A 57671-nucleotide genomic window follows, 5' to 3' on the forward strand; every position below is an offset into this window, starting at 1 on the left:
GTAAGCCGGGAGGCCGCAGTTGAAGGTTACTGGCTGCCCGCTACAGCACTTGTTCAGGTTGGAACACAATATGTGGTATTTGTTAAAAAGGATGATGCATTTATACCGGTTTTTGTGAAGCTGATGCATCAGGCAGATCAGTGGATCGATATTGGTGAGAGCCTTAAAGCAGATGCGGAACTGGCACTTAATGCGTGGTTTTTGATAGATAGTGAAAGTTTTATAAAAGCAAAGCGTTTATAATGAGAACAAAAATAATTTTAGGGCTAATCATCCTTTGTTCAGGATTCATTTTCTCTGCCTGTACAGAGGAATATGAAAAACATGCGGAAGCAGTGAAATATACTTGCCCAATGCACCCTCAGGTAGTGAATGATGGCCCGGGCACCTGCCCGATCTGCAAAATGGATCTGGTTCCGATAAATTCTGCGGGAGGTAAAAATGAGCTATCCCTGAGTGAAAGTCAGATTCAGCTGGCTAATATTCATACGATGTTGATCAACCGTACTGACTTCAGTACCTCAAAAGTATTGAATGGCCGGCTGGTAGTAAATCCGGAGCAGACAGAAGTTATTTCAAGCCGCTATGCCGGAAGAATTGAGAAGTTGTTTGTGAAAGAAATGGGCCGGTCTGTTAGTAAAGGTCAGCCGATTTTTCAGATCTACAGCGAGGAGCTTCAGACCCTGCAGCAGGATTATTTATTGCAGATAAAACAGGTTGCGGCATTTCCGGAGGAGAAGATCTATCAGTCGATGCTAGAGGCAGCAAGAAATAAACTTCGCTTGTTTGGCTATTCTGATACACAGATCCGGGCGCTGTCTGCTGCCGGAAAAACAGCCCCATTGCTTACTGTATATTCATCAGCATCAGGGATTGTCACTGAGCTGAATGTTTCTGAAGGACAATATTTGTCCGAAGGCAGCCAGATATTAAAGCTTGAGAATTTCACACAGCTCTGGCTGGAAATGGATGTATATCCAAGTGAATTGGGGAATATACGTCTTGGTACAAAAGTACAGGCTTCTATAAATGGGATCAGCGGTAAGGAACAGATTCTAAGGATAGATTTCATTTCGCCGCAGCTAGATCCATCCTCACAAATTCTGAAAGTAAGGGCTCCGATTAACAATCCTGGAAATTTACAGGCAGGAATGCAGGCTACTGTGTTTTTGCCGCTTGCCGAGATATCAGATGCCTTGAGTTTGCCATTGGATGCAGTAGTGCGGGATGAAAAGGGGGCACATGTCTGGATCAAAACAGCAAAGAATACCTACTCCCCGAGGATGGTACGTACAGGAGAGGAGGATGCGGAACAGATTATTATCCTTTCTGGCCTTGAAAATGTGAAAGAAGTAGTAGTGAGCGGGGCATATTTGTTATCGAGTGAATTTATTTTGAAAAAGGGTACAGATCCGATGGCTGGACATGATATGAGCAAGATGTAAGTCTAGTTATCTGGTTATTAATATTTTACAATAAATTTATATTTATGGATCATCATCAGCACGAGCATAATCATCCCCCTCGGGGGCATGATCATCATACAGGTTTAGAGAATGAACACGAAAGTTCTCAAATGGTCGATGAGCATGCAGGCCATCAGACTTCGGATTTTTTAAGACGATTCTGGATAAGTCTTATTCTTACTATCCCGGTTCTGCTGTTGTCAAAAATGATTCAGCATTGGTTTGGATTTCATATTGCATTCCCTGGAGATAAGTTTGTATTGTTAGGGCTTAGCTTAATCTTATTCCTTTATGGAGGAAAGCCATTTCTCATAGGGATGTTCCGTGAAATAAAGCAGTCAAATCCGGGAATGATGACCCTGATTGGAATTGCAATAATTGTAGCATTCTTTTACAGTACTTCAGTCATTTTTGGATTGAAGGGTATGGATTTCTTTTGGGAACTTGCTACCCTGATTGATATCATGTTACTAGGGCATTATTTTGAGATGCGTTCCCAGCATGCCGCATCCCGTGCTCTCCAATCATTGGTTGCATTGCTTCCCTCAGATGTTCATGTAGAGCGTAAGGGTGTAGTTGTTGATATATCATTGAAAGAACTACACAATGGTGATATTATTCTCATCAAACCCGGAGAAAAAATCCCTGCCGATGGGAAGATCATTAGCGGTCATTCCTTTGTTAATGAAAGTATGCTTACCGGAGAAAGTGTACCTGTTAAAAAGCAAAAGGAAGATCTGGTTATAGGTGGTTCCATCAACGGTGATGGTTCAGTAAAAGTTATTGTGACAGGAACTGGCGAACAAAGTTACCTTAATAAGGTAATTAACATGGTTCAGGGCGCCCAATCTATTAAATCGAGAACACAAAATCTGGCCAATAAAGTGGCCAAATGGCTTACTTATGTATCACTGAGTATAGGTATAATTACTTTTATTGTATGGTTTAGCAAGGATGGAGATTTGGCTTTCGCTTTGGAAAGGATGGTTACAGTCATGGTTACATCCTGTCCTCATGCACTTGGGGTTGCAATTCCTTTGGTTGTTGCGATTTCAACTTCTCAGGCAGCAGTTAATGGCCTTCTGATTAGAAACAGAACAGCATTTGAAACTTCAAGAAATCTAAGTCTGGTAATTTTTGATAAAACAGGAACTTTAACAGAAGGCTCACATAGTATTCAACGGATTATTGTTATTGATAAAAATTATTCAGAAAATGATATCCTTCAATATGCAGCAGCATTACAGCAAAATTCTGAGCATTATATTGCTAAAGGTGTAAAGAAATCATTGGAGCTTAAAAAGCTCGAACTTTGGGTATCAGGTGAATTTGAATATCTTCCGGGGATCGGTGTTAAGGGAAAAGTAAGGGAAAAAGAAGTATTAGCCGCAGGACCGAATTATTTCAGAAAAGAGAATTTGCCTATTCCTGAAATTCCTTCTGAAATTAATCAGACCTCCGAAACCGTTAATTTTTTAATTGTTGATGGAAGAACTGTTGGAATAATTACTCTTTCAGATACCATTCGGCCATCTTCGAAAGCCGCCATAGATGATCTTAAATCTATGGGAATCAAATCATATCTTCTAACCGGAGATAATGAACATGTGGCTAAGGCTGTAGCCGATTCATTGGGAATGGACGGGTTTCTGGCAAACGTATTACCAGACCAGAAACAGCAAAGAGTATTAGAGTTTCAACAGAATGGAGAGATTGTTGCAATGACCGGTGATGGTGTTAACGATGCACCTGCGCTTGCACAGGCTGATGTAGGTATTGCGGTTGGTTCCGGGACTGATGTGGCTGCTGAAACAGCAGATATTTTACTTGTGAATAGTGATCCCAGGGATATAGTAAAAATTATCAAATTTGGCAAGGCAACCTATAAAAAGATGATACAGAATCTCTTATGGGCTGTTGGGTATAACGTCGTTGCAATTCCCCTGGCTGCCGGAGTTTTATACCCGGGCTTTTTGCTTAGTCCTGCTGCAGGGGCTGTTTTAATGAGTATTAGTACAATTGTAGTGGCAGCTAATGCGCAGTTACTAAGACGAAGCCTTTAATTAGTTACCACAAGAATTATTCGAATTAACCCTCTATCGAGTCATTAGTATTAGTTGAAATTTGATTTTTAGACGATGGAATTATATATCAAAAACATGGTATGCAACAGATGCATAACGGCAGTTCAGAATGAGCTGTTAAAACTTGATTTGCATCCCATAGATGTACAAATGGGCATTGTAAAGTTAGAGGAGAGTAAACTTGATGAAGAAAAACTTCTGATCCTGAATAAGCATTTGAATGCCCTGGGATTTGAGTTGCTGGATAAGGGTAAAAGCAGGGTAATTGAACAGATCAAAAATCTAATCATTGAACAGATCTTCCATACAGAGTTTCTCGAACAAAAAGTAAACTGGTCAGGGCTTATTTCTGATAAGATATTTCATGAGTATGGTTATTTAAGCTCATTATTTTCATCTGTTGAGGGTGTTACTATTGAGCAATACATTATTCGTCAGAAAATTGAGCGGGTTAAAGAGCTCTTGTTTTATGATGAATTGAACCTCGGTGAAATTGCCAATAAATTGGGGTACAGCAGCATTGCTCATCTATCTGCCCAGTTTAAGAAAGTAACTGGGCAAACTCCATCTCAATTTAAAAGTACCAGAGCTTCAGAGGGTCAGAGAAAATCAATTGATAAGGTTTAACCGAAAATAAACACAAAATTGTATAATTCTTCCCTGTAATTCTGTAAAGCCTAATCGACTCTGTATAATAATTTTGTATTATAAATCAAGATTATGAAAGTAGAATCAGAATCTCAATTAAAAGAGGCTTCCAGCACAACAATAAGAGCAGTATTTCCGGTAACAGGCATGACCTGTGCCGGATGTTCGATCAGTGTAGAATCTATGCTTAAAGCTACTGCAGGAGTAATTGATGCAGGAGTAAATTTTGCGAATAGTACAGCATGGGCAGAGTATGATACTCTTAAAACCAATCCGCCAGCTTTACAAAAAAGTATTCAGTCAATAGGATATGATATAATTATCGATACTGAGAATTCAGCAGAGTTACAGGAAACTTTACAGATTAAAAACTACCGGGATCTAAAAATCCGGACGATATGGGCTTCAATTCTTGCTTTGCCTGTATTTGTGATCGGGATGTTTTTCATGGACATGCCATATGGTACCTGGATATCTATGATACTGAGTGCTCCTGTCTTGTTCTGGTTTGGCCGAAGCTTCTTTGTTAACGCCTGGAAGCAGGCTAAGCATGGGATGGTGAATATGGACACTTTAGTGGCTCTAAGCACCGGAATCGCTTTCATTTTCAGCGCGTTTAATACGATTTACCCTGAATACTGGCATAGCAGGGGGATACATCCGCATGTATATTATGAGGCTGCTGCTGTGATTATAGCATTTATTTCCTTCGGAAAATTGCTTGAAGAGAAGGCTAAGTCAAACACTACAACAGCCATTAAAAAATTAATGGGATTACAGCCTAAAACGGTCCGGATTCTCCAGGATGATAAGGAAGAAGAGATCCCTGTTTCACAGGTCATGCCCGGTCAGATTATAGTCCTGAGGCCAGGGGAAAGAGTCTCAGTAGATGGCATTGCTGTTTCAGGATCATCTTATCTGGATGAAAGCATGATCAGCGGTGAACCGATCGCAGTATTGAAAGAAGTGAATGACAAATTATTTGCAGGTACGATTAATCAGAAGGGGAGTCTCCATTTTAAGGCCGAAAAAGTAGGAGCTGATACCTTGCTAGCGCATATCGTGAAAATGGTCCAATTGGCCCAGGGAAGTAAAGCTCCGGTTCAAAAGCTGGTTGATAAGATAGCGGGAATATTTGTTCCGGTAGTAATCGGTATTTCAATCCTGACATTTGCTGTCTGGATGTTAATTGGAGGGGAGCAAGCATTTTCACATGCTTTACTTACTTCGGTAACTGTACTTGTCATTGCTTGCCCCTGTGCTTTAGGGCTGGCAACCCCAACAGCCATTATGGTAGGGGTTGGTAAGGGTGCTGAAAATAATATCCTTATCAAGGATGCCGAAAGTCTTGAATTGGGCTATAAGGTTAATGCAGTTATTCTTGATAAGACCGGTACCATTACAGAAGGCAGGCCAGTGGTTACCGCGATGAATTGGGCTCCTGAAATTAAGAATCAGGATCATTATTTAAAGGTTCTGTTCAGCCTGGAAGTAAATTCTGAGCATCCTCTTGCTGATGCGATAATTAAGAAATTAAAAGAGGATGGAATCTCAGGTATTCCACTTGATTCGTTTGAAAGTATCACAGCCAGGGGAGTTAAAGGAGTACATGAGGGGATTGGATTTTTCGCCGGGAATCTTCATTTTATGGAAGAGCAAAAGGTATTTTTGACTCCAGATCAGGTAAACTATGTAGAGAAAAAGCAACATGAGGCTAATACCGTAATCTATTTTGCTGATCAGAATCAAGTACTGGCTATTATTTCTATTGCAGATAAGGTGAAGGATTCCTCAAAAGAAGCCATCCGTCAACTGCATCAAATGGGTATTGAAGTCCATATGCTGACCGGAGATAATAAGCAAACAGCATCAGCTGTTGCAAGCGAAGTGGGAATTAAAAGTTACAGGGCTGAGGTTATGCCCTCAGATAAGGCGGATTTCATTAAACAACTTCAGTCTGAAGGGAAAGTTGTTGCAATGGTGGGTGATGGGATCAATGATTCTCATGCCCTGGCTCAGGCGGATGTGAGTATTGCGATGGGAAAGGGTTCAGATATTGCCATGGATGTTGCCAAGATTACTCTGATCACCTCTAACTTACAGTCCATTCCTATGGCATTGAAACTTTCAAAACGGACGGTTCAAACTATTCGTCAAAACCTGTTTTGGGCCTTTATCTATAATATTATCGGGATTCCGCTTGCTGCAGGTGTTTTGTACAGCTACAACGGTTTTTTACTTGATCCAATGATAGCTGGTGCAGCAATGGCACTCAGTTCAGTTTCCGTGGTCAGCAACAGCCTCAGATTAAAAGCTTTAAAACTCAGGTCTAATTAAATAAATAACATCAAAAAAATCAAAAATAATGGAAACGATTAAATTTAAAACTAATATCAAATGTACCGGATGTCTGGCTCAGGTCGGTCCGGCATTGAATGAGACTGCCGGTGAGAATCACTGGAAGGTAGATCTTGATTCAAGCGAAAAGACCCTGACTGTTGAAGGAGATCTTCAGGAATCGGAAATAATTGCTGCTGTAAAAAAGGCAGGATATACAGCCGAAAGGATTTAAATAAAAAAGGGGTACGCTGGCGTACCCCTTTTTTATTTAAAGGTTTAATTTATTGAGAAATTGTGATCGTACCAAGATCTTTTACAGATCCGGTAACTACAGCAACATTTTCAATAGTTTTATTGATGTACGGACTTACTGGTTGAATCTCAACTTTATAAGTTCCGGCAGCTACACCTGGGAACCAAAATTTACCTGTCGCATCACTAACAGTCCCAAGAGTATCAGTTCCTGCGATCGCATAAATCTTAGGATTAGAAGCCGAAGGTGTAATGACACCTGTAATAGCTCCTGAAACAGCATTAGGGATAGCTCTGATCACAGGTTTTAAGATGTATTTCCCATTTCCTGTCTGGACAATAGATTTTGCAGCATCAAAGTCAAGCAACATGGTATAGGCAACACCTGCTTCCAGGCTTTCCTGTACTTTTAATTTTACACCTGAACTCTGTCCGCTTGGTGTGGTCAAAGCATAGGTCACTCCATCGATCTTAACCTGATTTCCGGAATCATTTAATACAAGTCGTACTTCCTGAATATTTCCGGAAGGGATATCCTGAGAAGCAATAAGCGTATCCTTACCCATTCTGAAATTAAGAATATTGAAAGGCGTAGGACCAACGGGCATTGTGCTTGTTCCATCAGATGTTAGAATCTGGATTTCTTTAACACTTAAATAAATGGCTTCATAAGCACCGGGGCTATCCGTGATCTTTACATTCATCCTGGTCATGCCCTCGTCGCTGTTCTTCTTACAGGCTGTAAATCCCATCGCAAGGCCAATACAGCCAATGATCATTATTTTTTTCATATTATTTTTCTTAGGTGTATACTAGATGTACACTGATAAATCAATTGCCGTGCCAATGGTTTTTTGATTTGAAATAAACTGGCCTGGTTTATGTTGTATGGATCGTAACTAAATGAAAATCAATATGAAAAGATTAATTAACTATGCTTCAATCCCTTTACTGGCTATCGGGATTTTGTTTATGGGCTCTTGTACTAATAACGCTACAAAATCTGATGAGTCACGGGTTGTTGTAATGGATTCTGTCTCAAAAGATCTTGAACAAACCACTAAAGATCTTGAAGATAAAAATGCAAAGCTTGAGGCTTCGTTAGAAAAAGTTGACAAAGAATTTGAAACTGCTAAATAAAAGATATCATGAAAAGAAATAACATTTTAAGGATTAGTATCCTTCCATTAATTATACTTACAATTCTTGCTCTTGCTGATCCGCAAAAGGATAAGAATGGACAGAATAAATCAGAAGGCAAAGAAAACGATGAGATTGGAAAGGGCAGGGTTAAAAACCAGGGAAATAAAAACCAGGGGCAAGATAACAAAGAGGATAATGATAACCGGAATAATAAAGGCGATAAGGATAAACAGTCTAATAGCAATTACGATGATATTAAAGGTAATTCCGGGAAAAATAAGGGTAAATCTGAAGGTGATCATTTTGAGATCGACCATGGAAAGGGTAATAGTAAATTGATGAATGGCAAAAGGGATATTGATATTGACTGGGGCATTAATAACTGGGCAGAGCGTAAACATCCAAAAAATCAAAAGAAGGTTAGCATTTGCCATAATCCTTCGGGGAACGATTCTGGTAATTCTGTAACTATAAACGTCTCAGAAAATGCAGTACAGGCTCATTTGAATCATGGTGATATAATAGGAAATTGTTCCAATAATTATTCTGACCGCTGGTCCAGGGAATATATACAATCACGTGAGACGGTTTATAATACATATGAGCAAACCTATGAAACTATGTCTTATAGCGAATCGCTTTTGAAATACGCAATGGAAAAACTATTAGGCGTAAAAACAAATCTGAACACCAGCAGAGTAAATCTTAGTGCTCAGGAAGTTCAACGTCGTGAAGGGCTGATTCTGGATCTTCAGAATAATGTTACAGATCTGGAAAATCAGTTGGATTTAACCCGTAATAAGCTTGATTCTGATGTGAACATTATTGTTCAATTGTAATAGATTTATAGACCTTACGGGTTTATACAAACACTTTCATATCTTGTAGATTCATTAAAAATGAACTCAGGATATGAAGGTGTTTTTTTTATTTATATTTTTCTGCATTTCGGTCACGGGGTATTCAGCCTTACCTGAAAGAATAATTCAGGGGCAGCAACCAAATCTGTCAATTGACGCCAAAGGAGTCATTCGCGTAGTCTATGGGTATGGAGAAAAGATTTATTGTCTGACCTCAACAAATAATGGAATTAGTTTCTCTTCGGCAGTTCTTGTTGCTGAACTGCCCGGAATGCATTTGGGGCATACGAGAGGCCCACAAATTGCATCTTCCAGAAACTTTTCTTTTATCAGTGCAATGGATAAAGGAGGAAATATTCAATCTTACAGATTAAACCATTCAAAAGGAGAATGGACACGGATTGCAGAAATAAATGATAAGAAAGGTTCTGCTCCTGAAGGACTAATGGCCATTGCTGCCGATAAAGAGGATAATTTTTACGCAACCTGGCTGGATGTCAGGGATGGGGGAAGTAATAATATTTATTATTCTTCAATCAATGGAAAATCTGTTAAATGGGGTGCTAATTCCCTGGTTTATAAATCACCGGATAAGCACGTATGCGAATGTTGTAAACCAAATATTGTACTGAGCGGTAATAAACTTGTCATTGGTTTCCGTAACTGGTTGATGGGTTCACGCGATATTTATTATTCAGTTTCGTACGACAAGGGCAAATCTTTTTCAGAGGCCGCAAAATCAGGGAATGGTACATGGCAGTTAAATGCTTGCCCGATGGATGGGGGGAGCTTAGGCTTTAATTCTGAAGGAAAGGTTTCAGCAGCGTGGCGACGCAATGGGGATGTATATTACTGGTCAGAAAATCAGGCAGAGTTAAAACTCGGTACAGGCCGTGATGTATGTATGGCCCAAAAGAAGAAAGAGATTTATATTGCCTGGCAGGATAAAAAGATGCTGAGCGCGATTAATCTGAATACAAAAAAAATCACACAATTAGGTTCCGGTATTTCTCCCAAAATTTATATTCTGGATAATGGAAAAGCTATTTGTTTCTGGGAAGATGATAAAGTGTTGAAGTATAAGGTAATATAAGAATAATTTATCGTTTAAGGATCAGGTACCCTTTGTTAAGTGCCGAAACCTTTTGGCTATTTATCGTCCGGTTTGTCGTGATGAGGTAATAATATACTCCATCACTTAGGGGAGAATTAGTGTTTGAGAGCAATCCGGTATTAGCATATCCTGAAAATACCCTGTCACTTTCATTATATCCCGGCATTCTGTAAACTTCATTGCCCCATCTATTGAAGATCAAAACCAGGTTGTCAGGAAATGAAACTATATTCTCCACTTTAAAAAATTCATTACCAAGTCCATCATTATTGGGGGACACCAAAGGATCGGGAAGGATATCCGGATTCAAAGGAGGATCATTTTTTGTGGTAATTGGAATTGTAGGTACAGGCGGATAGATATCATTAATTGTCACTACAGCACCAGTACCAATTCTTACAAGCGGGTCGGATGTTGATATGATAGTTAGAATAATATCTTCATCACCTTCCTGTTCGTCGTCTGTTAATGCAGCCAGGGTAACTTTTTGAGTGGTTGTAATCTTTCCGCGTGGGATCTTGATATCGAGGGACTGATCCAATAGGATATAATCAAGGTTTTTCCTAGCCCGGCCCTGATAGCTGAGCCTGATAGTTACATCATCCCTGAAGGGCCGCATTAATCTTGCAGATATAGCTGTTTTTTTACCTTCTGAAACATTGCTTGATGAGGGTGTCAGACTAACAATTGTAAAAGGGATTACTTCAATAATCAGAGAGGCCGTAGCACACATTCCGGATGTATTGCACACCCGGTATGAGATTACTTCAATTCCCCAGAATCCAACATTTGGAGTATAGCTGAAGTTGCCATCGGGACTAAAGGTTATCATTCCATTTTTTGCACCTGATGCAAGTGAAAAACTGATACTTTCTCCCTGACGGTCATAATCATTCAGCGCAACACTGCCTGATACAGGAATTTCTTCATCGGTCTTGAAACGATCATCTATTGCTATAGGTGGGCAACTTCCCTGTAGCACTTCAGCAGAAACAATCAGGGTACATCCTTTTGCATCTTTTATAAACAGTTCATAGGTTCCCGGGGCAAGATTATCAATGAAATCGGTTTTAATCGGGCTTCCTTTCCATGTCAGATCATATGGCTTTGTACCCCCTGTGATTGAGGCAGTAATCATCCCATCGATTGATGTTTTACAGACCGTATTTTTTACTGTTAGTACCGCCCTAAGGATTTCAGGTTCAGATATTGGAATACTAATTGTTTCGGAACATCCATTTGCGTCAACTACCGACAGCGAGTAGCTGATATTCGGGGCCAAATTCTGCAGATTTTTTGTAGTTTCATTATTTGACCATTTATAAGTATATGGTAAGGTACCACCAGTAACACTAATATCAATACTGCCATCTCTGGCGCCAAAGCAACTTGCATTCATTTTGGTAAAAGCAATATTTAGAGGGGCGGATGGTTGCCTGATGGCAATAGACTCATTGTATTCACACCCCTTTGAATCTATTATTGTCAGGGAATAAGTCCCTGCAATAAGGCCACTTATTTCTTTTGTGATTTGTCCGCTTTGCCAGCGATAGGTGTATGGAGCTGTTCCTCCGGCTGCTTCGATTTTAAGTGAACCGTTATTGCCACCAAAACATGAAACATCTGTCCGGATATAGCTTAACCTAATAGGAGCTGCAGGCTGTGTAATAATCAAGTCTGGAGATATTACTGTGATACACTCGGGAATAGCAGCATCCCTTACATATAATTGATAGGTTCCTGCAGGAAGTCCGCTGAATTTTGATCCGCTTTGCCAGTTTATTCCACCATTTATGCTGTATTCATAGGTGCCGAATCCCCCGGAAACAGATTCAACTTGTATAGATCCAGTATTCGAACCATAACAGTCAGCATTGATATGTGATGCACTGGCTTTTATAGCTGCCAGTGGCTGAATAATTACCGCACTGCCATTACCTGTATTAGAGCAGGAATTGGCATCACTTACTGAGGTAATTCTATAAGTTCTCGTGGAGTCTGAACTGACATTAAATGTATAATCACTACTACCGATTCCACTAATGGTGTTTGAATTTTTCCCGTCGGTATAGCTTATTGTCCATGGAGCTTTGCCGGTCAGTTTGACACTCAATGTACTTGTTGCACCGTAGCAGGCATTTTTCCTTCCACTTAAGGTAGCAGTTGGAAGGGGATTTACCATGATTGTATATTTACTTTCAGGTCCGGTACAACCATTATTGACCGGAATAATCGTATAGGTTACAAACTCAGGAGTTGATCCACTGTTTGTTAGAAATTGAATGGGAATCTTATTAGTACCACTGTGGGTATATCCTGAAACTGTAGCCGGGGCACTTGCAGTCCAGGTGAAAGTGGTTCCGGGGATATTGGAAGTAAGTTCTACCTCTTTTGAGCTGGATTGGGTACAAAGCATTTGGGTAAAAGGATTGCTAAGTCTGGGAAGCGGCTTCACGGTTATGATATAACTTGAAGATGGTCCTGCACAACCATTTAATGTTGGAGTTACAGTAATCGTTGCCTGAATTGCTGAACTTGTAGTATTAACTGCAGTAAATTCCGGAACATTTCCATTTCCGCTTGCTGCTAGTCCGATGGAGGCATTTGAATTGGTCCAGGTATAGTTTACGCCAGCAATATTAGCTCCAAATGTAGATGCGGAAACCTGTGTTCCGGAGCATATTGTAAAGTTCAGAGGAACAGTTACAGTGGGCTCAGGATTAATGGTTATTGTGTAGGTATAGGGTATTCCATTACACCCATTTAAGCTGGGGATTGCAGTAATAGTTGCAGTTATAGGTGCTAAGGTATTATTTATAGCAGTAAATGCGGGTACATTGCCGCTCCCACTGGCTGCTAGTCCGATAGCCGGATTGGAATTTGTCCAGCTTATGGTGGCGCCGGGTGGAGTACTGTTAAAAATACTTGACGGCACCGTAACTCCTTTACAATAGTTTTGATTTTGAGGGACTACTAAGACGGGAAGGGGGGTTACTTTGATATCAAAGATTTTTGAAACACTGACACAGGAATTTAGGGTTCCTGTTACAGCATATGTTCCTGACATAGAAATAGTTGAATTTAGACGTGTAACCGAAGCACCGGTAGCTGTAAAACCCATTGGCCCGGTCCATTTGTAAGTAACAAGAGGATCCGGATTAAGAATTGAAAGAATGAGGGGTTCGCCCTGACATACCGGACTAACATAAGGATTTATAGCAGGTTGAGGCGGCGCACCGGGGCTTGATATAGATAGTGTAGGGCCAATTGATAAGCAACCGCTGGTATTCTTAACAACAACTGAGTAACTACCAGCACTTAGGTTAATAAACTTACCCCCATTCTGAACAAAAGTGCTTCCACCATCAACTGAGTATTCAAGAGGCTGTGTGCCAGTTGCAGTAATTGTTATTGTACCATCATTTATATTGCAAAAAGTTTCATTTGTTGATAAAGCTGTTGTAATTACGGGCAAAGGATTAACTGTGATTGTATAAGTTATTGGGTTACCCGCACATCCGTTTAGTGATGGTATAATGGTAATTGTAGCTGAAATTGCAGAACCAGATGAATTCGTTGCGATAAAACTCGGGATATTTCCTGTTCCACTTACTGGAAGTCCGATAGCGGTATTTGAATTGGTCCAGCTATAGGTGGTGGCAGGTATATTACTTATTAAATTTCCTGCAGAAATGGTCTCATCGGCGCATACAACAAAACTTCCGGGTCCTGTAACAGTTGGCAATGGATTTATGGTAATTGTAAACGTGTAAGTTTGGCCCGGACACCCGTTCAGGATGGGAGTAATGTTAATAGTTGCAGTGATAACGGAATTTGTATTATTTGATGCAATAAAAGAGGGGATGGCTCCAGTCCCGCTGGCTGGAAGCCCGATTTCTGGATTTGAGTTGGTCCAGCTAATAGTTGATCCCGGAGGAGTGCTGTTAAAAATATGTTCCGGAACTACAGCACCTTTACAGTAGTTTTGATTCTGGGGAACAATTAATGTAGGCTTCGGGTCTACCTGAATATTAAAGATTTTAGAAGTGCTGACACATGCGTTAATTGTAGCAGTTACAGCATAGTTTCCTGACATCGAAGGGTCTGAATTTGAACGAATTACAGAAGCTCCTGACGCAGAAAATCCCAGCGGCCCCGTCCATGTATATGTGGCTAATGGGTCTGGGTTCAGAATGGAGAGAATTAAAGGTTCTCCCTGGCATACCGGGCTGACATAGGCATTAATTTCAGGTTGTGGCGGGGCCCCCGGACTGGAGACAGATAGTGTTGGACCGTTAATGATGCATCCGTTCGCATTGCGTACTACGACTGAGTAGCTGCCTGCTGCCAGGCCTGTGAAGTTTCCTCCATTCTGGACAAATGTATTTCCTCCGTTGATCGAGTATTCTAATGGCTGGATACCATTGGCTGTTATTGTAATAGTTCCATCATTGATGTTACATTGTGATTCGGGAGTTGCTATTGCGGTTGAAATCACAGGTAAGGGATTCACCGTTATAGTATAGATTATTTGCTGGCCAGGGCATCCATTTGAAACAGGACTTACTGTAATTGTAGCTGAAATGGCTGATATTGAAGAGTTTATAGTGGTAAAGCTTGGAATATTTCCTGTTCCGCTGGCTGAAAGCCCTATACCGGGATTTGAATTTGTCCAGGTATAGGTTGTACCTGAAATGTTGCTGGCAAAATTGCTTGAGGTTACCGTTGTTCCCGAACAAACCACCAAATTTGCCGGCTGACTCATCACAGGTAATGGATTGACCGTAATAGTATAGCTCGATACGGGCCCCGTACAACCATTGTTTGTAGGGGTAACAGTGATGGTAGAAGTAATCGGAGACAGGGTGTTATTTATCGCAGTAAAAGCTGAAACGTTTCCAATCCCGCTTCCCGCAAGTCCGATAGCGGTATTTGAATTTGTCCAGGTATAGGTGGCCCCAGCCGGGATACTGCTAAATGCTGAAGCCGGGACAGTGGTTCCTGAACAAACATTAATGTTGGCAGGAACGTTGACAACAGGTAGTGGATTCACACTGATTGAATAAACCGAGCTTGGGCCAGCACAACCATTGAGGAATGGAGTCACAGTTATATTTGCTGTAATCATTGCTGCGCTGGTATTTGTAGCTATGAAAGCCGGCACAGGACCATTTCCACTGCCAGTTAAACCAATGGCAGTGTTTGAGTTGGTCCAGCTAAAAGTTGTTCCGGGCTGGCTGCTGCTGAAACCAGACGCAGGAATGCTGATTCCGGAACAGACTGTGGAATTAACCGGTACAATAACATTGGGTAATGGATTGACTGTGATTGTAAAGCTGGATGCAGCTCCGGCACAACCATTAGAATAAGGAGTTACTGTAATGATTGCAGAAATAGGAGAAGTGCCGTTATTTACTGCTGAGAATGCGGGTAAATTGCCGCTTCCGTTTGATGCCAGGCCAATTGAGGAATTCGAGTTTGACCAGGTATAGGTTGTTCCAGAAATATTACTGCTAAAGGTTGTAACTGGTACGGAGGCGCCACTACATATCGCAAAATTTGCAGGTAATATTGCTGCTGGCAGGGGATTAACAGTTATAGTAAAAGTGGCTGGTGGGCCTGTACAATTATTTAGAGTTGGTATTACTGTAATTGTTGAGGTAATAGGAGACGTGGTATTATTAACAGCAAGAAATGGTGTTATATTACCGTTTCCGCTGGCAGCTAATCCAATAGCCGGATTTGAATTTGTCCAGCTATATGTTGCTCCGGCAGGAGTACTTATAAAGGCACCTTCCGGGATAAGTGCTCCCTCGCAATACGTCAGATCTGCCGGAACCGTCACCACTGGAAGAGGATTTACGGTTATTGAAAATGTACGGGCAGTACTCACACATGAATTCACAGAAGTCGTTACTCCATATTCACCAGCCATGGAACTGGAAATATTTACAATTGTCCGGCTCGTTTCCGGACCCGAATAAGAATACCCGGAAGGCCCTCTCCATGTATATATCGCTCCAGGTTGTGGATTTTGTATAGTTAATATAAGGTTACTACCTTCGCAGACCGTGCCTCCAATGGGAAAAATATCTGGTGTCGGTGGGGGATTAGGACTGACAACTGACAGTGTTGGTCCAACAAGTATACATCCTGTAGAATTTTGTACCACTACCGAATAACTGCCAGCAGATAAATTTGTAAATATCCCGCCATTCGGGAAAAAAGTGGATCCCCCATCAATAGAGTATTGCAGGGGTGCAGAGCCAGTTGCACTTATTGTAATTTTTCCATCACTGATACCGCAGCTTGTTACTCCTACTGCAGAAGCTAATATGTTTGCTGGCAGGGGGTTAATTGTGATAGTATAAGTACTGGGAGTACCAGTACATCCATTTAGTGTCGGCGTAACTGTAATTGTTGCAGAGACAGGAGAAGCTGTATTATTGACAGCAGTAAAACTGGGAACATTATTGCTGCCCGCCGCAGCTAGTCCTATAGATGTATTGGAATTTGTCCAGGTGTACGATGCCCCTAATGGGAGACTGCTAAAACTCGATGATGATATCGTAGCACCCGAACACACACTAAAGCTGGCAGGAGTTATCGCTACAGGGATAGGTTTGACAGTAATTATAAAAGAAGATGAAGGGCCGGCACAACCATTTAGTATGGGTGTTACTGTAATGGTTGATGAAATGTTTGTGGTTCCCGGATTCAAGGCTGTAAAAGCCGGAATATCACCGTTGCCACTTGAAGCTAGTCCAATTGCTGTATTGGAATTTGTCCAGGTGTAAGTTGCATTAGCCGGTGTACTACTAAAGTTGGTTGCAGCAATCATTGTTCCTGCACAAACTGTTGAACTTGCAGGGACTGTTACCGATGGGAGTGGGTTTATGGTTATTGTAGCAGCACCTGACGTCACTTGACCGCAAGCATTAATTACCACTACATCGTATGAACCGGCGTCAGTATCATGGACTACGGGGATGTTAAACGATGCTGATGTTGCTCCATTAATATTAGTCCCGTTTTTCCTCCATTGATAAGTGGGTGTTAGTATGCTCGTTACTGTGACGCTTAAATTCAGCGCTGAACCAAGACAAACAGCCTGACTTATTGGAGTGCTGACTGTTGGGAAATCATTAATTGTCGCTATTGTCGGTGTGCGGGTGCTTTCACATGATGTCCCGGTATTGGTAGTTACTGAAATAGAAACTGAATATTGAGTTGTAGAACTTAAAGCAGGTGTAGTATATTGTGAACTTGTGCTTGATTGAAGTAGGTTACCATTATTATCATACCAATTATATATTTCACCTGCTTGTGCTCCGGAAGCCGTTAATGTTACCGGGCCGCTGCCACAGCGTGTTTGAGAAGGAACAATTGGTGGCGGGATATTTGCCGGACCTGTACCTGAAATTATAAAATCAGGTGCAGAGCCCAATAAGCCAGATAATAATACTACATACCATTTATCTTTTATAACAGTAATTGGGGCGATGGGGTCGTTATGATCATACTGACCACAAACATTTAGTAAATTCAAGTCTGAACAACTAGCGGGTAATGTATCATAGCCACCCCATACCCAAACGTTTACCCCACCCGTGGATAAGTTAGTTGTTAGATTGATTTGACCATTATCAGTTGCTTTAAAAATTAACCATTGTGCATTACCAAGCCTTTGTCCGGCAGTTGAACAAGTGCTATAGTTAGGGCCTGAAGGTGCAGTTACGCCACTATTTGCAACAAATTTGAAAGTTAAACTGGAACTGCAGGTATAAAACCTTGTAGAGGAATTAGTAAAACATTGTGCTGCGACCTCCCGTGCCGAAGCTATGAATGCAAAGAGAATTAGAAAAATCTTTACCCACCTGTTGATGAAACAATACATGTGAGCAGGAGCAAGATTAAGATTTATTTTTTTTTTCATTCTGCCTGCTCATTTTCATGAAAGGTCGTACAAAAATTAACGCCTCTTTTTTTACGAATAATGATCAAAAATGTTACCTAAATTGCAGTTATTAAGCTAATTTCAATTCATTTTCATTAAAGATATGCAGCCTATTAGGAATTATTTAATATTGAAATAGCAGATCTTCTACGCGCAGCCAGGGAGGGCCCTTAAATTGAAAAATGAATGTTCCAGGGGAGTTGAGCCGGATAAGGAAGCAATTTTTATGACAAAGGGAGAATTAGAATGCGGGTATTCAATTTGAGAGTACAGATTTGAAAGGGAGTTTTAAACCAACTCATCCGATAACAATGATCTCGGCAGACTTTCAAGATAATCAACACTTAGTGAGCTGGTCAGGAAGTCGACTATAAAGGGATATTTCTTTGCACGCTCGGAATCTACCTCATCAATTGAATAGGAGGTAATGATCACTTTGGTATTTTTACAATGCGGATAGATTTCTGAAGAAAATCTATAAAGAAATTCCCACCCGTCCATAACTGGCATATGCAGATCAAGCAGGATCAGACCCGGAAAATTGTTCTGATTTTCAGTATTCCCATTAATCAGGCTTTTATAGTACTCCAAACCTTCGAAACCATTGAATACGGTTATTACTTCTTCTGTAAATTTAGATTTATTCAGAATCTGTTTTTGAATCCACAATGTAACTTCATTGTCATTGATACAAAGCACCTTTTTTAATTGTTCGTAAGGCATATTCTAAAATATTAACAAATCCTGCACTTATATACGGAATTGCGCCTGCGAAAGTTTCATTAATGATAAGCTTTAATCCCTTATCGAATCTCTGATTTATCTGTGTTTTATATTGAACCGAAGAGTGTAAATTCTTTGCTGAATTTGCTATTTTTGGTAAACCCTACCGATGAAGAGACTGTTATTGCTGTATTGTTGTTTCCACGTTCTTACAGCGTTTGGTCAGAATGGTGCTGGAGTTAGCCGGAGGACCTTATTTAAGCTGCCTCAGGGAATAAGTCAAAAGGACTATTTACCGGATGTGATCATCGTTAAATTCCGCAAGGGGACCACTGCAGCTCAGATACGTTCTGCAGCTTCAGCTTCAAGTTTAAGAAATCTGAATATCAAAGCTTCCGACCTTAATATTAATCAGCTTTTTAAAAACTCAGTAAAAGCAATCAGTTCTGAGGCGGTTCAGCGAATGGCAATTAAAGATACGGTTGGGATTGACAGAATTTATGAATTGAGATTCAGTTCAAATCAGGGAATTGAGAAATTGATCAATGAATTACTGAAGAATCCCAATATTGAATACGCTGAGCCAAGCTACGTTCACTATGTTTCCTATACTCCCAATGATCCCCTTTTTTCTGGTTTTCAAAGCCAGCTCAAGCAGGTGAAGGCGGAGCAGTCATGGGATCTGATTAGAAATTCTTCCAACACAATCATTGCCATTGTAGATACAGGGACTGATATGGATCATATTGATCTGAAAGCAAACATTATATTTCCGGGAATTGACCTTGTTGGTTTAAGTGGGTCTAACCCGCAGGTGGATAACAACCCTGATGTAAGCAGTGATTCAACAGATCATGGGGTAAGTGTTAGTGGTATTGCCTCGGCTGTTTCAGATAATGGACTTGGTATTGCAAGTATCGCTTACAATGCTAAATTAATGATTGTAAAAGCATGCGCTGATAATAATGCCACAGTTATTTACAAAGGTTATGAGGGGATTAAATATGCGGCGGATAATGGCGCCCATATAATTAATTGTTCATTTAGCGGACCAAACAGTTCCTCCTTTGGCCAGGATATTGTGAACTATGCTATATCAAAAGGAAGCCTTATTATTGCTTGTGCCGGGAATTCCAATAGTTCTGCACCAGAATATCCCGCAGCTTATGCAGGCGTACTCGGAGTGTCGGCAGTGGATATGAATGATAAAAAGAATGATTTTTCAAGTTATGGCAGCCATATTTCCATATCGGCACCCGGAGTAGTTTATTCAAGCAAAAATGGCAATAAATATGGTCTGGTTGCAGGAACCTCTTTTTCGGCTCCGATGGTTTCAAGTGCAGCGGCATTGGTCAGGTCACGATTTCCGGCTTATGATATGTTTCAGGTAGCAGAGCAATTAAAAGTGAGTTCAGATAATATTGATCAGCTTAATCCGGGATATGCTGGGCAGTTGGGACATGGGCGGTTAAACGTATTCAGGGCACTTACTGAGACCTTACCTTCGATAAAATATCAGAAAATTACGTTTAACGATAAAGGTAATGGATCAATACCTGCTGGTGATACCTTATCTATTTTTCTGGATATCAAGAATTTTTTATCGCCGGCCACCGCACTTTCAATAAAGCTGCTTACCACTAATCCAAATGTTCAGATAATAAATCAGCAATATATGGTTAGTAGTATCGGGACAAAAGAATTGAAGACTATGATTGGGCCTTTTCGGGTATATGTCAGGCCTGGTACACCAGATAATGAACTTGTCAATTTCAGTATAAATTATTCCTCTGGTGGCAATTATCAAAGCACTGAGCAATTTCAGGTTCGTGTGGCCCGTGATTTTATGAATGTTAATGTAAATCAGGTCAGTTCTACCATTAGCAGTAATGGCCGTATCGGCTATGCTGATAGTGATGGAGAGGATGGTTTGGGATTTATCTACAAGTCTGAGCCTTTACTGGTGGAGGCCTCTCTGATGATTGGGAAATCTGCTTTGGAGGTTTCGAATAACACCAGGTCGGGTCTCGGTACTTCAGATGAACATTTTGTTAAAAAGCTCAGGGTTTTCAAAGATGATAATACCAAAGCCGCATTTCTGGGACATTCGGAGTTTGATGATTCGGGAAGTCCAAATCGCTTGAACCTGCATGTCAGGCATAGTCAGACGGCCTTTGCAACTGCACCGGATGATAAGTATATCATCTCAGAATATGAAATCCGTAATGCCGGGCAAACAGTATTAAATGGTATCTATGCTGGTCTATTTTCGGATTGGGACGTAGATCAGATTGCAAGGGATGTTACAAAGTACGATGCCGCAAACAGATTGGCTTATGTTTACGGCAGGCACGGTGGAACATATTATGCAGGAGTTAAACTTCTCAGTACGACCGGACAAGCTGTTTATTACCCCCTTGCGAATCAGGTTCAGGCCGATCCGATTTTTGCCGATGGTGAATTTAGCATTGCTGAGAAATATCAGACACTTTCTGCCGGAATTAAAAGTACAGGTTTGGGCGAAAATGTCCCTGACGGTTATGATGTTTTACTTGTCAGTGGCTATGGGCCGTTTACAATCCCGATAAATGGAAGTGTTAAGGTGGCTTTTGCATTAATAGGAGGAGATTCCCTTGCTGATCTTCAAGCAAGCGCTGTAGCAGCACAAATAAAGTATTATGAATTAAATAATTTTGAAAGCGCTGATGCCGAGGATGGATTTGTGCTCAGACAAAACTTCCCTAATCCGGGACTCGATCAAACGGTAATTGATTTTAGCCTGCGTCGCCCCGGTCTTACAAATCTGATCTTGTATAATGCAGCGGGTCAGCCGGTCAGAGAACTAATCAGAGATAATCTGGCAACAGGTTCTTATCGTGTTAATTTGGATCTTTCTGAACTTCAATCCGGAGTATACCTTTATAAACTACAGTTTGAAGGCAGGGAAAAAACTTTAAAATTACTGGTAACAAAATAGTTCCCCGGCAACACCAGATTTATCCTGGTTGCAATATAATCTATGTAGTGCTTTTCCATTTCCTATCCCTATTTCCTATTTAACAAAAGGATCACTCCATTTTTTGTCAGTATATACATTAGTCCCTGCAAGAGTTTCAAGGAAAGAAACCACAGCATTTATCTCATTTTCTGTGAGATTTAATTTCTGACCGATACCATTTGGAGCCAGTCTGGGGTCGAGATTTGGATTTTGGGCAGGATTAAGATTAATCGTGTTATAGTGATTAATTACCGCCCTTAATCCTCCAATTGCCCCCGTATGCATCATGGGGTTGTTTACTCTTCCGTCTGTTCTGGTAAGATCGCGTAAACTGGGTGCTCTGGTATTAGTAAAATCTCTGTTTGTGCCATTGGCCTGACCGATAATTCCATTATTCCTGCTATTGGGGTCAATATCGAATTCAGGTGCGTTATGACAGGCATTGCACCCCAGTCCGCCAGCAATTCTGCTTGAATTTGAATCAAAAACAGGTGCTGCAATAAATAAATTTTTGCCGGCATTTTCTGCCTGAGTAAAATTCGGAAAATTTTGATTGTCGTTCGCCACCAATGCCCTGCCTGCATCATATTTTGAATCAAAAGACTGAATGCTTCTGATAAACTGAGCCAGGCATTCCTGAATTCTGGCCTCTGTTACATTAATATCAGTATAGGCAAACTTAAACAGTTCATTGTAATAAGCAATTCCCTGTAATTTAGTAAGCAGGGTATTTAGTCCTGGTCTTCCATTCTGGCCACTGAAACCCAGTTCAGCGTGATCCTGAATCGGTTGTGTAATTTGGATTTCTAGACTCGCGGCACGTTCATCCCAAAAGAATTTGCGCTCAACAGCAAATCTTGAGTTCACAAGTCGCATGGAATGCCTTTGTGTAAGTCCGCCTGCTACACCTGAACTTACAATCTCAGGATCACTGAAGGCAAATTCCTGCTTATGGCAGCTGGCACAGGATATAGTATTGTTGATACTCAGATTTTTATCGTAGAAAAGTACCCTGCCAATTGTTGCTTTAATATTAGAAATTGTATTTGTACCTGTATTGTCCTTGATGATATATGCAGGCTTGGTTTGACCGGCATATTCTGCTAAATTGTTGAGATTAATATTATCACCGAAAGCAGTTTTAATTGCTTCATAAGTAAGCTGTATGGTTTCACTTTCCTTTTTGCTGCATCCGACGGCAAAAAATATGAAAATACTAATCGCACTTAAAACTTTAGGGATCGCTTTCATCTGTCGTGTTTATTGACATATACGAAAGATTTGTAATTCTGAGTTAAATTTAACGATGGTTATATATTTACCCTAAATGGGTAATTCCTGATGCTGAGAATAATGCAATTCAGGTATGGCTATTATCACGAAATTGTATTAAAGCAGGTTCTGCAGCGCGGCTCATAACTCTCCTTTTCGCCTAATAATATCTTCGATTCGCTCGGTACAGTACGGTATGAATAAGTTGCAGGTCCGCCACACTGCAAACAAACGGCATGTACCTTGTTTACCACTTCGGCAATTGACATCAGTTCGGGCATAGGGCCAAAAGGTTTGCCCTGAAAATCCATATCCAGTCCGGCTATAATTACCCGGATTCCTCTGTTAGCTAGAGTGTTGCATACATCAGGTAATTGATCGTCAAAAAATTGGGCTTCATCTATACCGACAACTTCAGTGTTTGAACTCAGGAGAAGGATTGAAGCGGCATTTTCAACCGGGGTAGATTGAATGGAGTTAAGGTCATGTGATACCACTGAGTTTTCATCATATCGGGTATCTGTTTTTGGTTTGAATATTTCAACGTTGAGTTTAGCGATCTGGGCACGCCGAAGTCTTCTGATCAGTTCTTCTGTTTTGCCTGAAAACATTGATCCACAGATAACTTCAATGCTTCCACTGAGCTCTTTTCTCCGCTTAAAATTGTGTTCACTGAATAACATTCTGCTTGTTTGTCCCTCTTTTTTCTTGCCACTAATATCCGATTTTTAATGGATTTAAGAGCACATAAAAGCGATTCCATTATCAATTTTAAGTCAATACATTTGATAAATGTGCTTATATTTGATTATGGCTTTTTTGCCATGATACTATTTTCAGGCTGATTCAACCCGGTCGGCCCCAATATTCGAATGAGAATGAATAAGAAAGAAATCTTTAAGAAAGTTGCCGGAATTATTGCAGAATTGAATGAGCAATATGAGTATTTGTCCCAGGATCCCGAAAATTTGAATGAACTTGAACTTGAGCTTTTTGCTGCCAATGCAGATTTTTTATCCGATCATATTACTATTCTTCAGAAACTTAATCATAATTCGAAACCGCAAATCCCTGAACCGGAACCATCTGTAGCTGCTGAGATCATAAGGCCTGAGCCATTTGTCCGGGAAGAGCCTGCTGAGAATCTCGTGATTGAAGATGAAGTAACTATTCCAGAGTGGAAATTTGAGATCAGGGATGAAGCTATCCAGTCATTCGATTTTGAAGAGAAGGCTGCGCATGACTTATTTGATCGCCCGCTTACCGAAGCGGAAATAGAAGTAATTGAGCAGAAAACACAGTTGAAAGTCCAGCCTGAGAATGATTCTGAAATAGAAATTAATGAATCGTTAGAGTCAGAAAAAATTGAGGAAGCACAACCTGAAGCTAATTTAAATCCTGTGTCCGGAGTATTTGAAGAAGATAGTATTCAGGAACCTGCTAACATTAATAAAGAGTCTGATGTTGAAGAGCAGCCCCTTACAATCAATGAGATACTTGCATCTCAGGCTTCCCAAAGGACAGTCTCGAGCCAGTTTGCTAAACAGCAGGTTAAAGACCTGAAAAGCCTGATCAATCTGAATGACAAATTAGTATTTGTAAGAGATCTTTTCAACGGCTACAGTCTGGCTTATAGTGAAGCTATCGAGATATTGAATCGTTTTGAAAGTTTTGAGTCTGCTGATAATTTCCTTAAGCAAAACTATTCTTCCAAGAATAACTGGGCTGAGAAGCAAAATGTTGCAGATAAGTTTTACAAAATTCTGAATCAGCGATTTTCTAGATAATTCCCATTCGGTTAGAATCAAATTTAAGTAGTATAAACAGCAGGATAGTAAAACTCCATAGGGAAGATCCTCCATAGCTTAAAAATGGGAGAGGGATCCCTATCACCGGAATTAATCCGATGGTCATTCCAATATTGATAAAAACGTGGAAGAACAATATTGAGGCTACGCCATAGCCATAAATCCTCGAAAAGGAAGATCTCTGACGTTCTGCAATATTTACTATCCGTATCAAAAGGAACAGATATAAACTGATCACAAGGAAACAGCCGGCAAAGCCCCATTCCTCACCAACAGTACAAAAAATAAAGTCGGTACTTTGCTCGGGAACGAAATCATATTTGGTTTGTGTGCCCTGAAGATATCCTTTACCCCATAGCCCCCCTGATCCTATGGCTATTTTAGATTGATTTAGATTATATCCTATTCCACGGGGGTCATTTACCTTTCCAAGAATAACATCAATCCGGTTTTTTTGGTGAGGTTTTAGAATTTTGTTGTAAGCAAAATCAACAGAAAATATAAATAAGACAGAAAAAATAAATCCCGAACCGATGATGGTTAATGATTTTCTGCTTTTACGATAAAAGTAGATTAGGGTAGCTGCCAGGGCAATAACACCAACCAGCACTACATATTTATTGTATAAAACAGTAAGCACAAAAAGCACTATTGAAAGCCCTTCAATGACCAGAAAATAGCCTGATAGTCCCTCGCGATACAATACCAGTATAAGAGAACTGAAGGTCAGTGCAGAACCGGCATCAGGCTGCAATAAAATAAGTGCAGTTGGAAGAAGTATGATGAATGCCGCAGTTATCTGGGTTCTGAACTCCTGCACTTTAATGGTACCCGAGCTAAGGTATCTGGCAAGTAATAAGCAGGTAGCAAATTTAGCAAATTCTGAAGGTTGAAGCCTGAAACTGCCTATAGGAATCCAGGCCTGATTTCCTCCTACATTACGACCGATGATCAAAACAAGAACCAGGAGTAGAATGGTAATGCCATAAAATACCGGAGAAAAGGTATTGAAAAATTTGTTGTCAAACAGCAGAATAGCGAAGCCTATTATGAATGCTGAAATAATGAAGATCAGTTGTTTGCCATAATTTGTATCCAGATCAATTATACTTGGATTCATTGGATCATAAACCGCAGCATGGATATTGAACCAGCCAATAATGCAAAGGGTCAGATAGGTTAGTATGATAAACCAGTCTACATTAAAAAAGAGGCTGCGTTGATTATTCATTTGATTTTATCTTCGCTTCTGTTAAAACTGTTTTATTTCCGGTGCTGTCTGAATCCTGTTTTCTGATTACTTTACCTGAGCCCGGGAGCAAATTCGCATCAATCAGCCGATCCATATAGGCTTTTGGTCTGTTGATTTGTTTAGTTATATACTTCTCAACCATTAGGCTGGCAATTGGTGCCGACCAGGTTGCTCCGAACCCTGCATTCTCTACGACTACTGCAATTGCAATTTTGGGATTTTCTCTGGGTGCAAAAGCAACAAAAACTGAGTGATCTTTTCCATGCGGGTTTTGTACTGTACCAGTTTTACCACACATTTCAATTTCCGGAATTCGTGAGTACCAGGCTGTACCACTGGGCTGGTTTACTACCGCACTCATTCCATCTATAATCACATTGAAATACCCAGGATCAATACCTGCACTATTCTTTTTGAGAAATTCTTCTTTAATGACATGCTTATCACCAATTGCCTTAATAAGATGTGGTTTATAGAAAAATCCGCGGTTGGCAACTATGGCCATCACATTTGCCATTTGTAGCGGAGTTATTCCTAATTCCCCCTGACCAATTGATAAGGATATCGTAAAAGCAGAGCCCCATTTGTCATTTTTAAAGCGCTTGGTGTAGTAATCGGCAGTAGGCAGGAGTCCATTACGTTCTCCCGGCAGGTCAATTCCCAATGCAGTTCCAATTCCAAAAGCAGAAACGGCTGTCCGCCATTTCTTATAGGCATTTACTGGCCGCATACCTGCCTGATCAATCATTCTGGCATAGGTATAACCATAATACGTATTACACGACTCTGTAATTGAACCTTTCAGCCCAATTGATCCATGGACGTGTGTACAGCCCATAAAACCCTGACGGCCATAACGGTAGCCTCCCGGACAAAAGAAATAAGTATTCTCATTAATTAATCCGAACTGCTGGGCAACCAGAGCGTTAACTACCTTAAAGATTGAACCTGGCGGATATTCTGCCTGAATTGGGCGAACAAACATAGGCTTGTATGTATCATTGAGCAGGGCCATGTAATTATTGCCTCTCTGACGGCCAACCATCAGATTTGGATCATAACCCGGACTGCTGACGAATGATAATATTTCTCCCGTTGAAGGCTCTATTGCGACGATACTGCCAATCTTGTTCTTCATCAACTGCTCTCCCAGTTTTTGAAGATCCTTGTCTAATGAAGAGATCATATGCTCACCCGCAACTGCCACAGTATCATATTTCCCATCTGCATAACTTCCTTTTGGTCGGTTTAAAGCATCAACCATCAGGTTTTGTACGCCCCGCTGCCCTCTTAATAATTCCTCATAGGACTTTTCAACACCAGTAATCCCATGATAATCACCCTGACTGTAAAAGCCTTTGGAATTCTCAATCACTTTTTGATTGACCTCTCCAATATAACCCAGAAAATGGGCTGCGATACTATCCGGGTATCTTCTAACTGTTCTGTTTTGAACAAAAAATCCTGGAAAATTGCTCAGTTTTTCCTGAAAGGAAGCATAAATCTGTACCGAAAGCTGCTTCTCAAAAATAGAGGCTTTGTATGGGGAGTAGGATCGGGCCTTTTTGAATCTCCTGTCAAATCCTTTTTTATCAATCCCGATCAGATTACAGAATTCAATTGTATCGAATGGCTTTACTTCCCTCGGAATAATCATCAGATCATAAACAGGCTCGTTTTGTACGAGGATATTTTCATTCCTGTCAAGAATAACTCCGCGTGCAGGATAAATTGGTAATCTTCTGATTACATTATTTTCTGCAGACAGAATGTACTCATCGCTGATTACCTGTATATAAAACAGACGCATGAGCAGAATTATGGTTATGGCGATGAAGATTCCCTGAACTACAAACTTTCTCGCAAAAAAACTATTCATTAATTCTGATCAAATAGAAATTATTATTTCTTCCTCTACAAGTAAAATTTCAATAACAGAATGATTAGAATAAACTCCTCTAATCTTTGTTTATATAACCGTAAAAGTAAGAAAGAATTTATTCTGCAGGCATATGCCCCATGTAAATATTTAAATCTGTTTCTCAAGTTGTATAATATGGTGATTAAATCTCCATCATGATAACTTTAAAGTAAAAAACACCATTAATACAATAAATTATGCCATAATTGGCTAGGTCTATTAAGTATCTTTGTAAATATGAAAAGTGATATTCCTGTTTATGACATAAGTTCTTTTTCGGAGTTCAGGCATGAAGATATTCTGGTAGCCCGTTTATCTGAATATTGGGAGACTCATAAAGATCTTTATTATTCACATCGTCACAATTTTTATCATATTGTTCTTTTTAAAGAAGGTAAGGGTACTCATAGTATTGACTTTCAAACATTCCCTGTGAAGGCAAATCAGATGTATTTCATGATTCCAGGGCAGGTTCATAACTGGAATTTTGAGGGAGCAGTTGAAGGTTATGTTATAAATTTTTCCATTTCTTTTTTTCAATCATTCTTATTAAAGCCTGAGATTCTGGATGATTTTATTTTTTTCAGTGGCGTTGCCTCAGATTCTGTGATACAAGTGCCGGATGAACTTGAATCGAAGGTTAGGTCAATTTTTGATGAGATACTGGATGAAAGCTTAGGAAACAGGTTATCCGGACTTACTCTCGTTCGGGCTTTGCTGATGCAAATTTTTATTCTTGTATCACGATTAAATAGCTTTCCGCATCATGAGATAGTTACTTCCCGGAATCATACTCTCCTGAAAAACTTTAAAGTGCTTATTGAGAAGAATTATGCTGATCTGAAATTGCCGAAAGAATATGCTGAACTCTTGTTTATTACTCCGAACCATCTGAATGCTTTATGCAATCATTTATTGGGAAAATCGGCAGGTGAATTGATCAGAGACAGGCTGTTTCTGGAGGCTAAAAGACTATTAATGAATCCCGACCTGACTATCAGTGAGGTTTCTGGTCATCTTAATTTTGTAGATAATTCCTATTTCAGCAGGGCTTTTAAAAAAAGTGCTGGGATTAGTCCCGAGGAATTCAGGAAAAGAAGCTTAAATAATCAATATGAATCCGAAATGCTTGAAATAAGCATTAAACACAAAGAGCAATGTTAATTTAATCATCAAAGCTTTAATCTGACCAAAGAAAATAATAAAAAATAAACAGATGAAAACAAACCATCCAGTCGATGAACCGAAGACGGTTTCGCAAATTAATGCTGTTATCAACTCTAAATGTCCCAGATGCCGGAAGGGTGATATGTTTGTAAATTCTATGTATGGATTTAAAGCCCAGAAAATGCATACAAACTGTCCGCACTGTGGTTTGAAATACGAACGGGAATTAGGGTATTTTTATGTTGCGATGTTTATCTCTTATGCATTAAATGTTGCACAAATGATATTGGCAGGAATTCTGACTTACCTGATCACAGGAAATACGGAGAGCCCATGGTTATATATGGCTACAATTTTTCCCATTGTTCTTATACTTGCCCCTTTTAATTTCAGATACTCGAGGGTATTACTGCTTCATTATATGACTCCCGGTTTGAATTATGTTCCCGCAATGGGAGCAGACGCGAAAGTATAAAGATCCAACAAAAAATTACCTGATTTTCTTGCGGAAGAAGGCAAACTCAGTAATCAGAATCAGGAAAACTGTAAAAAGAGTGCTCAGAACAACGCGAATCAAAGTGAAACCAAATTCTGAGAGTTTGAAGGTTTCGAAACTGAATAAGATCAGATGGTGAAAGAAGGTCAGGATGACCGCATAAAAGATAAACCATCTGAATCCCATTATTCCGAGGCTGGGTTCTGGTTCATTGTCAAAACCATCGCGCTGAACAGTTACAGAAATAAATACAATTCTTACAAAAGCCATTACGGTACAGGCAATAGCATTCAGGCCGAGTGTGTCGTAAAAAACATCGACAGTAATACCAGTAATAAAGGCCAGCAAAAATAGGAGTGCATTCGGTATTCCGAATGGGAGCAGCAGAATAAACAGTATATAGAGATATGGTATACTTAGATTATAATACCCAATATTCTTAAGCAGAAAAACCTGAGTTGCAATCAGCACAATAAAACGGATACTATTTATAATCAATGCCCGTCCCATTATTCGATTTTATTTTGAGCTTCCAAATTCAATTGTTCTTCTGAAAGCAGATTAATAATTACATAAACGTATTGTAATTTTGCAAAATCGGTATCCAGCTTTACCTGAATGTTGAGTGCACTGTTTCCATCCCGTGTATCTGATTCACTTACATAACCGATATTGGTGCCGGGAGGGAAGAGTGAATACTCTGAAGTAATTACTCTTGCCCCCTTTTTAATGGTCAAATGGCTTTGGATATCTTTGAGAAGGGCAAATCTGGAGTCATAATTTCCTTCTCCCCATACCAGAGAGCCTATGTTTCCATCTACGCTTGCACTGATTTTAGTTTCTGTATGGAGAAGGGAGCGTACTGTTGAAAAATTCTCGGAAACATTCAATACAATACCGACGACTCCGCTTGACGCAATAACACCCATTCCTTTCCTTATCCCATGCTTGCTACCCCGGTTGATTGTTAAATAATTATTTTTTTGGTGTACCGAATTATTGATCACTCTGGCTACGGTGTAAGTATATTGTTGCTGAAGTACGCTATCTTTTACAGTTACCTGTTTGACGCTATCATCATAATAAGAGGATTTAAGGAGATTTCTAAGCCTGGCATTCTCTTCTGCCAGACTATCGTTGGTCTTTCCTAAAACGAGGTAGCTGCTGAATTCATTTACCCGTTCATAGGCAGCTCCAACTACCTGATTAGATGAGTTCCATACACTGGCACGCTGATATGAATTATTATTGATCAGCAGGATCAGTGAGATGGTGAAGAAGATTACGAGCAAAAAAAATGCGTTGTACTTACTTATGAAAAGCCAGAGGTTACGCATACTTTAAGTTGTAGGTTATAAGTTGTAGGTTATAAGTTTTAATATTACCGGAGTCTGGAACCTGATTCAGAATAAATATTTAAAAGTTTAGCCAATTCCATGTATGATCTACTGAAATTTGAATACTTGATATAGATGCTTATTGAGTAGGATTTAGTACTTAAAACTTATTACTTACTACTTAAAACTCTATTGCATTAAAAATTTAAAGTTTCCAATATTCTTTAGGGCGATGCCTGTTCCCCGTACTACTGCACGCAGTGGATCTTCTGCTACGTGTACAGGAAGTTTGGTTTTTGCTCCAATACGTTTATCTAAGCCACGTAATAATGCACCGCCGCCTGTTAAATAAATACCAGTCTGATAAATATCTGCAGAAAGTTCAGGAGGGGTGATCTCTAATGCTTTTAAGATTGCTTCTTCTATTTTTGAAATCGACTTATCAAGACAGTGTGCAATTTCGGTGTACGAAACTGTGATTTGCTTAGGTACGCCGGTCATCAAATCACGGCCTTGCACAGCATAGTCTGCAGGTGGATCCGATAGTTCAGGCAGAGCAGCACCAACTTCAATTTTGATCTTCTCTGCTGTACGATCACCAATCATGATATTATGTTGTCTACGGATGTATTGAACGATATCGCTGTCAAAATTATCCCCTGCTACGCGGATAGACTGGTCGCAGACAATTCCCGAAAGTGCAATAACTGCGATCTCTGTAGTTCCGCCACCAATATCGATGATCATATTTCCCATAGGCTCCTCCACATCAATACCAATACCCACAGCGGCAGCCATAGGCTCATGGATCAGGTAAACTTCTTTTGCCCCTGCAATCTCGGCAGAGTCGCGCACCGCACGCTTTTCAACTTCTGTAATACCTGAGGGGATACAGATAACCATACGAAGGGATGGGAAAAACCAGCCCTTACCATTGTTTATCATTTTAATCATTCCCCTGATCATATATTCAGCCGCATTAAAGTCGGCAATTACTCCATCTTTTAATGGCCTGACAGTTCGGATATTATCATGGGTTTTACCCTCCATCTGCATGGCCTGTCGCCCGATAGCAATAACTTTATTTGTAGTCCGGTCAAAAGCCACAATTGAAGGCTCATCAACCACAACTTTATCATTATGTATTATAAGAGTGTTTGCTGTACCAAGGTCAATTGCAATCTCTTGTGTAAACCAATTAAATAATCCCATTAGCTATTTCTTATCGTGTTGAAAATGTATTTACTAAGATAAACTCTTTTATCAATCATGGTAGTATAAAACCTGATGATTTTATTGAAAGAGTTCTATTAATGTTTAAAATGTCTGATGCCTGTAGTGACCATGCCCACACCCTTGGCATTCGCCATATCAATTGATTCCTGATCTTTAATGGATCCTCCGGGTTGTAAAATCATCACAACTCCTGCGTCAGCAGCAATTTCAACACAGTCGGGGAATGGAAAAAATGCGTCTGAAGCCATAACGCTTCCTGCAAGATCAAAATTAAATGCCTTTGCTTTCACAATAGCCTGTTGAAGTGCATCGACACGGGAAGTTTGACCAACACCGCTTGCAATCAAACAAGAATTTCTGGCAAGTACAATCGTATTAGATTTGGTATGTTTTACAATTTTATTTGCAAAGACCAGGTCTTTTACTTGTTGTTCAGTCGGTTTACGCTCAGTAACAGGTTTCATCTCTGCGGCTGTTTCCATCAGCATATCTTTGTCCTGTTCAATTACTCCATTCAACAATGTTTTAAACTGTTTGGAGGGCAGTTTAACATCGTTTCTTTTTAGCAGAATACGATTCTTCTTAGTAGTTAATATTTGTTTTGCAGACTCTGCAAATGAAGGGGCAATAAGGACTTCAAAAAATAGATTATTGATTTCAGCAGCTGTTTCTGCATCAATTTCACGATTGCAGATCAAAACTCCCCCAAATGCAGAAACGGGGTCGCAAGCCAGCGCTGCTTTCCATGCCTCAACTATGGATTCATTGCTTGCAATTCCGCAGGCATTGGTGTGCTTAAGTATTGCAAAAGTTGGTTCTTCAAACTCATCGATCAGCGCAACTGCAGCGTCTACATCAACAAGATTATTGTAGGAAAGCTCTTTGCCGTTTAGTTTGTCAAACATTGCATCCAAATCTCCGTAGAAGACACCATTTTGATGTGGATTTTCACCATAACGAAGGGTTCTGGCCTTTTGTTCACTGTATTTGAAAACGGTTAAAGGATCTTCCTGATTAAAATAGTTAAAAATCGCTGTATCGTAGTGAGATGAAACATTAAATGCCTGACGTGCAAATGCTTTACGGTGACTAAGTGTGGTATAGCCCCCGTTATCAGTTAAAATATCGCCTAAAGTTTTATAGTCGTCTTTAGAAGCTATGATTACCACATCATTGAAATTCTTGGCTGCAGCACGTATCAGAGATATTCCTCCGATGTCAATCTTCTCGATGATATCGGCATCAGAAGCTCCTGATCTGAGAGTCTCTTCAAAAGGGTAGAGATCAACAATTACCAGATCAATTTCCGGAATTTCGTATTGCCCGATTTGGGCTTTATCTTCCTTGTTTTCCCGGCGGTTCAAAATGCCTCCGAAAACTTTTGGATGCAAGGTTTTCACCCGTCCGCCCAGAATTGATGGGTATCCGGTCAGATCTTCAACAGCAATCACATCTATACCAAGTTCGCGAATAAATTTTTCAGTACCTCCGGTGGAATAAAATATCACACCCTGTTCATGTAACTGGCGGATAAGAGGTTCTAAATTATCTTTATAATAGACTGAAATTAAGGCGTTTTTGATCTTGACAGGATGGCTCATTGATATTTAATTCTAAAACCGCAAAGATAGTTTTTTTGATCGGTTTGCTATGAAATTTTAGTGAAAAATCTGCAGCTAATTATGATTTATAATAAGAGGCAAATAGAGGAGTTTTTTGAAATATATTGGTTTTTTATTGATTTGTTTATGGCCGGGGGATGTTAAATTAAGACTTCATCTTTTTTAACAATTGCTCCACCACTTTTGGGTAGTGTAAATGCTCCAGTTGCTGTCCCTTGAATTTGAGCATTTCCAGATCATCACCGGGTTCTATTTTGAAACGCGATTGATGAATAATTTCACCTTCATCAAAATGTTCGTCTATAAAATGGATGGTTATACCCGACTCTTCCTCATGGGCATCAAGAATTGCCTGATGTACCCGGTCGCCATACATGCCTTTTCCCCCGTATTTGGGAAGCAGGGCAGGGTGAATATTGATAATCTTGTTTGGAAAAGCTTTTAATAGATTTTGTGGGATCAGCCACATGAAACCGGCGAGAACAATCAGGTCAATCTGAAGATTTTTTAAGAGATCAACTACATTGTTAGTTTTGTAGAATTCATGCTTATCAAATATATGCGATGGGATCTCAAAATTATCAGCCCGTTGTAAAACGTAAGCTTCAGGATTATTGGTCAGCACAATAACAACTTCAGCATCTATGTGTTTTTTGAAATGCTCCATAATCTTTTGAGCATTTGACCCTGACCCTGATGCGAAAATTGCGATACGTTTCTTCAAGATTGTTCTATTTTTAACAAAGATATTATTTTGGAGGTTTTATCGAAATGATCTTGATCAATTTGTCAATGATTGATGTTAGAATTAGCAAATTTGAAAATTAGCAAATGATTGAGAGTTCTTAATTAAAATCAATCAATATCCAAATCGATAGCTCCATTTTCAAATCACATCATCTTCAAATCATCAAATTCATTAGAGGTTCCCTCTTGCTTCCTGTTCTCTTTCCAAAGCTTCGAAAAGTGCTTTGAAGTTTCCTGCTCCGAAAGATTTTGCTCCTTTGCGTTGAATGATCTCAAAGAAAAGGGTAGGCCTGTCCTCAACTGGTTTAGTGAAGATCTGGAGTAAATAGCCTTCTTCATCCCGGTCGACCAGAATTCCTAAATTCTTGAGCGGTTCGATATCTTCTTCTATCTTACCTACTCTTGCTTCCAGATCATCATAATAGATAGTCGGAACCTTTAAAAACTCAACACCGCGATCCTCCAATTTGCTTACGGTATCTACTATGTCATTGGTTGCAATTGCTATATGCTGAACTCCTTCATCTCCATAAAAATCAAGATATTCTTCAACCTGCGAACGTTTTTTACCCTCTGCAGGTTCATTTATCGGAAATTTTACATAACCATTCCCGTTACTCATCACTTTACTCATTAAAGCTGAATATTCGGTAGAAATCTGTTTATCATCAAAAGTCAGGATATTTTTGAAGCCCATCACATCCTCATAAAATTTTACCCATTTATCCATCTGATTCCATCCTACGTTACCTACGCAATGATCAACATAAAGCAGTCCGGTTGGTTCCGGATTATAGGTGCTTTCCCATTTTTCATATCCTGGCATGAAAAGGCCATTATAGTTTTTGCGTTCAACAAACATGTGTACAGTTTCGCCATAGGTATAAATACCGCTCATCCTAACTTGTCCGTAATTATCTTCCAATGTTTGAGGATCCAGATAACTTTCAGCACCGCGGGAAGTGGTTTGATGGTGTGCATCGTAGGCATCATCAACCCAAAGGGCAATAATCTTAACCCCATCACCATGGCGGGTCAATTGTTCAGAAATGGGATGTTCCGGAAATAAAGGAGTGGTCAGCACCAGTCTTATCTTGTTTTGCACAAGAACATAGGATGCACGGTCTTTAACCCCGGTTTCCGGACCGGCGTAGGCCAGACTTTGAAAACCGAAGGCTGTTTTATAAAAATGAGCCGCCTGTTTGGCATTTCCTACATATAATTCTATGTAATCTGTTCCTTTTAGTGGAAGGAAATCTGTTGTCTGTATATCTGCTTCTATCGTTCCTGTTTTCATAATTTTAATAATTAATATTATTGTCCCAAATCACCAAATCTTCAAATTGTCAAATCAGCTTTCACTCCACATTCTCCTGCCAGCTTTTATGATAATTTTCATCCTCAATACTTACTGCGTAATCTGTTAGCATTAATGGTTTAAAGGGGTCGATCATCACTGCCAGTTCTTCTGTTCTCTCCTTTCCAATTGATTTTTCAACTGTACCCGGATGTGGACCATGAGGTATACCACCCGGATGAAGGGTTATCTGTCCCTTGACAACACTCTTGCGGCTCATAAAATCGCCATCCACATAGTAGAGAACTTCGTCGCTGTCAACATTACTATGATTATATAGCGCCGGTATTGCATCCGGGTGATAATCATATTTTCGCGGACAAAATGAGCAGATCACGAAATTATGGCCCTCGAAAGTCTGATGAACAGGTGGTGGCTGATGAATTCTTCCTGTAATTGGTTCAAAATCGTGGATCGAAAAGGCCCATGGATAATGAAAACCATCCCATCCTATAAAATCAAAAGGATGTGTGCCATAGGTATATGGATAGATCAGACCTTGTTTTTTAATCAGTATTTTAAAATCTCCGGCTTCGTCATGAGTCTCAAGATCAGCCGGGCGTTTGATATCGCGCTCACAAAAGGGGGAATGTTCCATTAATTGTCCCCATTCATTGCGGTAGCGTTTTGGGGTGCGTATCGGACTAAAACTTTCGATGATAAACAGCCTGTTGTCTTCAGTGTTGAATTCTATCTGGTAAATCGTACCCCGGGGAACAACAAGATAGTCGCCATATTCGAATTTTATCTTTCCGAAACCGGTCTTCAGGGTTCCGCTGCCCTCGTGGATGAAAATAACTTCATCCGCCTGACTGTTTTTGTAATAATAATCAGTCATTGAATGCCGTGGAGCTGCCAGAGATATATGAAGATCACTATTCACCAGCACTGGTTTACGGCTTTCAAGGTAATCATCTTCAGGTTTGATCTTAAAGCCAATCAGGCTCGTATGGCGAAGATGCTTTTCCCTCGCAATCTTCGGTTCAACGGAATAGGGTTCAGCCAGTTCCTTTACAATGGTAGGAGGATGGCAATGATAAACCAGGGAATAAAGACTTGAAAAACCCTCAGTAGAGACCAATTCCTCGGCATACAACACACCGTTTGCTTTGCGGAAGGCAGTATGACGCTTATGAGGAATAGATCCTAATGTATGATAAACAGGCATAAATTAGAATTTATTGGTTTTATAATTGGTATTACAAAGTAAGCGTTTCTTTATTGGAAACTGAAATATGTTTATTAGGGTATCTTTCTTTGTTTTTTTGGTGAATGAATAAAGGATAAGCAAAATTCATTAGTTTTGAATAGCTGCTAACCTAATTATACCTTTCATGAAATTGATTTCCTATAAAACCGAAGATCGCGAACACCTTGGCTTGTTCATTAACGGACATATTTACAATCTGAATTCCTGTGATAAGCTTATCCCCGATAATATGAATGAGTTTTTAAGTGGGGGAGAGGAGTTAATGGAACGGGCTAAAAAGGTTAATGAAGAGATTAAATCCGGGAAGCAAAAAGCAAAGGAAGAAATATTCTTTGAAGTGCTGGCTCCTGTACCACATCCAAGTTCCTGCCGTGATGGTTATGCTTTCAGGCAGCACGTTGCATCTGCAAGAAAGAACAGGCGGGTTGAAATGATTCCTGAATTTGATCAGTATCCTATATTTTATTTCACCAATCATAATTCTATTCAGGGTATGGGCGACGTTGAATGTATGCCTGATCATTTTGAAAAACTTGACTTTGAATTGGAGGCCGCAATCGTTATCGGTAAAAAGGGGCGAAATATCAGGGCATCAGAAGCCGATTCTTATATCGCAGGATATATGATCATGAATGATTTGAGCGCCCGTACCCTTCAGATGGAGGAGATGCTGCTCAATCTGGGCCCTGCAAAGGGGAAGGATTTCGCTACAGCAATTGGTCCCTGGCTGGTTACACCAGACGAATTGGCAAAATATAAAATACCTGCAAAACCCGGACATACCGGAAATGCCTATGCGCTTGATATGAAATGCTGGGTTAATGGTAAGGAAGTATCATCAGGATCAATGGCTGATATGGACTGGACCTTTGCGGAGATCATTGAACGTTGCTCTTATGGAGTAGATATTCTACCCGGAGATGTAATCGGTTCAGGAACCGTAGGAACCGGATGTTTTCTAGAATTAAATGGAACCGGATTACTGAATGATCCGGAATATAAATCGCAATGGCTCCAGCCGGGTGATATTGTTGAAATGGAAATTACCGGATTGGGACGTTTAACCAATACGATTAGAAAGACAAATACAGACTGGTCTATTTTGAAATTGAAGAAGAACAATAAACAGATAAATGATTAAAGAACAAAGATTAAGGACTCTTGGATGTAAAAATAAATCATATTAAGGTCTTTTTTCTTTAATCTTTGTTCCTTATTCTTTGTTCTTTAATCCTATAGTATGCTAACCATAAACACCGCCGATCTCAAGCCGGCTGAACTTCAGAATTATCTTCAATATGCGATCGCGCCAAGGCCGATTTGTTTTGTGTCGACGATTGATAAGCAGGGGAATGTAAATTTAAGCCCTTTCAGTTTTTTTAACATATTCAGTATCAACCCACCGGTCTGTGTGTTTTCGCCTTCACGCCGGGTGAGGGATAATACAACCAAACATAGCCTTGAAAATATTCTGGAAGTGCCTGAATGTGTGATAAATATCGTGAATTATAAAATGGTTCAGCAAACATCACTTGCCAGTGTAGAATATCCAAAAGGTGTAAATGAGTTTGTAAAAGCAGGGTTTACACAAATCTCTTCTGAACTGGTAAGGCCTCCTCGTGTTGCCGAATCTCCTGTTCAGATGGAATGTTTGATCAGGCAGGTAATTCCCCTGGGAGAGAATGCTGGTGCCGGTAATCTGGTTCTGGCAGAGATTAAAAGAATGCACATCAATGAAGACATACTCGATGAATCAGGAAAGATCGATCAGGCTAAAATTGATCTCGTTGCCCGTTTGGGTGGGGATTGGTATTGCAGAGTAGGGGTTGACAATTTATTTGAAGTTGAAAAACCTGTCCGCACACTTGGTATTGGAGTGGATTCCCTTCCCGCTTCGATCCGAAATTCAGAGATTTTGACTGGAAACAATCTGGGCCAGCTTGGCAATGTAGAAAACCTGCCATCTGATGAAGAAATTGCTGAATTCAGGGCAGATCCGGAGCTTAGAAAAATTCTTGATGCTACGATCGGTGATGCACAAACAAGGGAAAGAGAACTCCATCAGTACGCAAGGAGATTGCTTGAGGCCAGAAATGTTGGAGATGCCTGGAAGGTTTTATTGAGTTAGGAGGTCTGAGGTATGAAGTCTAATGTCTGAGGTCCGAGTTATGAGATACGATCAGTTATCAGTTGCAGACATACTCCTAACACATAACTCGCAACCCATACCAATTTATCAATTCAACTGTCAATTCTCAATTGTCTTACAGTCCCAAAACCTGTCTCAATTTCGGATAACCTGTTTTGCTGACCGGAATCTTTTCTCCTGACTTCAGAATTGCGAGGTGGGATTCTTTTTCATAAGGGTCAATTCTGGTAATTTCGTTGATTCTTACTATATAAGAACGGTGTACCCTGACGAAATCTTCTTCCCCCAATAGTTTTTCGAAATAAGCCATAGTTTTGTTCTTAAGAAATGATCCTTCAGGCGTGTGAATTTTAACATAATCATCATCCGCAGCAAGGAAAAGAATATCATTTACCGGGATGATCTTGATCTTGGTTCCTGTTTTAACTACTACACGCTCATTTCTGAGACTGGAGTTCTGAATATTATCCAGAAGTTGTTTTGTGTTTTGCTTTGGTTCGGCAACCTGTCGCTGATCCATCCACTTTTGAACGGCTTTATTGAAGCGTTCTTGGGTGAAAGGTTTCAGGAGATAGTCTACAGCGTGTTCTTCAAAGGCTTTAATAGCATATTCATCAAAAGCAGTTGTAAAGATTACAGAAGGGGGCTGTTCAATAAGTTCGAGCATCTCAAATCCGTTGATCTTAGGCATCTGAATATCCAGAAAGATAAGATCAGGCTCATGCTGTGCAATTGCTTTTACTCCTTCAAAGCCATCACTGCATTCCTGAACAATCTCCAGATCGGGCCAGGATTGAAGGTATTCAATAACTACTGAACGTGCCAGAGGCTCGTCGTCAATTAGAACTACTCGCATATTTATACCTGAGGAATTTTTACAATAGTTGTAAATATATGGCTATAAGATGTAGTTTCCAATAGGTCGGTTCTGCCAAATAATAGATGCAATCTCCTTTTCACACCGCTGAGTCCGAAGCCCGTTCCATGTTTAGGCCGGGTAGTATCCGGATCATATGGATTTTGAACAGTGATTTGAAGCTCATTCTCAAGGCATTCGGCAAAAATACTGATAGTAACTACACCTGTGGTGTCATAAAGGCCAAATTTTATTGCATTTTCTACAATGGGCTGAAGCAGCATTGGTGGAAGTAATTTTGATTTGCAAGCCTCATTATATGATATTTCTGTAGAGAGACGATGGCCAAACCTGACTTTTTCTATGTCAAGGTATAATTGTAAATGTTCCAATTCATCAATAAGCGAAACAGGCTGCTGATCCTCTTTTTTAAGAGTTCCCCTAAGAAAATCTGATAATTGATGGATCATTTTTCTTGCTTCTTCTGGTCTGCTGCCTATCAATGCAGTAATTGAGTTTAAACTGTTGAACAAAAAGTGGGGTTGTAATTGTTGTCTTAGATTATATAATTCAGCATCCCTGGCCAGAGTTTCAGCTTCAATTTTTCTTTTTTCTGTCTCTTTCTGATCCTCCTGTGTATACCAAACCACACTAACCATGGCCATCAGTCCGATAATAAGGAGCCCAATGAAGAAGCGGACAGGTAATGAGTTGTATAAAAATTCAGTGTAATGCGGGTCATTTAAAACAATGCTGTCTAATACCCAATTATTGACCAGCAGCCAGAGAGAAGCAAGAATTGAGCAATACATAAGCATGAGCAGATACCTGTTTTTCTCCGGCCGGTAATATTTCAGGTTATTTCCAATCAGGTAGCAGGCGATTGCAAGCAGTAAAATACTTACAGTACTGTCCAGTAATGATATCTGAAAACTGAATCCAAACCAAAGTAATATCGCTGTCTGAGATAAAATACTGGCAACAATACATTGTACAATGACCAGTAAGATCTTGCTTCTTGACAAAACCCCATTATTAGGATTTGGATTAGATTGTCGTTGTGACACTTGTTTGTTGATTTTGGCTTATCAATAATGCTTTTTGATTACTCATTTCAATATATTCTTCAGCATTACTCACTTCAAGAATATTACAATATATCTCAGATCCGTCCTTTAGTTCGTCTACCTGATAAAGCTCAGTCATATTGATAAAATCCCATCGGATAGCTGACCGATCCTTGTTTTCCATAATAAGCTTTTCTTCCCTGATAAGCTTCTGAGCTTTTCTAAGTGCTTCTTTCTCGCCAGAAGCACTGATCAGTCGGAGTTGTTCATCAAATTGTGGCTGGTGATTTCCATTGCCACAGGTAATTCTGAAAATAAGTTTAGCGATATACCAGTTCATAGCTGTATAATTTATAGGTTGATAGCTGTTGTTTTTTAACAGGAGAGTCTTTTGCTCAGGTTAAAAGCTCTTAATATCTATTCCTCCAAATATGGATGTACCTTCTATAACCAGAATCTTATCCGGAATTGCATTTAATTGAGGAGGGCGTTTGTCTTCAATCCCCCCGAAAATGGCTACCATTTCTGAATGTATAGTCCAGTTTGCAGGAACAATGATTTTAGTACCACCAAATACCTGTACAACTTCGATCTTTACCCTGCCTTTGATATCAGCCTGCATCAGATTGATCTCACAGCCTCCAAAGAAATTAACTATTTCTCCTCCCTGAAAATTCTTGGAGACAATATTCTTTTTTACTCCACCAAATATTGACACAGATTCAATTTTGTCTTCCGTTAATGGCCCGGAAGCAGGTCTTTCCTGAGCTTCCCCGGTAAAGTTTGTATCACTGTTCTCAGAGTCTACTCTTTTATCCCAGTTTGTAAAATCTTCAGACTTAAAGTCCTTCTTTCGGCCAAATACTAACCAGGTTCCAAGACCAATAATCAGGAATGGCCAGAAAAATCTGCCCAGTTCCATGCCCGGTATTATCTTATTGCTCAGGAATAATGCTCCTATGGCAATCGGCATAAATGCAGACGGACGATCATATCCCTGACGAGAGCCGATGAAAACACCAATCAGAATCATAAATACAGGCCAGCTGAAAATCCATGTTGGTATAAAGAAAATGTCTAAAGTACGCAGTAATAGTATGAACCCCAGGCCAAGTAAAACTAAGCCTACTAAGGCTTTACCTGATTTTTGATTTGAGCTGTTAGAATTTTGCATGGCTATAATATTTGATTCAAAACTAAGGTCTTATGATCTGATGTAAAATACTTATTAGGCGAGCTTACTGCTCTTCTCGGTGAATGTCGTAAAAATGTCGGTGAAAAATTAATTCAGTTGACAATTGATAATTAGCAAATGGTCTGTATATAATTTGCTCATCTGCTAATTTACTAATTTGCACATTTACTCATTTGCTAATTTACTCCTTATGTAAACATGTTTAATATTTCCTTTTCCAGATACCCTTTCATCAAATTCAAATTTATTCAGGTTTTTTATCAGGGGAAGTAGTTTAGGGTAATTATAATTCCTGGAGTCGAAATCAGGTTTCTTTTTCAAAAGTAAATTTCCAAGGTTCCCAAGATACGCCCAGCCATTCTCATCTTCAAGATCAGAAATACTGTCGCTGATCAGTTTGATAAGCTCTTTATCAATATTATTCAGCGGTGCATTTTTCTTCTTAAGGGGTTTCTTTGATTTTCTGCTTAATTGGGTTTCGTCAGATGCAGCTTCCTCCGTGCTGCTCTCTTCTGCACTCAGGATCTCGATATAGATAAATTTATCACAAGCCGTGATAAAAGGGATTAAGGTTTTCTTCTCTCCGATACCGATAACCATCATTCCCGCTTCCCTTAACCGGGTAGCAAGCCTCGTAAAATCACTGTCGCTTGAAACGATGCAAAACCCATCTACCTTCCCGGAATATAAAATATCCATCGCATCAATGATCATTGCACTGTCGCTGGCATTTTTACCGGTCGAATAGCTGTATTGCTGAATAGGGGTAATTGCATTCTCCAATAAAACTTTTTTCCAACCGGAAACGGTTGGTTTTGTCCAGTCGGCATAAATCCTTTTAAATGTGGGCGTACCGTATTTGGCAATTTCCTGAAACATGGGTTTTACATTCGCATAGGGGACATTGTCAGCATCAATGAGAACTGCCAGCCTGAGATCTTTGGTTATTTCCATGTTGATTTATATAAATGGGGTTACAACCCTTCTAAGGGGCTAAATAAAGGTAAGCCTTTTATTATTCATAGTTCATTTCATGTCTGATTAATATTTGTCTCAAATGGCAGAATAAAAATGGCTCGATGTTCTGTCTTCTCAAAATCATTTTGCCTATAGCTTTCTTAAAGGAAGAGGATTGCCGGCAGCTTCGGGAAGCTATTTTAAGTTTTAAACAGGTTATTTTTAAAAACAGCAAAATAATGCAAATAGAATTAATGATAATAAATATTTGATAATTAGCTATTTAAGATTATTTTTCAAATAAATCTATATAATTATTTAGAGATCAATAATTTAATTTGCATTATTAATATAATTATATATTTTTATTGCATAAAACAGCATTTGTATATTTTTAACTAAAAATCTGATTATGGAAATTATTTCTTTACTCTTAAGCAAAACAAGGAAGTGCTTGCAGTCTGGGCTGCTATGCGTTTTTTTGCTCACATCCGGGGTGGTATTTGGATATGCTGCTCCCATTATGCCAAAATGCACATATCCCGGGCATGAATTGATGATCCCTATCAAAGGGAAAGTGACCAACGATAAAGGAGAACCCTTACCAGGAGCCAGTATCAGGATAAAAGGTGGCAATTATACCGTTTCAACTGATAGCAAAGGAGAATTTGTTATTGAAGCTGATATATCTGGTACTTTGATCATATCCTATACTGGCTATAAGACCATGGAACTGGCTCTTAATAACAGGAATGTGGGTATTGTTGCCGTCCTTCAGGAAAATGTTTCACAGCTGGGGGAGGTTGTCGTAACCGCGCTTGGGGTTAAAAGAGAGCGTAGAGCATTAGGCTATTCGGTAACTGAGATTCAGGGATCTGATTTTACTGAGGCAAGGGAGACTAATATTGCTAACTCCCTGGTTGGTAAAGTGGCTGGTGTGAATGTCAATTCTGTTTCAGGAGGGCCAGGCTCGTCGGCCAATGTTATTATCAGAGGTATTTCCAGTTTGTCGGGGAATAATCAACCACTCTATGTAGTAAATGGGATCCCCATAAATAATGAGCCGCAAGGTAATAATGAGGGTCAGTATTCCAGATCCCCGGATTTGGGTGATGGTATTTCAAATATTAATCCAGATGATATTGCTTCAATTTCTGTATTGAAAGGCGCTGCAGCCTCGGCTTTATATGGATTTCGTGCAAAGTATGGTGTGATTTTGATAACAACTAAAAGTGGTACAGACAAAGGTCTTGTTGAATTTAATTCAAATTACGTTTCAGAACAAGTGATGAATTTAACGGACTGGCAATATGTTTACGGTAATGGCGGTAATAATAATAAGCCTGCAAACCAGTCGACGGCGTTTGATACCGGATCTTCGAGCTGGGGAGCAAAGCTTGATGGCACTGATGTTATTCAGTTTGACGGAGTTCTGCGTCCTTATTCTGCTCAGAAAAATAATATTAAAAACTTTTACCGATCTGGCGGAACTTTTACAAATACAATAGCATTCAGTAAGAATTTTGGTGAAGGATCTATAAGGTTTTCGGCCAGTAACCTGGGAAACCTTTCTGTAGTTCCTAATTCTGATTTGCAAAGACAGACCTTCAATTTTTCCGGAAGCTTTAATCTATCTAAAAGGCTGACCATTGATGCCCGGGCAAATATGATAAGAGATAAAGCGGATAACCGACCGATACTGGGTGATCTTGCCGGAAATTCAAACTATAACGTGATGTTCCTTCCAACCAGTGTTGATGTCAGGGCTCTGAAACCGGGCACTAAAGCCGATGGTACGGAATTACAGTTCGTTAATAATGCTTACGCAACAAACCCCTGGTTTACAAGCAAATATTTTGTAAATAATACTTTGCGGAACCGTTTGATTGGATCTGCAAGTGCCCGATATACATTCGAAGGTGGATTTTTTATAGAATTACGTGGCGGCCAGGATTCTTATAATGATCGTTATACAAGTGTTGTTCCCAATGGCACGGCTTATTATCCGCTTGCTAATCAGCATATTTCGGAACGATTCAGTAAGGTTTCACAATTCAATGCTGATATCTATTTAGGAGGGCGGTCATTTAAAATTTTACCTGATCTTAAAATTACTCCAAGCGCAGGAGCTAATCTGATGCAGGCCAGATCTGAAAGTACAACTCAAAACGGACTCAATTTTGCGGTGCCTTATGTATATAATATCCTGAATGCCAAAAATCAGTCAATTCAATATTTCAGACCCAGATCTGATGTTCAGGCAATATATGGTACTCTCGATATCGAATATAAAGGCATGTTCTATTTGAATGCCTCGGGACGTAATGACTGGTTCTCTGCATTATGGCCTTCAGATAAATTGGATATATTTTATCCTTCGATAAGTGGTTCCTTTGTATTTTCTGAGCTTCTCAACAATAGCTGGCTTAATTTTGGTAAGCTAAGGGCAGGCTGGGCTAATGTAGGAGGGGGGCTAGGGCCTTATCAAACCTTGCTGACCTACGGACTTCTTCCAGCACAGCTAAACGGGCAGCCCCTTGGAGTAATCAGCAACAGTTCTATACCTAATAATGAACTAAAGCCATCTAATGCGAGGGAACTTGAGATCGGTACAGAACTCAGAGTATTTAAGGACCGTTTACGGCTTGATCTGAGCTGGTATAACAAAAGATCCAGTAATGAAATCCTTTCAGCACCCGCTTCAACAACTTCCGGATACTCCGGAGTGGTGCTTAATGTCGGAGAACTGGAAAATAAGGGTTTTGAAGCATTAATAACGGGAGCGCCTATTAAAGGGAGTTCTTTTGTCTGGACTTCTTCTTTTAACGGTTCTGTCAACAATAATAAGGTTTTATCTTTATCCGCAGGCCAGGGCTCACTGGCTGTAGCAACTTCCAGGACAGGAACTGGGTTTACTCAGAATATAGTTGGAAAATCTTCTAATCAGATTATGGCTTTCGATAATAAATACGATGCCAATGGGAATATCGTACTGCTGGCCAATGGGATTCCCGACAGGGGTACACTAACTGCCTGGGGCTCAGCCTACCATAAATGGACAGCTGGCTGGAACAATGAGTTCTCTTATAAAAGGCTTAATTTGTCATTCCTGATTGATGGGAAGTTCGGGGCAAAGATCTTTTCTGCCACCGATGCTATAGGATACACCAGCGGTTTACATAAAGGAACATTAGACCGGGAGAAAAGTTTCGGCTCGATCAATGCCCAAACCTATTATACCCAAAGTGCAGCCAACGTTTCCAAAATGTTCGTTTATGATGCAAGTTTTATAAAGTTCCGTCAGTTTACCCTTGGCTATTCCTTCCCGCCTGCTATGTTTGATAATCTTGTGAAAGGGGCTTCCTTAAGTTTTGTAGGCCGGAATCTATTCATCCTGATGAAAAAGACGGATAATATTGATCCTGAGGCCAGTTATGGTGGTATTAGTCAGGGTCTGGAGCTTGGAGGAGTACCTCCTGTCAGGACCTTTGGCTTAAACCTGGCAGTAAAATTCTAAGTAAATAAACTTTAAAATTCAAAGCATGAAAAAGATTTGTAAAAAATACATTCAGGTTGTCTTTTTGGCAGCGTTTCTGATTGTGGGATGTACCGATAATTTTGATAAACTGAATACCAATCCTGTGGCATACGGCAGCAATAATTTTAACCCAAATTATCTGCTCACCACCTCCCAGCTAACCTATACTGGTTCAACAGATTTTAGTTATGAAACATGGAGGTCTAACCTGATCTATTGCTCTACCATGATGCAGCAGTTCTCAACCACCCTTGGATACTGGGCAGGTGATAAATATACATTGAATGCAGCTTATGCTACCGCATACTGGGATGTTGCATACCCTGAACAGGTGAAGCCGGTTGTTGACCTGGTGGAATTTACCAGAGCAAAAGCTCAGTACAAAAACCTTCATCAGATAGGGCGCATTATGAAGGCTATGATCCTTCAGCGTATTACTGATTTGTATGGTGATGTGCCATATTTTGAGGCTGGAATGGGGTATTACAGTAAGGCCTATTTTCCAAAATACGATAATCAGGAGGCTATTTATATGGATATTTTAAAGGAACTGGAAGAGGCAACAAATAGTCTGGATCCGGCTGCTGATAAGCCAACTGGTGATGCATTCTACAATGGCGATATCCTAAAATGGCAACGTTTTGGTAATACATTAATATTACGTGCTGCAATGCGTCTTACCAAGGCTAAGCCAGATCTGGCCAAAACTTATGTTCAGAAAGTGCTTGGAAAAACTATGCAGAGTAATAGTGATAATGCATTTCTGGTTAATAATGCTGCTGGAGGGCGTGCCACCATAAACCGGAATAGTCAGGTATTAAATGGCCCTCCTGAAAATGTGGAGATTAAATGGTCACAAACATTTATCAATCATCTAAAAAATACAAATGATCCCAGGTTAAGCGTAATTTCAGTGCGGAATGGTAATAATAATGTTCCTGCCAGTCAGATAGGAATGCCTAATGGGTATGACGTGGGTACAATCAGGAATATCAGTACTGCACCTCAATATCCGGGTGACAGACTTTCTTATTCGGGACCTTCTGCTATTTTCAGGAATAATGATGGCCCAACCTTTATTCTCACTTATGCTGAATCTGAATTGCTTCTGGCAGATGCAGCGGTCAGATTTGGAATAGGTGGCAGTGCCGGGGATCATTACAAGAATGGTGTCAGAGCTGCCATAACTTTTCTGAGTCAGTATAATGCGTCTGCAGCAATCAGTGAAACTGTAGCCAATGATTTTTTGACAGCAAATTCTTATGATCCCGCAAATGCATTGAGTCAGATCAACACACAGTACTGGATCAACGCCGCTACTATGTTAGATTTCTATGAATCATGGAGCAATTGGAGAAGAACGGGAATTCCGGCCCTTGTTCCAACTAATTATCCTGCAAATGTTACAGGTAATACTATTCCCCGCCGCTTTCCTTATCCGGTAAGAGAGGCAAATACGAACCCGGTAAATTATAAACCTGCCCATGATGCCGTTCCCGGAGGAGATCTCTTATCGGGAAGAGTTTGGTGGGATACGCAATAAGTTTTACTGCTGGTTTTGATAAAATAAAGGCCGTCCCCTATCTGGGGGTGGCCTTTGTTTTTATAATGAGCAAATTATCCATTCTCAACTCTCATTTCTCACATCTCACATCTCACATCTAACGTCTCACCTCTCACCTCTCATGACATTTATACCACTTTTACTTCCTTCGCATATTTCTTAAGTTTTTCATGATTCGGATCGCTTTCTGTAAACAGGTAATCCAGACTATTGATATTGCATACCTGAAGTTTATGGCTGCAATCAAGTTTTTCAGTGATACTTAAAAGTGCCGTTTTTTTAGAGGATTTGATCAGTGCCTTCTTTGTTTGAACAACATCCCAGTCATAATCCGTAAGTCCTTCATCTACAGATAAGCCATTTGATCCCAAAAAGCATAAATCAACTTTTATCTCTGCAAGCTGACTGACAACAGAAGCGCCTGTGCAAATATAAGAATTAGGTGAGAGCTGACCAGCCAGCAGGATTACATCAACACTAGAACGTTGTGCTACTTCAAGTGCTACAAGCGGACTGACAGTAAAGAAGGTGCCTTTTAGATTTTCAGGGATCATTCTTGCTAATTCAAGCATGATTGTTCCTCCGCCAGTAAGAATAAACATGCCGTCCTGTATAAGATTCAGGGCCTTCTTTGCAATGATCTTTTTCTTTTCCTGAGCATAAACCGCAGGTGGCTGGAAAGGCTGATGAAAGCTTTTGGATAAAGCGCCCCCATGTACTTTTATTATTTTCCCGTTCTTCTCAAGTTCAGTAAGGTCTCTCCGAATTGTATCCAGAGAAACATCGAAAAGGGAGCATAAATCGGCTGTATGAACCTTGTTGCGTAGGTTAATCTCATTTAAAATCAGACTTTGCCGTTCTTCTTGTAACATGTTCTGGGTTTTAATATTTTTTTGGCACTCAAATATAAATTTAATGCTTTGTCTTGAGCTAATATAAAGACGATTAATTTGAAGATGTATTATAAAATTAGTTTTGCGTAATAATGCAATATTTATATATTTGAAATGTAAAACAGCACAATGTCGCATATTTAACTTTTTTATGAAAACAATCAAAACCGTTTTTTTATTCTTTCTTGTTCAGTTTTCAGCGATATGCATTTCCGCACAGGAAAAGCCTGAATCCTGGATCAGGATTAATCAAATGGGTTATCTGAATTCTGCTGTGAAAGTGGCCGTTCTGGGCTCAAAGAATTCAGAAAGGTTTAAATACTTTGAACTGGTTGATGCATCTTCGTCTAAAGTGGTTCTGAAGAAAGTTGTCAGTAAAGATTTCGGAGCTTACGGCCCTTTCAGTAGATCTTTTCGCCTTGATTTTACAGAGTTTAGATCTGCCGGGACTTATTATCTTCAGGCAGGCTCCGTCAGGTCGACGGAATTTAAGATTGGAAATGATACGTATAAAGGTGCCGCTGATTTCGCTTTACGCTACATGCGACAACAACGATGCGGATATAATCCATACCTGAGGAAGACCTGCCATCCACTCGATGGTTATACAGTTTATGGTCCGATGCCTGAACATACCTATGTGGATGTAACAGGTGGCTGGCATGATGCATCTGATTATCTTCAGTATTCAACTACTTCGGCCAATGCTACCTACAATCTTCTTGCTGCTTACCGCGATTTTCCTGAAGTATTTGTTGATCAGTATCTTACAAACGGTCTTGACGGTAGGAACGGGACGCCGGATGTGCTTGATGAGGCAAAATGGGGGCTTGACTGGCTGCTGAAAATGCATCCGCGTAAAGACTGGATGTTTAATCAGATCGCTGATGACCGCGATCATGCCGGATACCACATGCCGGATGTTGATTCGGTTGATTATGGTTTTGGAAAAGGTACCGGGAGGCCTGTTTATTTCATTACTGGTGAGCCTCAGGGATTAGGTAAATTTAAGAATAAGGCTACAGGTGCGGCCTCAACGGCAGGAAAATTTGCAAGCGCATTTGCCCTGGCGTCGCAGGTTTACAATTCAAAAGATCAGTTTCTGGCTGATACATACCGCAGCCGTTCGCTTTCGGCCTATGAATTTGGTCTGGCTAAACCCGGACTCGCGCAAACAGCTTCGGTTAAATCACCTTATATCTATGCTGAAGGAAATTGGGTTGATGATATGGAACTGGGTGCGGCATCCATTTATCAGCTTACCGGAGAAAAAAAATACCTTGAACAGGGGCTTAAATACAGCAAGGAGGAAACCATCACACCCTGGTTTGGAGCCGATACCGCGAATCATTATCAGTGGTATCCTTTTCTGAATATGGGGCATTATGAACTGGCACAGAAGGCAAATGGTGAGGAAAAGGCAAAACTTATCAGTTATTACAAGGCAGGAATTGAGAAAGTATGGCAAAAAGCAAAGGGTAATGCTTTTTACAGGGGAATTCCCTTTATCTGGTGTTCTAATAATTTAACAGCGGCATTTGCAATACAATGTTATCTGTATCGCAAAATGTCGGGTGATGATACCTATATTCAACTTGAACAGGCAAGTTTCGACTGGTTGTTTGGCCTGAATCCATGGGGTACCAGTATGGTCTTTGGTCTGCCAGCTCAAGGAGAAACGCCTGTGGATACCCATTCTTCATTTACATTATTACATAATTATCCGCTTGATGGCGGCCTGGTTGATGGACCTGTTTATGGCAATATATTCAATAACCTTATTGGTATAAAGTTACTGCAGCCTGATGAATTTGCAGAATTTCAATCCAAGCTAGCTGTTTATCATGATGATATCGGGGATTACAGTACCAATGAACCGACAATGGATGGAACAGCAACATTGATCTATTTACTGGCTGCAAAGGAAAATGACTCAGGAGAGGGGGCTCCCGAAAAAAAGTAATTATTGATAATAACGGGGCAATCATCCGTGGTAATGTTTCCAAAAAGGAGATCAGCCTGGTTTTTACTGGAGATGAATTCGCTGATGGAGGAGATGTGATCAGAGAGGCTTTGCAGAAAAATAAAGTTCCCGCGTCATTTTTTCTGACTGGAAATTTTTATTCGAATCCGGCTTTTGCTCCCCTGATCCGGAGACTCAAAAGTTATGGACATTATCTGGGAGCTCATTCAGATAAGCATCTTTTGTATGCCGACTGGACCCAAAGGGATAGTTTACTTGTCAGTAGGGAGCAGTTCAGAACAGATCTGGATAATAATTACGGACGTATGGCAGCTTTCGGGATTAAGAAAACTGATGCACTATACTTTTTACCACCTTATGAATGGTACAACCAGACAATTGCGAACTGGACAGTTGAAATGGGGTTTAAACTTATAAATTTTTCTCCGGGAACACGCTCAGCTGCAGATTATACTTTCCCTGAGATGGGATCATTATACAAATCATCTGATGAGATTTTCCGTTCGGTTATCAGCAGGGATGAAACAGATCCGAACGGTTTGAACGGGTTTATTTTACTTATGCATATTGGAACTGATCCACGCAGGGCAGATAAATTTTATAACAGGTTGGATGAATTACTAAGGGAGCTAAAAAAAAGAGGGTACACATTTATCAGCCTAAAGCAAATATAAGTTGAATTTAGAATATGAGGATTTTATGTCAGTACTTGGAATTGATTTAGGCGGCACTAAAGTGGCAATTGCAATGTTCAGTGAAAGTGGTGAACTCCTTAAAAAGGAAACTGCAGCGCTTGATCACCGGACGGGTTCATCAGTTGCTGAGTTAATATGTGATGTGCTAAAAGGTTTTCTTGAAATTGAAGCTAAAGATCCGGTACGCGCAGTGGGTGTATCAGTCCCGGGAATTAGCAGGAGCAAAAGCGGAACCGTCTGGGCTCCCAATATTAAGGGCTGGGAAGACTATCCTTTATTAAAAGAGTTGCAGGCACTTTGTGGTACTATCCCGGTAAGTATTGACAGTGACCGCGCCTGTTATATTTTAGGTGAACTCTGGCAGGGTAATGCCAGGGGCTGCAAAGATGCGATCTATTTATCAGTTGGTACCGGCATTGGCGCGGGCATTTTAATCAACGGGAACATATTACGTGGGTCTCAGGATATTGCAGGATGTATTGGATGGATGGCCCTTGATCGTCCTTTTAAGGAAAAATATACTTCCTGCGGATGTTTTGAGTACCACGCTTCAGGTGAGGGTATTGCCAAGGTGGCAAGAGAACTGCTTGCTTCCATGCCGGAGTACTCAGGTGAACTTAGGGATGGGGATCCCGGAAACATTACCGCTGCTGATGTGTTTAATGCGTATGAGAAAAGGGATAGGCTGGCTGTGGAGGTTATGAAACAATGTGTCGAATTCTGGGGTATGGCCGTGGCGAATCTGATCAGTCTGTTCAATCCTGAAAAGATCATTTTCGGAGGAGGGGTGTTTGGGCCGGGGGTACAGTTTATCTCAGATATTCAGCAGGAAGCTAATAAATGGGCGCAACCGATATCTGCAACGCAGGTAAGTATGGAAGAGTCGGGGGCAGGGGGAAATGCGGGTGTGATTGGAGCCGCTTATCTCGCATTGCAATCGGTTAAAAATATATAAATCCTTAGATATGTATAGATCCAGATTAGTTTTTTTTGCGGCCTGCCTCGGTATGTTACTATTCGGTATCGGATTGATCACCCTTGGTTCGGTTGCTACCGGATTGAAAGCTAAATTTTCCCTTGATGATTTGTCGACCGGTTCCTTGTTTTCGATCTTGCCAATAGGCATTTTGACCGGTTCTCTGATATTCGGCCCACTTTGTGATAAATATGGGTATAAAGTATTTCTTATTATTTCATGCCTGTTAATGTTTACGGGATTTCAGGGAATCGCCCATACTGCATCGATCAGCCTGCTAAAAATGTATATATTTCTATTTGGACTCGCATGCGGTGCGATAAATGGAGTTGCAAATGCGGTTGTTTCCGATATCAGCCTTGTGAACAAGCGTTCTAATCTGAGCCTGTTAGGGGTCTTTTTTGCAATAGGGGCATTGGGCATGCCCTTAATACTGGGGGTGCTTGAGAACCTTTTCAGCTTCAGCAAGGTCATTTCCTATGTTAGTTTCCTGACGCTTATTGCTACTGTATTTTTTATTTCAATCAGGTTTCCGCCGCCTAAGCAGTTGGGTGGTTTACCCCTATTGAAGGGAATTAAACTGATTCAGGATCAGACCCTTATACTGATCTCTCTGTTTCTGTTTTGCCAGAGCAGTTTTGAAGGAATTATCAATAACTGGACCACCAGCTACCTGATCGGACAACTCTCCATTTCACAAAACAAGGCACTTTTTGCTCTTTCATTGTATGTTGCAGGGATGGCAGTGATGCGCTTATTAATCATCAGTATCTTCCGTAATGTTAAATCACCGAACATTCTGATTATATCATTCTTTTTGCTTTTCCTCGGTTGTACATTTTTAAAAGCAGGACAATCGTTTCCAATAGCCGTTAGCGGACTGATACTGATTGGTGCCGGCCTTGCAGCCGGTTTTCCGGTCATGCTGGGCATTGTTGGCGCCAGGTATTCCGATCTTTCGGCTACCGCATTCAGCTTTGTGCTGGTAACTGCCCTTCTGGGAAATATGATGGTCAATTACCTGATGGGCATGATCGCTCAAATTTATGGAATAAAGCATTTAACCACTGTGGCCTATTTCGAGATTGCCCTCATGGTGGTCCTCACATTTACGATTATTAAGAAACTCAATTATAACACTATAAAAAAACAATAATATGTTAGCACAACAATGGCTTAAGAATGCACGGGATATTATGACCCGGATCGAGGAAACTCAAATGGAAAACATCCGCAAAGCTGCGGAGATAATGGCCGATTCAATTGAAGCAGGCCGCTGGGTTCATACTTTTGGTTGCGGTCACGCAACTATTCCGGTGGAAGAGATGTATCCGCGGATAGGCGGATTCGTAGGTTTTCACCCGATGATCGAATTACCCCTGAGCTTCTTTACCAGGATAACCGGTGAGATGGGAGTACACCAGTTTGTATTTCTTGAAAGGGTAGAAGGCTATGGAGTTGAAATTATGAAGGGTTATACTTTCGATACCCGGGATACGATGTGGCTTTTCTCCCATACCGGTATCAATAATGTGAATATTGATGTTGCACTGGAAGCGAAAAAGAAGGGGATGAAAGTGATCGTTTTCGGATCAGCCTCTGAAGCGGTGGGTAAAAAGACCCGTCACTCAAGCGGTAAAACAATTTTTGATATAGCTGATCATGTTGTTGATACCTGCGCACCTATTGGAGATGCCTCAGTGAAACTTAAAAACCATCAGGATAAGGTAGGCCCGGTTTCAACGATGGCTTTTATAACCTGTGTATGGATGACCGTGACTACAGTAGCAGAAATTCTTGCAGACAGAGGTGTTAAATTATTCATTCATCCTTCGCATAATGTTCCTGGGGATGATACGGCCAAAGAGAGACTGGAAGATGCTCTTGCAGAATACAAGAGAAGAATCGCAGGAGTATAAATTTAAACGCTGACAGGGTTCCAAACCCTGTCAGCTTTGATCCGGTCTGCTCATCAGAAGATTCCATTCAACGGATGATTGAAATTATCTGCTGATGAAGTATATTTAAGCCTGTTCTAACCTAAAATTGATTCTATGAAAATTTTAATAGCTGTTTTTCTGCTCCTTTTGGGTATTGCCACAGAAAACCATGCCCAAACCAGGTCTGAGAACCTGTTTTACATGGTGAATACTCCCGAATCATTTGAAAGTTTTAAGGCCAATGCTGCCCAGATCTCCATCGTTTGCCCGCAAACATTTCTTGTCAGCAAAGAAGGTGTACTTTCGGGTTCGGTTGACCCCCGGGTGCTTGCTCTGGCAAAGGCCAATCATGTCAAAGTAATGCCTTTGATAGTCAACAGCGGCTTCAATCAGAAATTGCTTCACGATATTGTTTCAAATCCTGTGGCACGTAAACGATCCATTGAAATGATGCTGGAATATGCTAAACAGTATGATCTGGACGGCTGGCAATTTGATCTTGAGGGTCTGCATATCTCCGATATGGATAATTTTACCCTGTATTTTAAAGAAACAGCGGATGCCTTGCATAAAGCAGATCTTCAGCTATCTGCAGCTCTGGTCCATGCAACGGAAAATGTTGGCGGACCCTCTGCCTATCATCTGTTCTTATATGAAAACTGGCGTGCAGGATATTCACTGAAAGAGCTTTCAGAGATCGGCGATTTTATATCCATCATGACCTATGATCAGCATACCAGGCGTACCCCTCCGGGACCGGTTGCCAGTCCGGAATGGATGGAAAAAGTGATCAAACATCTTCTTGCTCAGGGAGTAGCACCGGGTAAACTGTCTATGGGGATTCCAAATTATTCGGTTCACTGGTTTACAGACTATACGGAAGAAAGGGGAGGTTTCGCAAATGGCCGGAGTGCCAAATATCCTATGGTTCAGCATCTTCTCGGACAGTATAATGCTGTAAAACAATGGCATGAAAAAGCTCAGGTTAACTGGGCAATGTGGGATAATGACGGAGTGTTTGAGTATTTGTTTATAGAGGATGCCCGTTCATTGAAACCAAAGCTGGATGTTCTGAAAAAATACAATTTAAGAGGTATTTCTGTTTGGGTGCTGGGAGGCGAAGATCCGGAATTTTGGGGCGTACTGAAGAAGGAAGTGGTCAAAACCATCCGGTGACTTAGAGTTGAGTTATAGGACGAACACACAACACATAGTATACAAATTACAACTCTCACCCATGTTAAAAATCGGCATCATCGGTTTAGGGGATATCGCTCAAAAGGCATATCTTCCGGTATTGTGCAGCAAGGATCTCGAAATTCACCTTTTTACCCGTAATCAGGAGCGTCTTACCCAAATCGGCAGGCAATACAGAATTACTAATCTTCATCTCAGCTTTGAATCTATCCTCGAAAGTGGTATCAAAGGTGCATTTGTTCATACTTCAACTGAATCCCATGAAAGTATCATAGAACAGCTTCTCAGGCATAATATTCATGTGTATGTGGATAAACCTATAACTTATGATTTTGCTTCTTCCAAAAGGCTGATTGATCTCGCAGAAAGCCGAGGCCTGAATCTGATGGTTGGTTTTAACAGAAGATATGCTCCGGCCTACCGGGAACTGAAGCAGGTCAAAGATCCGAACATGATCATTCTTCAAAAGAATCGTCATTCCCTCCCGGGGGATATAAGAACCTTCGTTTTCGATGATTTTATTCATGTTCTTGATACCATGCGCTATCTTTTTGACAGACCGGTTGAAGAAGTCCTGATAAGAGGTATGAAAAGGGATGGATTATTGAATCATGTTGTGGTTCAACTGATTGCTGAAAATGGTTCTACTGCTATTGGTATTATGAACAGGGATTCAGGCACCCTCGAGGAGAAAGTAGAAATATTTAGCACAGAAGAAAAGAAGACCGTTGTTAATATGACCAACTTGAGTACCATGCGTCAAAAGACCGAAATCTCAAGCGGAATTAACGACTGGGAATCGACTTTATCGAAACGCGGTTTTGAAAGTATTATTCAGGATTTCCTCCAGACACTTGAAAATGGTAACAAACCTCAATTCAGTATGCAGGATGCCTTGCTGACTCATGAGATGTGCGAGAATGTGGTTAATCAATTGACAATTGATAGTTGACAGTTGAGCTATCGGGTTGAGAATGATTAATCTTTGTTTTTGACCCTATTTTTTAGTATATTGATAAATACTTCAGGTTATCAATTTCTCCATAAACAATTCACGTAAGCTTATACCGACCTTATAGGGTCCTTATACCGACCTTATACCGATATAGGTATGGTATAACAGTAGTATAACAAGTATCTGGCAAGCCTCTCGTAATTCTGAGATCAGAAAAGAGATAGCATTTCAGGTGTTAGGTTGGTACTCTGATTTTTTGTTAACTTCACTTGATAATTGCAAATGGGAGGGTGTCATTCCTGCCTGCCGCCAAGGCTGACGCAGAAAGGATCTGGAGCTAAACAAATTACTGCTTGCGAAAATTTCTTTCGTAAATACCAATCCAATCTTCTACACTAATTCTTTTGACCAATTGCCCAATTAGTTCGTATGGTATCTGCTCGGGTTTTTTAAACCGCAGACAACTTTTACCCATGTCTCTTTTAGCGGAAGTATGTTTGGGATATTCTTCAAGAAACCAATCCATTGTTTTCTTATCAGCATATAACCCCATATGGTAAAATGCAATAAAATTTTTCTGGGAAGCAAGCCCTATAAAGGGTAGTGGTAATTTAGGATTGCAATGATATCCTGCAGGATATATGGAATGTGGCACAACATAGCCAATCATTCCATAACTCATTTCCTCCGAAAAG

Annotated in this window: 44 protein-coding genes and 1 pseudogene (1 of these 45 running past the window's edge); 24 read left to right on the forward strand and 21 right to left on the reverse strand. The window is 40.2% G+C overall.

Going from position 1 to position 57671, the window contains the following annotated elements:
* The 6 genes and pseudogenes from VGE44_RS03520 to VGE44_RS03545 form a co-directional block, all read left to right on the forward strand.
* Positions 1 to 243 (forward strand): annotated as a pseudogene (locus VGE44_RS03520) (hypothetical protein); the annotation flags it as partial.
* Entirely contained in the window at positions 243 to 1445 is a 1203-nt protein-coding gene (locus VGE44_RS03525; RefSeq protein WP_331076374.1) for an efflux RND transporter periplasmic adaptor subunit, read from the forward strand. The pseudogene VGE44_RS03520 and the gene VGE44_RS03525, both read left to right, overlap by 1 nt.
* A 44-nt stretch (positions 1446 to 1489) precedes the next feature.
* Positions 1490 to 3529, forward strand: a complete 2040-nt coding sequence (locus VGE44_RS03530) for a copper-translocating P-type ATPase (protein ID WP_331076375.1) — start codon at positions 1490 to 1492, stop codon at positions 3527 to 3529.
* Between the two features lie 75 nt (positions 3530 to 3604).
* Positions 3605 to 4177 carry an AraC family transcriptional regulator gene (locus VGE44_RS03535; RefSeq protein WP_331076376.1) on the forward strand — a complete coding sequence of 191 codons (573 nt, stop codon included), beginning with the start codon at positions 3605 to 3607 and terminating at the stop codon, positions 4175 to 4177.
* A 93-nt stretch (positions 4178 to 4270) separates the two neighbouring features.
* The gene (locus VGE44_RS03540) at positions 4271 to 6535 is read left to right on the forward strand and encodes a heavy metal translocating P-type ATPase (RefSeq protein WP_331076377.1); all 2265 of its coding nucleotides are present in this window, start codon (positions 4271 to 4273) and stop codon (positions 6533 to 6535) included.
* A 28-nt stretch (positions 6536 to 6563) separates the two neighbouring features.
* Positions 6564 to 6770, forward strand: a complete 207-nt coding sequence (locus VGE44_RS03545) for a heavy-metal-associated domain-containing protein (RefSeq protein ID WP_331076378.1) — start codon at positions 6564 to 6566, stop codon at positions 6768 to 6770.
* A gap of 49 nt (positions 6771 to 6819) precedes the next feature.
* Here the strand turns inward: VGE44_RS03545 and VGE44_RS03550 are convergent, their stop codons facing one another.
* On the reverse strand, positions 6820 to 7581 hold the full coding sequence (locus VGE44_RS03550; RefSeq protein ID WP_331076379.1) for a DUF4382 domain-containing protein: 762 nt from the start codon (positions 7579 to 7581) through the stop codon (positions 6820 to 6822).
* 124 nt (positions 7582 to 7705) lie between these two features.
* On the opposite strand from VGE44_RS03550, the gene VGE44_RS03555 reads away from it, so the two are divergent.
* From VGE44_RS03555 to VGE44_RS03565, 3 genes are all read left to right on the forward strand, one after another.
* The gene (locus VGE44_RS03555; protein ID WP_331076380.1) at positions 7706 to 7930 is read left to right on the forward strand and encodes a hypothetical protein; all 225 of its coding nucleotides are present in this window, start codon (positions 7706 to 7708) and stop codon (positions 7928 to 7930) included.
* 8 nt (positions 7931 to 7938) lie between these two features.
* On the forward strand, positions 7939 to 8772 hold the full coding sequence (locus VGE44_RS03560) for a hypothetical protein (RefSeq protein ID WP_331076381.1): 834 nt from the start codon (positions 7939 to 7941) through the stop codon (positions 8770 to 8772).
* Positions 8773 to 8845: 73 nt separating this feature from the next.
* A complete protein-coding gene (locus VGE44_RS03565; protein WP_331076382.1) occupies positions 8846 to 9886 on the forward strand; it encodes a sialidase family protein in 1041 nt (346 codons plus the stop codon).
* Between the two features lie 7 nt (positions 9887 to 9893).
* Here the strand turns inward: VGE44_RS03565 and VGE44_RS03570 are convergent, their stop codons facing one another.
* Positions 9894 to 17843 carry a PKD-like domain-containing protein gene (locus tag VGE44_RS03570; RefSeq protein WP_331076383.1) on the reverse strand — a complete coding sequence of 2650 codons (7950 nt, stop codon included), beginning with the start codon at positions 17841 to 17843 and terminating at the stop codon, positions 9894 to 9896.
* Positions 17844 to 18152: 309 nt separating this feature from the next.
* Complete coding sequence (locus VGE44_RS03575) at positions 18153 to 18587, reverse strand: response regulator (protein WP_331076384.1); 435 nt, start codon at positions 18585 to 18587, stop codon at positions 18153 to 18155.
* 169 nt (positions 18588 to 18756) lie between these two features.
* On the opposite strand from VGE44_RS03575, the gene VGE44_RS03580 reads away from it, so the two are divergent.
* The gene (locus tag VGE44_RS03580; protein ID WP_331076385.1) at positions 18757 to 21564 is read left to right on the forward strand and encodes a S8 family serine peptidase; all 2808 of its coding nucleotides are present in this window, start codon (positions 18757 to 18759) and stop codon (positions 21562 to 21564) included.
* 75 nt (positions 21565 to 21639) lie between these two features.
* Here the strand turns inward: VGE44_RS03580 and VGE44_RS03585 are convergent, their stop codons facing one another.
* Together VGE44_RS03585 and VGE44_RS03590 are read right to left on the reverse strand one after the other, a co-directional pair.
* A complete protein-coding gene (locus VGE44_RS03585; protein WP_331076386.1) occupies positions 21640 to 22836 on the reverse strand; it encodes a cytochrome-c peroxidase in 1197 nt (398 codons plus the stop codon).
* A gap of 125 nt (positions 22837 to 22961) precedes the next feature.
* Positions 22962 to 23540, reverse strand: a complete 579-nt coding sequence (locus VGE44_RS03590; RefSeq protein ID WP_324487353.1) for a thymidine kinase — start codon at positions 23538 to 23540, stop codon at positions 22962 to 22964.
* Between the two features lie 195 nt (positions 23541 to 23735).
* Between VGE44_RS03590 and VGE44_RS03595 the strand changes: the two genes are divergently transcribed.
* Positions 23736 to 24644 carry a hypothetical protein gene (locus tag VGE44_RS03595; protein WP_331076387.1) on the forward strand — a complete coding sequence of 303 codons (909 nt, stop codon included), beginning with the start codon at positions 23736 to 23738 and terminating at the stop codon, positions 24642 to 24644.
* Here VGE44_RS03595 and rodA read toward each other — a convergent pair.
* Together rodA and mrdA are read right to left on the reverse strand one after the other, a co-directional pair.
* A complete protein-coding gene (rodA, locus tag VGE44_RS03600) occupies positions 24637 to 25896 on the reverse strand; it encodes a rod shape-determining protein RodA (RefSeq protein WP_331076388.1) in 1260 nt (419 codons plus the stop codon). The genes VGE44_RS03595 and rodA overlap by 8 nt on opposite strands.
* Entirely contained in the window at positions 25889 to 27796 is a 1908-nt protein-coding gene (gene mrdA, locus VGE44_RS03605) for a penicillin-binding protein 2 (RefSeq protein ID WP_331076389.1), read from the reverse strand. Before mrdA ends, rodA begins: the two co-directional genes overlap by 8 nt.
* Before the next feature lie 279 nt (positions 27797 to 28075).
* Here mrdA and VGE44_RS03610 point away from each other — a divergent pair, with 279 nt between their 5' ends.
* Positions 28076 to 29002, forward strand: a complete 927-nt coding sequence (locus VGE44_RS03610; protein ID WP_331076390.1) for an AraC family transcriptional regulator — start codon at positions 28076 to 28078, stop codon at positions 29000 to 29002.
* Between the two features lie 52 nt (positions 29003 to 29054).
* Complete coding sequence (locus tag VGE44_RS03615) at positions 29055 to 29480, forward strand: DUF983 domain-containing protein (protein WP_331076391.1); 426 nt, start codon at positions 29055 to 29057, stop codon at positions 29478 to 29480.
* A 15-nt stretch (positions 29481 to 29495) separates the two neighbouring features.
* Here the strand turns inward: VGE44_RS03615 and VGE44_RS03620 are convergent, their stop codons facing one another.
* The 7 genes from VGE44_RS03620 to VGE44_RS03650 all read right to left on the reverse strand — a co-directional run bounded on the left by VGE44_RS03620 (position 29496) and on the right by VGE44_RS03650 (position 36968).
* Positions 29496 to 30011 (reverse strand): rod shape-determining protein MreD, encoded by a 516-nt coding sequence (locus tag VGE44_RS03620; protein ID WP_331076392.1) that lies wholly within the window; start codon positions 30009 to 30011, stop codon positions 29496 to 29498.
* Positions 30011 to 30838, reverse strand: a complete 828-nt coding sequence (mreC, locus tag VGE44_RS03625) for a rod shape-determining protein MreC (protein WP_331076393.1) — start codon at positions 30836 to 30838, stop codon at positions 30011 to 30013. Before mreC ends, VGE44_RS03620 begins: the two co-directional genes overlap by 1 nt.
* Before the next feature lie 189 nt (positions 30839 to 31027).
* Positions 31028 to 32050, reverse strand: coding sequence for a rod shape-determining protein (locus VGE44_RS03630; protein ID WP_305365637.1), 1023 nt, complete (start codon positions 32048 to 32050; stop codon positions 31028 to 31030).
* A 98-nt stretch (positions 32051 to 32148) separates the two neighbouring features.
* Positions 32149 to 33675, reverse strand: a complete 1527-nt coding sequence (gene purH, locus VGE44_RS03635) for a bifunctional phosphoribosylaminoimidazolecarboxamide formyltransferase/IMP cyclohydrolase (protein WP_331076394.1) — start codon at positions 33673 to 33675, stop codon at positions 32149 to 32151.
* A 166-nt stretch (positions 33676 to 33841) separates the two neighbouring features.
* A complete protein-coding gene (gene purN / locus VGE44_RS03640; protein WP_331076395.1) occupies positions 33842 to 34420 on the reverse strand; it encodes a phosphoribosylglycinamide formyltransferase in 579 nt (192 codons plus the stop codon).
* A gap of 195 nt (positions 34421 to 34615) precedes the next feature.
* A complete protein-coding gene (hppD, locus tag VGE44_RS03645; RefSeq protein ID WP_331076396.1) occupies positions 34616 to 35740 on the reverse strand; it encodes a 4-hydroxyphenylpyruvate dioxygenase in 1125 nt (374 codons plus the stop codon).
* Between the two features lie 61 nt (positions 35741 to 35801).
* Positions 35802 to 36968 carry a homogentisate 1,2-dioxygenase gene (locus tag VGE44_RS03650; protein WP_331076397.1) on the reverse strand — a complete coding sequence of 389 codons (1167 nt, stop codon included), beginning with the start codon at positions 36966 to 36968 and terminating at the stop codon, positions 35802 to 35804.
* Positions 36969 to 37134: 166 nt separating this feature from the next.
* On the opposite strand from VGE44_RS03650, the gene VGE44_RS03655 reads away from it, so the two are divergent.
* Both VGE44_RS03655 and VGE44_RS03660 read left to right on the forward strand, forming a co-directional pair.
* The gene (locus VGE44_RS03655; RefSeq protein WP_331076398.1) at positions 37135 to 38151 is read left to right on the forward strand and encodes a fumarylacetoacetate hydrolase family protein; all 1017 of its coding nucleotides are present in this window, start codon (positions 37135 to 37137) and stop codon (positions 38149 to 38151) included.
* Between the two features lie 99 nt (positions 38152 to 38250).
* Positions 38251 to 39138: a flavin reductase family protein gene (locus VGE44_RS03660; RefSeq protein WP_331076399.1), complete on the forward strand. Its 888-nt coding sequence runs from the start codon at positions 38251 to 38253 to the stop codon at positions 39136 to 39138.
* Positions 39139 to 39274: 136 nt separating this feature from the next.
* On the opposite strand, the gene VGE44_RS03665 is transcribed toward VGE44_RS03660, so the two are convergent.
* The 5 genes from VGE44_RS03665 to VGE44_RS03685 form a co-directional block, all read right to left on the reverse strand.
* On the reverse strand, positions 39275 to 40015 hold the full coding sequence (locus tag VGE44_RS03665) for a LytR/AlgR family response regulator transcription factor (RefSeq protein WP_324488324.1): 741 nt from the start codon (positions 40013 to 40015) through the stop codon (positions 39275 to 39277).
* Between the two features lie 2 nt (positions 40016 to 40017).
* The gene (locus VGE44_RS03670) at positions 40018 to 41082 is read right to left on the reverse strand and encodes a sensor histidine kinase (protein ID WP_331076400.1); all 1065 of its coding nucleotides are present in this window, start codon (positions 41080 to 41082) and stop codon (positions 40018 to 40020) included.
* Positions 41063 to 41422, reverse strand: a complete 360-nt coding sequence (locus tag VGE44_RS03675; RefSeq protein ID WP_331076401.1) for a DUF4288 domain-containing protein — start codon at positions 41420 to 41422, stop codon at positions 41063 to 41065. The genes VGE44_RS03670 and VGE44_RS03675 overlap by 20 nt, the downstream gene beginning before the upstream one ends.
* 60 nt (positions 41423 to 41482) lie before the next feature.
* Complete coding sequence (locus tag VGE44_RS03680; RefSeq protein ID WP_331076402.1) at positions 41483 to 42256, reverse strand: LiaF transmembrane domain-containing protein; 774 nt, start codon at positions 42254 to 42256, stop codon at positions 41483 to 41485.
* 186 nt (positions 42257 to 42442) lie between these two features.
* Complete coding sequence (locus VGE44_RS03685; RefSeq protein WP_331076403.1) at positions 42443 to 43231, reverse strand: NYN domain-containing protein; 789 nt, start codon at positions 43229 to 43231, stop codon at positions 42443 to 42445.
* A gap of 415 nt (positions 43232 to 43646) precedes the next feature.
* Here VGE44_RS03685 and VGE44_RS03690 point away from each other — a divergent pair, with 415 nt between their 5' ends.
* Both VGE44_RS03690 and VGE44_RS03695 read left to right on the forward strand, forming a co-directional pair.
* On the forward strand, positions 43647 to 46751 hold the full coding sequence (locus tag VGE44_RS03690; RefSeq protein ID WP_331076404.1) for a SusC/RagA family TonB-linked outer membrane protein: 3105 nt from the start codon (positions 43647 to 43649) through the stop codon (positions 46749 to 46751).
* Between the two features lie 25 nt (positions 46752 to 46776).
* Complete coding sequence (locus tag VGE44_RS03695) at positions 46777 to 48315, forward strand: SusD/RagB family nutrient-binding outer membrane lipoprotein (RefSeq protein ID WP_331076405.1); 1539 nt, start codon at positions 46777 to 46779, stop codon at positions 48313 to 48315.
* A gap of 149 nt (positions 48316 to 48464) precedes the next feature.
* On the opposite strand, the gene VGE44_RS03700 is transcribed toward VGE44_RS03695, so the two are convergent.
* Complete coding sequence (locus tag VGE44_RS03700) at positions 48465 to 49208, reverse strand: DeoR/GlpR family DNA-binding transcription regulator (RefSeq protein ID WP_331076406.1); 744 nt, start codon at positions 49206 to 49208, stop codon at positions 48465 to 48467.
* Positions 49209 to 49380: 172 nt separating this feature from the next.
* Here VGE44_RS03700 and VGE44_RS03705 point away from each other — a divergent pair, with 172 nt between their 5' ends.
* The 7 genes from VGE44_RS03705 (at position 49381) to VGE44_RS03735 (ending at position 56973) form a co-directional block, all read left to right on the forward strand.
* Entirely contained in the window at positions 49381 to 51192 is a 1812-nt protein-coding gene (locus VGE44_RS03705) for a glycoside hydrolase family 9 protein (protein WP_331076407.1), read from the forward strand.
* A 95-nt stretch (positions 51193 to 51287) separates the two neighbouring features.
* On the forward strand, positions 51288 to 51887 hold the full coding sequence (locus VGE44_RS03710) for a polysaccharide deacetylase family protein (RefSeq protein WP_331076408.1): 600 nt from the start codon (positions 51288 to 51290) through the stop codon (positions 51885 to 51887).
* A 1-nt stretch (position 51888) separates the two neighbouring features.
* Positions 51889 to 52863 carry an ROK family protein gene (locus VGE44_RS03715; RefSeq protein WP_331076409.1) on the forward strand — a complete coding sequence of 325 codons (975 nt, stop codon included), beginning with the start codon at positions 51889 to 51891 and terminating at the stop codon, positions 52861 to 52863.
* 10 nt (positions 52864 to 52873) lie between these two features.
* Positions 52874 to 54040, forward strand: coding sequence for an MFS transporter (locus tag VGE44_RS03720; protein WP_331076410.1), 1167 nt, complete (start codon positions 52874 to 52876; stop codon positions 54038 to 54040).
* Between the two features lies 1 nt (position 54041).
* Positions 54042 to 54803 (forward strand): sugar isomerase domain-containing protein, encoded by a 762-nt coding sequence (locus tag VGE44_RS03725; RefSeq protein WP_331076411.1) that lies wholly within the window; start codon positions 54042 to 54044, stop codon positions 54801 to 54803.
* A gap of 135 nt (positions 54804 to 54938) precedes the next feature.
* Positions 54939 to 56000: a glycosyl hydrolase family 18 protein gene (locus tag VGE44_RS03730; protein ID WP_331076412.1), complete on the forward strand. Its 1062-nt coding sequence runs from the start codon at positions 54939 to 54941 to the stop codon at positions 55998 to 56000.
* A gap of 61 nt (positions 56001 to 56061) precedes the next feature.
* Complete coding sequence (locus VGE44_RS03735) at positions 56062 to 56973, forward strand: Gfo/Idh/MocA family oxidoreductase (RefSeq protein WP_331076413.1); 912 nt, start codon at positions 56062 to 56064, stop codon at positions 56971 to 56973.
* Positions 56974 to 57322: 349 nt separating this feature from the next.
* Here VGE44_RS03735 and VGE44_RS03740 read toward each other — a convergent pair whose 3' ends face one another.
* Positions 57323 to 57671, reverse strand: the 3' portion of a protein-coding gene (locus VGE44_RS03740) for a DUF1801 domain-containing protein (RefSeq protein WP_331076414.1). It continues 110 nt past the right edge of the window; the window shows 349 of its 459 coding nt (coding positions 111-459); its start codon lies off the right edge, out of view; its stop codon occupies positions 57323 to 57325.

The sequence above is a fragment of the Daejeonella sp. genome, from assembly GCF_036405355.1.
Classification (GTDB): Bacteria; Bacteroidota; Bacteroidia; order Sphingobacteriales; family Sphingobacteriaceae; genus Daejeonella.

Bases quoted from the DNA above. Each gene is read 5' to 3' on its own strand.
- purH (WP_331076394.1), bottom strand. From the start codon at position 33,675: ATGAGCCATCCTGTCAAGATCAAAAACGCCTTAATTTCAGTCTATTAT.
- VGE44_RS03695 (WP_331076405.1), top strand. From the start codon at position 46,777: ATGAAAAAGATTTGTAAAAAATACATTCAGGTTGTCTTTTTGGCAGCG.
- VGE44_RS03690 (WP_331076404.1), top strand. From the start codon at position 43,647: ATGGAAATTATTTCTTTACTCTTAAGCAAAACAAGGAAGTGCTTGCAG.
- VGE44_RS03730 (WP_331076412.1), top strand. From the start codon at position 54,939: ATGAAAATTTTAATAGCTGTTTTTCTGCTCCTTTTGGGTATTGCCACA.
- VGE44_RS03590 (WP_324487353.1), bottom strand. From the start codon at position 23,540: ATGTTATTCAGTGAACACAATTTTAAGCGGAGAAAAGAGCTCAGTGGA.
- VGE44_RS03535 (WP_331076376.1), top strand. From the start codon at position 3,605: ATGGAATTATATATCAAAAACATGGTATGCAACAGATGCATAACGGCA.
- VGE44_RS03705 (WP_331076407.1), top strand. From the start codon at position 49,381: ATGAAAACAATCAAAACCGTTTTTTTATTCTTTCTTGTTCAGTTTTCA.
- VGE44_RS03680 (WP_331076402.1), bottom strand. From the start codon at position 42,256: ATGCAAAATTCTAACAGCTCAAATCAAAAATCAGGTAAAGCCTTAGTA.
- mrdA (WP_331076389.1), bottom strand. From the start codon at position 27,796: ATGAATAGTTTTTTTGCGAGAAAGTTTGTAGTTCAGGGAATCTTCATC.
- VGE44_RS03530 (WP_331076375.1), top strand. From the start codon at position 1,490: ATGGATCATCATCAGCACGAGCATAATCATCCCCCTCGGGGGCATGAT.
- hppD (WP_331076396.1), bottom strand. From the start codon at position 35,740: ATGAAAACAGGAACGATAGAAGCAGATATACAGACAACAGATTTCCTT.
- VGE44_RS03555 (WP_331076380.1), top strand. From the start codon at position 7,706: ATGAAAAGATTAATTAACTATGCTTCAATCCCTTTACTGGCTATCGGG.
- VGE44_RS03540 (WP_331076377.1), top strand. From the start codon at position 4,271: ATGAAAGTAGAATCAGAATCTCAATTAAAAGAGGCTTCCAGCACAACA.
- VGE44_RS03585 (WP_331076386.1), bottom strand. From the start codon at position 22,836: ATGAAAGCGATCCCTAAAGTTTTAAGTGCGATTAGTATTTTCATATTT.
- VGE44_RS03610 (WP_331076390.1), top strand. From the start codon at position 28,076: ATGAAAAGTGATATTCCTGTTTATGACATAAGTTCTTTTTCGGAGTTC.
- VGE44_RS03655 (WP_331076398.1), top strand. From the start codon at position 37,135: ATGAAATTGATTTCCTATAAAACCGAAGATCGCGAACACCTTGGCTTG.
- VGE44_RS03650 (WP_331076397.1), bottom strand. From the start codon at position 36,968: ATGCCTGTTTATCATACATTAGGATCTATTCCTCATAAGCGTCATACT.
- VGE44_RS03595 (WP_331076387.1), top strand. From the start codon at position 23,736: ATGAATAAGAAAGAAATCTTTAAGAAAGTTGCCGGAATTATTGCAGAA.
- VGE44_RS03630 (WP_305365637.1), bottom strand. From the start codon at position 32,050: ATGGGATTATTTAATTGGTTTACACAAGAGATTGCAATTGACCTTGGT.
- VGE44_RS03725 (WP_331076411.1), top strand. From the start codon at position 54,042: ATGTTAGCACAACAATGGCTTAAGAATGCACGGGATATTATGACCCGG.
- VGE44_RS03565 (WP_331076382.1), top strand. From the start codon at position 8,846: ATGAAGGTGTTTTTTTTATTTATATTTTTCTGCATTTCGGTCACGGGG.
- VGE44_RS03570 (WP_331076383.1), bottom strand. From the start codon at position 17,843: ATGAAAAAAAAAATAAATCTTAATCTTGCTCCTGCTCACATGTATTGT.
- VGE44_RS03735 (WP_331076413.1), top strand. From the start codon at position 56,062: ATGTTAAAAATCGGCATCATCGGTTTAGGGGATATCGCTCAAAAGGCA.
- VGE44_RS03620 (WP_331076392.1), bottom strand. From the start codon at position 30,011: ATGGGACGGGCATTGATTATAAATAGTATCCGTTTTATTGTGCTGATT.
- VGE44_RS03685 (WP_331076403.1), bottom strand. From the start codon at position 43,231: ATGGAAATAACCAAAGATCTCAGGCTGGCAGTTCTCATTGATGCTGAC.
- VGE44_RS03575 (WP_331076384.1), bottom strand. From the start codon at position 18,587: ATGCCTTACGAACAATTAAAAAAGGTGCTTTGTATCAATGACAATGAA.
- VGE44_RS03545 (WP_331076378.1), top strand. From the start codon at position 6,564: ATGGAAACGATTAAATTTAAAACTAATATCAAATGTACCGGATGTCTG.
- VGE44_RS03560 (WP_331076381.1), top strand. From the start codon at position 7,939: ATGAAAAGAAATAACATTTTAAGGATTAGTATCCTTCCATTAATTATA.
- VGE44_RS03675 (WP_331076401.1), bottom strand. From the start codon at position 41,422: ATGAACTGGTATATCGCTAAACTTATTTTCAGAATTACCTGTGGCAAT.
- VGE44_RS03550 (WP_331076379.1), bottom strand. From the start codon at position 7,581: ATGAAAAAAATAATGATCATTGGCTGTATTGGCCTTGCGATGGGATTT.
- rodA (WP_331076388.1), bottom strand. From the start codon at position 25,896: ATGAATAATCAACGCAGCCTCTTTTTTAATGTAGACTGGTTTATCATA.
- VGE44_RS03615 (WP_331076391.1), top strand. From the start codon at position 29,055: ATGAAAACAAACCATCCAGTCGATGAACCGAAGACGGTTTCGCAAATT.
- VGE44_RS03700 (WP_331076406.1), bottom strand. From the start codon at position 49,208: ATGTTACAAGAAGAACGGCAAAGTCTGATTTTAAATGAGATTAACCTA.
- VGE44_RS03525 (WP_331076374.1), top strand. From the start codon at position 243: ATGAGAACAAAAATAATTTTAGGGCTAATCATCCTTTGTTCAGGATTC.
- VGE44_RS03580 (WP_331076385.1), top strand. From the start codon at position 18,757: ATGAAGAGACTGTTATTGCTGTATTGTTGTTTCCACGTTCTTACAGCG.
- VGE44_RS03665 (WP_324488324.1), bottom strand. From the start codon at position 40,015: ATGCGAGTAGTTCTAATTGACGACGAGCCTCTGGCACGTTCAGTAGTT.
- mreC (WP_331076393.1), bottom strand. From the start codon at position 30,838: ATGCGTAACCTCTGGCTTTTCATAAGTAAGTACAACGCATTTTTTTTG.
- VGE44_RS03660 (WP_331076399.1), top strand. From the start codon at position 38,251: ATGCTAACCATAAACACCGCCGATCTCAAGCCGGCTGAACTTCAGAAT.
- VGE44_RS03720 (WP_331076410.1), top strand. From the start codon at position 52,874: ATGTATAGATCCAGATTAGTTTTTTTTGCGGCCTGCCTCGGTATGTTA.